Annotated in this window: 42 protein-coding genes and 2 pseudogenes; 19 read left to right on the plus strand and 25 right to left on the minus strand. The window is 65.4% G+C overall.

From position 1 onward, the window contains the following. Nucleotides 1-101: 101 nt before the first annotated feature. Entirely contained in the window at nt 102-1388 is a 1287-nt protein-coding gene (locus J8I87_RS18655; protein WP_209933185.1) for a D-amino acid dehydrogenase, read from the minus strand. A gap of 166 nt (nt 1389-1554) precedes the next feature. Here J8I87_RS18655 and J8I87_RS18660 point away from each other — a divergent pair, with 166 nt between their 5' ends. Then, nucleotides 1555-2043, plus strand: coding sequence for an Lrp/AsnC ligand binding domain-containing protein (locus J8I87_RS18660; protein WP_209933187.1), 489 nt, complete (start codon nt 1555-1557; stop codon nt 2041-2043). A 108-nt stretch (nt 2044-2151) separates the two neighbouring features. Then, nucleotides 2152-3288 carry a PA0069 family radical SAM protein gene (locus tag J8I87_RS18665; RefSeq protein ID WP_209933189.1) on the plus strand — a complete coding sequence of 379 codons (1137 nt, stop codon included), beginning with the start codon at nt 2152-2154 and terminating at the stop codon, nt 3286-3288. Nucleotides 3289-3297: 9 nt separating this feature from the next. On the opposite strand, the gene J8I87_RS18670 is transcribed toward J8I87_RS18665, so the two are convergent. Both J8I87_RS18670 and J8I87_RS18675 read right to left on the minus strand, forming a co-directional pair. After that, nucleotides 3298-3765, minus strand: coding sequence for an NINE protein (locus J8I87_RS18670; RefSeq protein ID WP_209933190.1), 468 nt, complete (start codon nt 3763-3765; stop codon nt 3298-3300). Between the two features lie 145 nt (nt 3766-3910). Continuing rightward, complete coding sequence (locus J8I87_RS18675) at nt 3911-5092, minus strand: PQQ-dependent sugar dehydrogenase (protein WP_209933191.1); 1182 nt, start codon at nt 5090-5092, stop codon at nt 3911-3913. Between the two features lie 172 nt (nt 5093-5264). On the opposite strand from J8I87_RS18675, the gene rpsP reads away from it, so the two are divergent. The 6 genes from rpsP to J8I87_RS18705 all read left to right on the plus strand — a co-directional run bounded on the left by rpsP (nt 5265) and on the right by J8I87_RS18705 (nt 9526). After that, on the plus strand, nt 5265-5519 hold the full coding sequence (rpsP, locus tag J8I87_RS18680) for a 30S ribosomal protein S16 (protein WP_006476550.1): 255 nt from the start codon (nt 5265-5267) through the stop codon (nt 5517-5519). A 95-nt stretch (nt 5520-5614) separates the two neighbouring features. Continuing rightward, nucleotides 5615-6319: a ribosome maturation factor RimM gene (gene rimM / locus J8I87_RS18685; RefSeq protein WP_209933192.1), complete on the plus strand. Its 705-nt coding sequence runs from the start codon at nt 5615-5617 to the stop codon at nt 6317-6319. Between the two features lie 24 nt (nt 6320-6343). Beyond that, nucleotides 6344-7111, plus strand: coding sequence for a tRNA (guanosine(37)-N1)-methyltransferase TrmD (trmD, locus tag J8I87_RS18690; protein WP_209933194.1), 768 nt, complete (start codon nt 6344-6346; stop codon nt 7109-7111). Nucleotides 7112-7255: 144 nt separating this feature from the next. After that, on the plus strand, nt 7256-7639 hold the full coding sequence (rplS, locus tag J8I87_RS18695; RefSeq protein WP_209933196.1) for a 50S ribosomal protein L19: 384 nt from the start codon (nt 7256-7258) through the stop codon (nt 7637-7639). 93 nt (nt 7640-7732) lie between these two features. Continuing rightward, the gene (locus tag J8I87_RS18700) at nt 7733-8431 is read left to right on the plus strand and encodes a CoA pyrophosphatase (protein ID WP_209933198.1); all 699 of its coding nucleotides are present in this window, start codon (nt 7733-7735) and stop codon (nt 8429-8431) included. 156 nt (nt 8432-8587) lie between these two features. Further along, nucleotides 8588-9526, plus strand: coding sequence for a CobD/CbiB family protein (locus J8I87_RS18705; protein WP_209933200.1), 939 nt, complete (start codon nt 8588-8590; stop codon nt 9524-9526). Between the two features lie 37 nt (nt 9527-9563). Here J8I87_RS18705 and J8I87_RS18710 read toward each other — a convergent pair whose 3' ends face one another. Genes J8I87_RS18710 through J8I87_RS18720 form a run of 3 tightly spaced genes read right to left on the minus strand, consistent with a single transcriptional unit; the run spans nt 9564 to nt 12105 of the window. Next, nucleotides 9564-9884 carry a DUF2007 domain-containing protein gene (locus tag J8I87_RS18710; protein WP_209933329.1) on the minus strand — a complete coding sequence of 107 codons (321 nt, stop codon included), beginning with the start codon at nt 9882-9884 and terminating at the stop codon, nt 9564-9566. A gap of 11 nt (nt 9885-9895) precedes the next feature. Next, nucleotides 9896-10849, minus strand: a complete 954-nt coding sequence (gene rsgA, locus J8I87_RS18715) for a ribosome small subunit-dependent GTPase A (protein ID WP_209933202.1) — start codon at nt 10847-10849, stop codon at nt 9896-9898. Next, nucleotides 10846-12105, minus strand: a complete 1260-nt coding sequence (locus J8I87_RS18720) for a M48 family metallopeptidase (RefSeq protein WP_209933204.1) — start codon at nt 12103-12105, stop codon at nt 10846-10848. Before J8I87_RS18720 ends, rsgA begins: the two co-directional genes overlap by 4 nt. 149 nt (nt 12106-12254) lie before the next feature. Between J8I87_RS18720 and orn the strand changes: the two genes are divergently transcribed. Next, nucleotides 12255-12926 (plus strand): oligoribonuclease, encoded by a 672-nt coding sequence (gene orn, locus J8I87_RS18725; RefSeq protein WP_209933206.1) that lies wholly within the window; start codon nt 12255-12257, stop codon nt 12924-12926. Nucleotides 12927-12929: 3 nt separating this feature from the next. On the opposite strand, the gene mog is transcribed toward orn, so the two are convergent. Together mog and yjgA are read right to left on the minus strand one after the other, a co-directional pair. Further along, nucleotides 12930-13556: a molybdopterin adenylyltransferase gene (gene mog / locus J8I87_RS18730; RefSeq protein WP_209933208.1), complete on the minus strand. Its 627-nt coding sequence runs from the start codon at nt 13554-13556 to the stop codon at nt 12930-12932. Continuing rightward, nucleotides 13537-14148 carry a ribosome biogenesis factor YjgA gene (gene yjgA / locus J8I87_RS18735; protein WP_209933211.1) on the minus strand — a complete coding sequence of 204 codons (612 nt, stop codon included), beginning with the start codon at nt 14146-14148 and terminating at the stop codon, nt 13537-13539. Before yjgA ends, mog begins: the two co-directional genes overlap by 20 nt. A 205-nt stretch (nt 14149-14353) precedes the next feature. On the opposite strand from yjgA, the gene pmbA reads away from it, so the two are divergent. Then, a complete protein-coding gene (pmbA, locus tag J8I87_RS18740) occupies nt 14354-15724 on the plus strand; it encodes a metalloprotease PmbA (protein WP_209933213.1) in 1371 nt (456 codons plus the stop codon). Nucleotides 15725-16516: 792 nt separating this feature from the next. Here pmbA and J8I87_RS18745 read toward each other — a convergent pair. From J8I87_RS18745 to J8I87_RS18765, 6 genes and pseudogenes are all read right to left on the minus strand, one after another. Further along, nucleotides 16517-17017 carry a dihydrofolate reductase gene (locus tag J8I87_RS18745; RefSeq protein WP_209933330.1) on the minus strand — a complete coding sequence of 167 codons (501 nt, stop codon included), beginning with the start codon at nt 17015-17017 and terminating at the stop codon, nt 16517-16519. 155 nt (nt 17018-17172) lie between these two features. After that, a complete protein-coding gene (locus J8I87_RS18750) occupies nt 17173-18699 on the minus strand; it encodes a sigma-54 dependent transcriptional regulator (RefSeq protein ID WP_209933215.1) in 1527 nt (508 codons plus the stop codon). Nucleotides 18700-18723: 24 nt separating this feature from the next. Further along, nucleotides 18724-20187 (minus strand): annotated as a pseudogene (locus J8I87_RS18755) (hypothetical protein). Nucleotides 20188-20301: 114 nt separating this feature from the next. Next, nucleotides 20302-20508 (minus strand): annotated as a pseudogene (locus tag J8I87_RS44775) (peptidase C39); the annotation flags it as partial. A 461-nt stretch (nt 20509-20969) separates the two neighbouring features. Then, on the minus strand, nt 20970-21692 hold the full coding sequence (locus J8I87_RS44780; protein WP_245254008.1) for a hypothetical protein: 723 nt from the start codon (nt 21690-21692) through the stop codon (nt 20970-20972). A 141-nt stretch (nt 21693-21833) separates the two neighbouring features. After that, nucleotides 21834-22325 carry a hypothetical protein gene (locus J8I87_RS18765; RefSeq protein ID WP_209933216.1) on the minus strand — a complete coding sequence of 164 codons (492 nt, stop codon included), beginning with the start codon at nt 22323-22325 and terminating at the stop codon, nt 21834-21836. Nucleotides 22326-22871: 546 nt separating this feature from the next. Between J8I87_RS18765 and J8I87_RS18770 the strand changes: the two genes are divergently transcribed. Then, nucleotides 22872-24266 (plus strand): sigma-54 dependent transcriptional regulator, encoded by a 1395-nt coding sequence (locus J8I87_RS18770; RefSeq protein WP_209933219.1) that lies wholly within the window; start codon nt 22872-22874, stop codon nt 24264-24266. A 307-nt stretch (nt 24267-24573) separates the two neighbouring features. Next, the gene (locus J8I87_RS18775) at nt 24574-25545 is read left to right on the plus strand and encodes a thymidylate synthase (protein WP_209933221.1); all 972 of its coding nucleotides are present in this window, start codon (nt 24574-24576) and stop codon (nt 25543-25545) included. Nucleotides 25546-25654: 109 nt separating this feature from the next. Here J8I87_RS18775 and J8I87_RS18780 read toward each other — a convergent pair whose 3' ends face one another. Further along, nucleotides 25655-28525 carry a DUF6600 domain-containing protein gene (locus J8I87_RS18780; RefSeq protein WP_245254009.1) on the minus strand — a complete coding sequence of 957 codons (2871 nt, stop codon included), beginning with the start codon at nt 28523-28525 and terminating at the stop codon, nt 25655-25657. Between the two features lie 173 nt (nt 28526-28698). Further along, nucleotides 28699-29412 (minus strand): helix-turn-helix transcriptional regulator, encoded by a 714-nt coding sequence (locus J8I87_RS18785; protein WP_209933222.1) that lies wholly within the window; start codon nt 29410-29412, stop codon nt 28699-28701. Nucleotides 29413-29589: 177 nt separating this feature from the next. On the opposite strand from J8I87_RS18785, the gene J8I87_RS18790 reads away from it, so the two are divergent. From J8I87_RS18790 to J8I87_RS18805, 4 genes are all read left to right on the plus strand, one after another. Continuing rightward, nucleotides 29590-29730, plus strand: coding sequence for a hypothetical protein (locus J8I87_RS18790; protein WP_209933223.1), 141 nt, complete (start codon nt 29590-29592; stop codon nt 29728-29730). 124 nt (nt 29731-29854) lie between these two features. After that, nucleotides 29855-31120: an MFS transporter gene (locus J8I87_RS18795; RefSeq protein ID WP_209933224.1), complete on the plus strand. Its 1266-nt coding sequence runs from the start codon at nt 29855-29857 to the stop codon at nt 31118-31120. Nucleotides 31121-31208: 88 nt separating this feature from the next. Further along, entirely contained in the window at nt 31209-32246 is a 1038-nt protein-coding gene (locus J8I87_RS18800) for a GlxA family transcriptional regulator (RefSeq protein ID WP_209933332.1), read from the plus strand. Nucleotides 32247-32412: 166 nt separating this feature from the next. Further along, a complete protein-coding gene (locus J8I87_RS18805; RefSeq protein ID WP_209933225.1) occupies nt 32413-32919 on the plus strand; it encodes an acyl-CoA thioesterase in 507 nt (168 codons plus the stop codon). 150 nt (nt 32920-33069) lie between these two features. Here the strand turns inward: J8I87_RS18805 and fumC are convergent, their stop codons facing one another. The 4 genes from fumC to J8I87_RS18825 all read right to left on the minus strand — a co-directional run bounded on the left by fumC (nt 33070) and on the right by J8I87_RS18825 (nt 38497). Further along, nucleotides 33070-34470: a class II fumarate hydratase gene (gene fumC, locus J8I87_RS18810; protein ID WP_209933227.1), complete on the minus strand. Its 1401-nt coding sequence runs from the start codon at nt 34468-34470 to the stop codon at nt 33070-33072. Nucleotides 34471-34530: 60 nt separating this feature from the next. Beyond that, on the minus strand, nt 34531-36219 hold the full coding sequence (locus tag J8I87_RS18815) for a phospholipase D family protein (RefSeq protein WP_409518769.1): 1689 nt from the start codon (nt 36217-36219) through the stop codon (nt 34531-34533). 453 nt (nt 36220-36672) lie between these two features. Continuing rightward, the gene (locus J8I87_RS18820; protein ID WP_209933229.1) at nt 36673-38076 is read right to left on the minus strand and encodes an MATE family efflux transporter; all 1404 of its coding nucleotides are present in this window, start codon (nt 38074-38076) and stop codon (nt 36673-36675) included. A gap of 202 nt (nt 38077-38278) precedes the next feature. Next, a complete protein-coding gene (locus J8I87_RS18825; RefSeq protein ID WP_209933231.1) occupies nt 38279-38497 on the minus strand; it encodes an RNA-binding S4 domain-containing protein in 219 nt (72 codons plus the stop codon). A gap of 316 nt (nt 38498-38813) precedes the next feature. On the opposite strand from J8I87_RS18825, the gene J8I87_RS18830 reads away from it, so the two are divergent. The 3 genes from J8I87_RS18830 (at nt 38814) to J8I87_RS18840 (ending at nt 42012) form a co-directional block, all read left to right on the plus strand. After that, complete coding sequence (locus J8I87_RS18830; protein WP_209933233.1) at nt 38814-39278, plus strand: hypothetical protein; 465 nt, start codon at nt 38814-38816, stop codon at nt 39276-39278. Nucleotides 39279-39357: 79 nt separating this feature from the next. Beyond that, nucleotides 39358-39618 (plus strand): hypothetical protein, encoded by a 261-nt coding sequence (locus tag J8I87_RS18835; protein ID WP_209933235.1) that lies wholly within the window; start codon nt 39358-39360, stop codon nt 39616-39618. A gap of 204 nt (nt 39619-39822) precedes the next feature. Further along, the gene (locus J8I87_RS18840; protein WP_209933334.1) at nt 39823-42012 is read left to right on the plus strand and encodes an ATP-dependent helicase; all 2190 of its coding nucleotides are present in this window, start codon (nt 39823-39825) and stop codon (nt 42010-42012) included. A gap of 62 nt (nt 42013-42074) precedes the next feature. Here the strand turns inward: J8I87_RS18840 and J8I87_RS18845 are convergent, their stop codons facing one another. The 5 genes from J8I87_RS18845 to J8I87_RS18865 all read right to left on the minus strand — a co-directional run bounded on the left by J8I87_RS18845 (nt 42075) and on the right by J8I87_RS18865 (nt 45727). Continuing rightward, nucleotides 42075-42839, minus strand: a complete 765-nt coding sequence (locus J8I87_RS18845; RefSeq protein WP_209933237.1) for a DUF4088 family protein — start codon at nt 42837-42839, stop codon at nt 42075-42077. 232 nt (nt 42840-43071) lie between these two features. Then, nucleotides 43072-43395 (minus strand): AzlD domain-containing protein, encoded by a 324-nt coding sequence (locus J8I87_RS18850; RefSeq protein WP_209933239.1) that lies wholly within the window; start codon nt 43393-43395, stop codon nt 43072-43074. Then, nucleotides 43392-44063 carry an AzlC family ABC transporter permease gene (locus J8I87_RS18855; RefSeq protein ID WP_209933335.1) on the minus strand — a complete coding sequence of 224 codons (672 nt, stop codon included), beginning with the start codon at nt 44061-44063 and terminating at the stop codon, nt 43392-43394. The genes J8I87_RS18850 and J8I87_RS18855 overlap by 4 nt, the downstream gene beginning before the upstream one ends. A 270-nt stretch (nt 44064-44333) precedes the next feature. Continuing rightward, a complete protein-coding gene (locus J8I87_RS18860; protein ID WP_209933241.1) occupies nt 44334-45161 on the minus strand; it encodes an AraC family transcriptional regulator in 828 nt (275 codons plus the stop codon). Between the two features lie 68 nt (nt 45162-45229). Next, on the minus strand, nt 45230-45727 hold the full coding sequence (locus J8I87_RS18865; RefSeq protein ID WP_209933243.1) for a CreA family protein: 498 nt from the start codon (nt 45725-45727) through the stop codon (nt 45230-45232). Nucleotides 45728-45908: the final 181 nt, after the last annotated feature.

Below are 45908 nucleotides of genomic sequence, written 5' to 3' on the forward strand. Positions count from 1 at the left end.
ATCAGTTCTGACGGCGCAAGGCGCCAGCTGAATCAGACGCATCAAATGACAACGGCGCCCATGGGCGCCGTTGTTGCGTTTCGAAGTAGCGAATGAATCGATCAGGCGTAAGCGGGACGCGTCTGACCCGCCGTTTCGCCCAGATAGCGATGCACCGACAGGTCGCCCGACTGGATCGCCGGGCGCTTGCCCGAGATCAGGTCGGCGAGCAGTTGGCCCGAGCCGCACGACATCGTCCAGCCGAGCGTGCCGTGCCCCGTGTTCAGGAAGAGGTTCGATACCGGCGTGCGGCCGACGATGGGTGTGCCGTCGGGCGTCATCGGGCGCAGGCCCGTCCAGAACGTCGCCTTCGACGTGTCGCCGCCGCCCGGGAACAGGTCGTTGACGCACATTTCGAGCGTCTCGCGGCGCACCTGCTTCAGCTTCTTGTCGAAGCCGACGATCTCCGCCATTCCTCCGACACGAATCCGGTCGTCGAAACGCGTGATTGCGATCTTGTACGTCTCATCCAGCACGGTCGAGACGGGCGCCGCCTTCGCATTGACGATCGGCGCGGTGATCGAGTAGCCCTTGAGCGGATACACAGGAATCTTGACGATGCCCGACAGGAAGTTCGTCGAATACGAACCGAGTGCGACAACGAAGCTGTCCGCGCGCACGATCTCGCTGCCGCACTTCACGCCAGCGATGCGATCCCCGTCCATCGCGAGCGCGTCGATCGGCGTGTTGTAGCGGAACTTGACGCCCAGTTGCCCAGCGAGCGCCGCGAGGCCCGTCGTGAACAGCTGGCAGTCGCCTGTTTCGTCGCCCGGCAGGCGCAGGCCGCCCGTCAGCTTATGCGACGTCGCGGCGAGCGCCGGCTCGGCGCGCGCGAGGTGGGCCGGCATCAGCAGTTCGTACGCTACGTTTGCTTCTTCGAGCACGGCGATGTCTTTTGCCGCGCCGTCGAGCTGCTGCTGGGTGCGGAACAGTTGCAGCGTGCCGCCCGTGCGGCCTTCATACTGGATACCCGTTTCGGCGCGCAGCGCCTGCAGGCAATCGCGGCTGTACTCGGCGAGGCGCACCATGCGGCCTTTGTTGACGGCATAGCGTGCGGACGTGCAGTTCTGCAGCATCTGCCACATCCATTGATGCTGGAATTGCGTGCCGTCGAGCCGGATCGCGAGCGGCGCGTGTTTCTGGAACATCCACTTGACGGCCTTCAGCGGCACGCCCGGCGCTGCCCACGGCGCGGCGTAGCCCGGCGAGATCTGGCCGGCATTGGCAAAGCTCGTTTCGAGCGCAGGACCCGCTTCGCGATCGATCACGGTAACCTCGTGACCCGCGCGCGCAAGATAATAGGCGCTCGTTACTCCGACGACGCCACTGCCCAAAACGACGACTCGCATAGATGCTCCATAAAGTTCGAAAGGGTCGCGGCGTGCTGGAGAACCTCGTTTTTCGTAATTTTGTTCGATTAACGAGGTGATTTGCCGTATACCTAGTGTTAACGGCTATGATATTGGCGTTGATGTAGGTTTTGTTATCGTATTTTTCCAATTTTCAGTAAAAACCATGCGTACACAACGTCAACCGATTCGGGCGCTCGACAAGCTCGATCACAAGATCCTGAAAATCCTCCAGAACGACGGCCGGATCGCGATGAAAGAACTTGCGGAGCAGGTGGGTCTGTCGGTGACGCCGTGCATCGAGCGCGTCAAGCGCATGGAACGCGACGGCGTCATCACCGGCTACTACGCGCGCGTGAATCCGGCTGAGCTGGGCGCCGCGTTGCTGGTTTTCGTCGAGATCACGCTGGATCACAAGAGCGGCAACATGTTCGACCAGTTCCGGCGCGAAGTGCAGAAAATTCCCGAGGTGCTCGAATGCCATCTGGTGTCCGGCGACTTCGACTATCTGATCAAGGCGCGCATCGGCGAAATGGCCGACTACCGGAAGCTGCTCGGCGACATCCTTCTGCAGCTGCCGGGCGCCGTGCAGTCGAAAAGCTACGTTGTGATGGAGGAAATCAAGGAGACGCTGACGATCGCCGTCGGCGAGTAGGCGATTCGGCGGCCGCGCGTTGCCGAATCGGCGCTGAAAATCGGACTCGACAAAGGCTGTAAACACTGTATATTTGTACAGTATTCTGCATTGCATTTGACGTGTGCCGTGACCGACTACGAGCGAGACATTCCTGAATATCCGATCGCGCCGCCCGCTCCGCGCAAAGGGCGGGGCGCGGTGACGAACGTGCAGGGCCGCTACGAAGTGGACCAGCGCGAGGCGGTAGACGACGGGTGGATCGCGCCGCGGGACGAAGACAGTGGCCGGCCCGCGCTGCGCACGCAGGTCTTCGAAGAGCGCGCCAAAAGCATCCTCACGCATAACCAGTCGCCGGACATTCCGTTCAGCGTGTCGCTGAATCCCTACCGCGGCTGCGAGCATGGCTGCATTTACTGCTTTGCGCGGCCGACGCATAGTTATCTGGGGCTGTCGCCGGGGCTCGATTTCGAAAGCCGGATCTACGCGAAGGTCAACGCGCCCGAATTGCTGGCGCGCGAAATGGCGAAGAAGTCCTATGTGCCGGAGCCGATCGCGCTCGGCGTGAACACCGACGCGTGGCAGCCCATCGAGCGTGACCTGCAATTGACGCGGCGCGTCATCCAGGTGATGAGCGACCATAGCCAGCCGTTTGCGGCGATCACCAAGAATTCGCTGATCGAGCGCGACATAGACTTGCTGGCGCCGATGGCGCAGAAAGGGTTGATGATGGCGGCCATCACGATCACGACGCTGGACGCCGATATCGCCCGCACACTCGAACCGCGCGCTGCGACGCCTTCGCGGCGGCTTCGGACCATCCGCACGCTGAGCGACGCAGGCATCCCGGTGGGTGTCAGCATCGCGCCCGTGATTCCGTTCGTCACGGAGCCGGACATGGAGCGCGTGCTCGAAGCCTGTGCGCAAGCGGGTGCGACGAGTGCCAGTTACATCGTATTGCGTCTGCCTTGGGAAGTCGCGCCGCTCTTCAAAGACTGGCTCACGGCCCATTTCCCCGATCGCGCCGACCGCGTGATGAGCCGCGTGCGCGACATGCGCGGCGGCAAGGATTACGACTCGTCGTTTTCGACGCGCATGAAGGGCGAGGGGACGTGGGCCGATTTGCTCAGGCAGCGCTTTGCGAAGGCGGTGCGGCGTCTTGGCCTGAATGCGCGCAACCACGGCATTCTCGACATGTCGCACTTCAAGCGTGTCGAGCCGCCCAAGCCCGTCGCGCCGGACACGTCGCAGCTAAGTCTTTTCTGATTGCGGCCGTTACTGCGAGATCGCTTTCGCCGCTTCGACCTGAGATTCGAAATACGTCTGGAACGACAACGCGAGCGCAGTCATCAGCAGAAACGCGCCGATCAGCAGCGAAAAGATCACGACGAAGATCACGGCCCAGCCAGAACGGTTGCGTCGCTCGGTATGCGCGTTAAACTGCGCGTCCCATTTGTCATCGGCGCGCAGCCCGTAGACGATCGCCGCGAGAAAAGCCGCCAGCATCGATACGGCGCCTGGGAACGCGAGCACCCATCCCATGATGGCGGCGCGTTCGGTCGCCACGAGCAGCATGAAGCCGGGTATGCCTATGATCGTACCGACCAGGTGCGCCCAGCCCCATACATCGCGCCAACCATACAGATAGAACCGGTGCGCGCCGAGCGTGCCAAAGAAAAACGCGAGCGCAGCGGTGACGGTCTTCGAGCGGAAGCGCGAGTTGTGCGTAGCGACGGTGGCCATGAACGTGAGCGACAGAGTGACAGACGAGATGAGAGGCTGCGGATCGTACGTGCAGCCGACGCGCATTCTACGCTGCCCGCTCCATACGTAGCACTTGTCGGCGTTATGCCGGCCTTACTGACGTCGCGGCCTCACGCCGGACGGGTCATGGCGCGCGATAGGTGACGCGATAGATCGCCCCAGCGTATTCATCGCTGATGAGCAGGGAACCGTCGGGCATCGGCAGCACGTCCGCCGGCCGGCCCCAGACGGATTGATCGGGCAGCAGCCAGCCTTCGACAAAAACCTCCTGCCGCACGTCCGTGCCGTCCGGCTTCGCACTCACGCGGACCACGCGATAACCGACCTTGCTGCTGCGGTTCCACGAGCCGTGCTCGGCGATGAAGATGCTGTTCGCATAGTCGGCTGGAAACATCGATCCTGTATAAAAGCGCATGCCGAGCGACGCGACATGCGCACCGAGTTTCGCGGCGGGCGGCGTGAACTCGCTGCAGGAACGGCCCTTGCCGAACTCGGGGTCGGAAATATCGCCTGCGTGACAAAACGGGTAACCGAAGTCCATGCCGGCGTGCGGGGCGCGGTTCAGTTCGTCGTCGGGGCGGTCGTCGCCGAGCATGTCGCGGCCGTTGTCGGTGAACCACAACTCGTGTGTCACAGGATGCCAGTCGAAGCCGACCGTGTTGCGGATGCCCCGGGCAAAGGTTTCGTGGTGGCTGCCGTCGGGGTTCATCCGGCCGATCATCGCGTAGCGGTCGCGGTCCGTAAGGCAGATGTTGCAGGGCGCGCCCTGCGGCACGTAGAGCTTGCCGTCCGGCCCGAAAGCGATGAATTTCCAGCCGTGCTGGTGTTCGGTCGGCAGGGAATTGTCGATGATGACGGGTTTGGGCGGCGTGCTCAGGTGGCTGTCGATCGCATCGAAACGCAGGATGCGCGAAATCGCCGACACGTACAGCGCGCCGTCGTGCCACGCGACGCCGATCGGCTGTTCGAGTCCTGACGCGATCACGTGGCGGGCGGCCACGCGTGCGTCACGCAGTTCGAGCGCGTAGATCCTGCCTTCGAAGCTCCCCACGTACAGGATGCCTTTGGGCGACAGCGCCATTTCGCGGGCGGACGGTACATCGTCCGACAGCACTTCTATCTTGAAACCGGGCGGCAGCTTGAGCCGCTCCAGGGGCAGCGCCGCGCACGCGCAAGCCGCCCAGAACGATGCGCCGATCACGACCGATCCGAGGAAAGCAAGGGCGCACGCCGGGCGCGCGGCGCCGTGGCGTTTGCGCGACGCTGCCGCGAACGACATCCGATAGAGCGAAAACAGGCGCTTCATGGCTCCCCCGGCAGGTTGTTCAGACGATTTTTGCTGCTGGCCGAGCGAGGGTTTAAGCGTCCGCCACAGCCGGCCGCTCAGTTTATCCCGCTAAGTGTTTGTTGTGGTTTTGGTTTCAGGATATAATCGCGTGTTTCAGTAGTTTCGAACCCCGGTTTTCAAGGATTCTAGTATGGTCATCATCCGCTTGGCTCGTGGCGGCTCGAAGAAGCGCCCGTTCTACAACATCGTCGCAACCGATTCGCGTAACCGTCGTGACGGCCGCTTCATCGAGCGCGTTGGCTTCTACAACCCGGTCGCCACGAAGGGTGAGTCGCTGCGTATCGCTCAAGACCGCCTGACGTACTGGCAAGGCGTTGGCGCGCAACTGTCGCCGACCGTCCAGCGTCTGGTGAAGGAAGCGCAAAAGGCGCAGCCGGCTGCGTAAATGCAGTTTCAAGGTGCATCGTTGGCTCGTGCAACGCTGGTTTTGCGCGAGTCTGGGGTGTACGGGTTTGATGTATGCAGGCTTGAGGTTCGCTGATGTCGGAGCGTGATTCGGGTAGTTCAGGTCGCGCCAGGGCGACGACACAGCCAACAGCGCGAGCGTCATTTGGTGCGTTTGTCCGCAAGCCGGTCGAACGACCTGTGGCGAATGCCGAAAAGGCGCCAGCCGCGCAGGAAATGTGCGCTGAATCGGCGCAAAGCTGGCCCGACGACGCCGTCGAAGTGGGCGCGATCGTCGATGCATACGGTCTCAAAGGTTGGGTGAAGGTGGCCGCGCATGCGGACGCCGGTCAGGGCGGCGACGCCTTGCTCAGCGCCAAACGCTGGTGGCTCGAAAACGGTCGCGAGCGCAAATCGGCGCCCCGCCTGCAGTCAAAGGTTCACGGCGACAGTATCGTTGCACATCTGGCCGGCACCGCCGACCGCGATGCCGCATTTGCGTTGCGCGGTTACCGCGTCTACGTGCGCCGCAGCGACTTCCCCGCGCTCAATGCCGACGAGTATTACTGGGTCGATCTGCTGGGCCTCGATGTCGTCAACGAGGCAGGCGTCGAACTCGGCAAAGTGGCAGGCCTGATCAACAACGGTGCTCAGTCAGTGTTGCGCATCGAATATCCGGCTACCGGGAAAGACGGCCAACCGGTCACGGACGAGCGCTTGATCCCGTTCGTCGGCGTATACGTCAAGACGGTGGATCAGGCGGCGAAGAAGATCGTCGTCGACTGGGAAGCCGATTACTAATACATTCGCTTCACGGAGAGGGTGATGCAGTTCGATATCGTCACGCTCTTTCCCGAAATGTTTCGCGCGCTGACCGACTGGGGCATCACGAGCCGCGCGGCGAAGCAGGAGCGTTATGGGTTGCGTACGTGGAATCCGCGCGATTTCACGACCGACAACTACCGCACGATCGACGATCGTCCCTATGGCGGTGGCCCCGGCATGGTGATGCTGGCCAAACCGCTGGAAGACGCGATCGATGCCGCGAAAGCGGCGCAGGCGGAGCAGGGCATCGGCGGCGCGCGCGTGGTCATGATGTCGCCGCAAGGTGCCCCACTGAATCACGACAAGGTGATGCGCTTCGCCGCAGAGCCCGGTCTGATCCTGCTTTGCGGCCGCTACGAAGCGATCGATCAGCGTTTGATCGACCGGGTCGTCGACGAAGAAGTCAGCCTCGGCGACTTCGTGCTGTCGGGTGGCGAGTTGCCCGCGATGGCGCTGATCGATGCCGTTGTGCGTCATCTGCCGGGCGTGTTGAACGATGCGCAATCGGCGGTGCAGGACAGCTTCGTCGATGGTTTGCTGGATTGCCCGCATTACACGCGTCCGGAGGAATACAGCGGCGTGCGCGTGCCCGATGTGCTGCTCGGCGGCCATCATGCGGAAATCGAGCAGTGGCGGCGGCGCGAAGCGTTGCGCAATACGTTGCTCAAGCGGCCCGATCTGATCGACCAGGCCAGAAAGAACAAGTTGTTGAGCCATGCCGACGAGGCATGGCTTGCAAGTCTCGCCAAGGAAGCGTCGAAGCATTGAGCTTCGCGCGACGAAGCGGGATCAAGGCGGAATCGTCCATGCGTGGCCGGTTCCAGATGTGAACCCATCCTCTGTCGGGGCCGTAGCCGGGCGCGAAGCGCGAGGCAGGTACGAACGCCGACAAGATGGCAATAGGAGTCAGTGATGAATCTGATTGAAAAACTCGAGCAGGAAGAAATCGAGCGCGCGCTCGCAGGCAAGACCATCCCCGTATTCGGTCCGGGCGACACGGTCGTCGTGAGCGTCAACGTGGTTGAAGGTAACCGCAAGCGCGTTCAGGCTTACGAAGGCGTCGTGATCGCGAAGCGTAACCGTGGCCTCAACTCGTCGTTCATCGTCCGCAAGATTTCGTCGGGCGAAGGCGTCGAGCGTACGTTCCAGACGTATTCGCCGCTGCTGGCAAGCATCGTCGTCAAGCGCCGTGGCGACGTGCGTCGTGCAAAGCTGTACTACCTGCGCGAGCGTTCGGGCAAGTCGGCTCGAATCAAAGAGAAGCTGGTGTCGAAAGACCGCGCTGCTCAAGAGTAAAAGCTGTAAGAAAAAGCACCCGTCACGGGTGCTTTTTTATTTGCCAGGTCAAAATAGCAACTTGTCCCTTGAGCGCTCGTTTCGAGACTTCCATTGACCGCGCCTTCACGTCCTGCCCGTCCCGTCTTTGACCCCGAAGCCTTGCCCGTCGAAGCAGCAGATGACGATCTGCCCGCTGTCGTCCCCGCGCGTCTGACGCCGGACGGCCTGCGCGCCCGCTTCGAACAAAATCTCCCGTGGGAGCAGGAAACGCGGGAAGTGCGCTGGCGCGAAACGGGCGATCCGCGCGTCGCGGCGGTGCTGGTGCCGCTTGTCGTACGCGACGGCGGGCTGAGCGTCATGCTGACGCAGCGCACTGCTCATCTGAACGATCACGCGGGGCAGGTCAGCTTTCCTGGCGGCCGCCACGAACCTGGCGACGCCACCACCACCGCAACGGCGCTGCGCGAAGCGCAGGAAGAGGTCGGGCTTGACCCGTCGCGGGTCGAAGTGCTCGGTGCGTTGCCCGAGTATCTGACGGGTACGGGCTTTCGCGTGACGCCCGTGGTCGGTCTCGTGCATCCGCCATTTTCGGTCACCGCCGACACGTTCGAAGTCGCGGAAATCTTCGAAGTGCCGCTGCGCTTTCTGATGGACCCGAAGAACCATGAGGTGCGCGTGCTGAAGTGGGAGGGCGGCGAGCGTCGTTTTTTTGCAATGCCCTATCCGCGAGGTGTCGCGGGCGGCCAATACTTCATCTGGGGCGCAACGGCGGGCATGTTGCGCAATTTCTATCGCTTCCTCGCGGCTTGACACTTCGCCGTCCCGTCGCGCGGGCTGTCCGGCTGTATTGCGTTTGTAATGGCAGCCACTCAGCCTCATCCGGCCCTGTGCTATCGTAATGACCAATCCCGATAGCTCGGCAAAACACATCCGCTCGTCAAGAACTCGAATAGCACGGCGCTTCGCATGACTTTTTTCTCCGTATTGTTGGCCCTCATCCTCGAACAGGTGCGCGCGCTGTCGCCGAACAATCCCGTTTCGGCGCTTCTTCAATACCATGCGGAATCGACTGCGCACGGCTTCGATGCCGGCAAGGAAAAGCACGGCATTGTCGCGTGGCTCGTGGTCGTGCTGCCGTGGACGCTCGTCGTCGGGCTGATCTATTTCGTGCTCTACCAGATTCATTTCGTGCTCGCGTTCCTGTGGAACGTCGCGGTGCTGTACTTCACGCTCGGCTTTCGCCAGTTCAGCCATTACTTCACGGACATCCACCTGTCGCTGAACAACGACGACGTGCCGCGCGCCCGCGAGATCCTCAACGAATGGACGGGCATCGATACCGTCGATATGCCCGTCAGCGAGATCGTCCGCCATACGCTGATTCATGCCGTGGTCGCCTCGCACCGGCATGTGTTCGGCGTGTTCTTCTGGTTCCTGATTCCCGTCGGCCCGGCGGGCGCCGTGCTGTACCGCACGGCTGAATATCTGGCGCGCGCATGGTCGAAGCCCGCCGACGACCGGACTGTTGCGTTCTCCACCTTCGCGCAGCGCGCGTTCTTCGTGATCGACTGGATTCCGGCGCGTTTGACCTCGCTGGGTTTTGCGATCGTCGGCAATTTCGAGGACGCGATCTACGCCTGGCGCAATCACACGCGCCAATGGCCCGATCCAAACGATGGGGTGCTGCTTGCCGCGGGCAGCGGTGCGCTGGGCGCGCGTCTCGCGGGTCCGTTGGCGGAAGTGTCGAGCCTCGATGCGCTGGCGACGGGTGACGGCGGCCCGATGCCCGTCGGCGACGACTGCACGCCGCGCACGCTGCAATCGGCGGTGGGCCTCGTATGGCGGGCCGTCATTCTGTGGATGATCCTGCTTCTGATGCTGACGATCGCCGTCTGGCTCGCCTGAAGCGCGTTGAACCACGCGTTCCGGACGACGCGCGCTCTCAACTGTCCAAAGGATCGCGCGCCGTTCCGCAATTCCAGCATACGGTGAACTGCGCTTCGAGCAGTTCGCCGCAATGCGCGCAGCGCCAGCCGGGCGCACCGGCCGCCGGTCCGTTGCGCGCCGCATCGATCAGCTTTCTTGCCAGCACTTCGTCGCGTTCATCGACGAGCCACAACTCCGGCGCGCACTGATCCGCCGGAATCTCGCCGATCGCGCCGCTCAGATAGCGGTTGTGCAGTTCGCACGCGATGCCCGCCGCCTCCAGCAGATTGACCCAATGCTGCCCGATCACGACGTTGGGTGCCCGTATGAGCTTCATCATGATCGCGCTCAGCGGACGATCTGGCTCGCCTCGTGCACGAGCTGCGCGTAGAGCGCATGCCGTTCCTTTGCGATCCTTCCATCGGTGACGGCGTCGAGAATCGCACAGCCCGGCTCGTGCAGATGATGGCAGTTGTAAAAGCGGCAGTTCGGCAGCAGCGGCCTGAACTCCGGAAACGCGCGCTCGAGCTTGCCTTCTGTCAGATGATGCAGGCCGAATTCCTGAAAGCCCGGCGAGTCGATCAGCGCGCCTTCGCCGCCCGGCAGTGGATAGAGGCGCGTGAACGTGGTCGTATGGCGGCCGCTGTTGAGGGCCGTCGAGATTTCGCGCGTCGCAACCTCGGCGTCGGGGATCAGCAGATTGACGAGCGTAGACTTACCCATGCCCGACTGGCCGAGCAGCAGTGTCGAATGTCCGCGCAGATGTTCTTCGAGCGTCGCGCGCGCGGCATCCGGCTGCGTCTTGATCGACACTTCGAGCACCGTATAGCCGAGCCCGCGATACAGTTCGAGCCGCTTGCGCGCGAGCGGCAGCACGGCCTCGACGTCGATCTTGTTGAGCACGATCAGCGGCTTCAAGTCATTTTCTTCCGCCGCGACGAGCGCACGGCCGAGCAGGTCTTCGCTGAAATGCGGCTCGGTCGCGAGCACGATCAGCAGCTGATCGAGATTGGCCGCGAAAAGCTTCGACTTGTATTGGTCCGAGCGATACAGCAGATTGCGCCGCTCGCCGATCTCGACGATGACGCCCTGATCCGCGGAAGTCGGCTCGTACAGCACCTGGTCGCCGACGGCGATCTCGCTGCGTTTGCCGCGCGGAAAGCATTGCAGCATCATGCCGCCGTCTTCGGGGGCGACGATGTAGTGACGTCCATGCGCTGCGATCACGAGGCCGCGCGCCCGTTCCTGCGCGCGGTCGCCGGCGGCAGCGGCGCGCAGCGCTTTCGGCGAGCGGCCGCTCATGCGTGACGCAGCAGGCGGTCGATCCGCTGCGAAGCGGGCGGATGCGAGTAGTAGAACGCGGTGTAGAGCGGGTCGGGCGTGAGCGTCGACGCGTTGTCCTCATACAGTTTCACCAGCGCATTGACGAGATCCTTCGCGTCCGTCTGCGTCGCGGCGAACGCATCGGCTTCGAACTCGTGCTTGCGCGACGTGAGGCTGCCAAGCGGCGTCACGAAGAACAGGAACACGGGCACGGCGAGGAAGAACAGCACGAGCGCGAGGCCGTCATTGCTGCCCGTCATCGAAGGGCGCACGCCCAGCCCTTCGAAGAACCATACGCGCTGCGCGAGCCAGCCGAGCAGAGCGAGCATTGCGAGGCTGATCGCGAACGTGACGATCATCCGCTTGATGACATGGCGGCGCTTGAAGTGGCCGAGCTCATGCGCGAGCACCGCTTCGATTTCGCCGCCGGAGAGGCGCGAGAGCAGGGTATCGAAGAACACGATGCGCTTGGACGAGCCGAAGCCCGTGAAGTACGCGTTGCCGTGCGCCGAACGGCGGCTGCCGTCCATCACGAACAGCCCCTTCGCTGCAAAGCCGCAGCGCTTCATCAGCGCGTCGATGCGATGCACGAGTGCCTCGTCCTTCAGCGGCTCGAACTTGTTGAACATCGGCGCAATGAAGCTCGGGTAGAGGACCAGCACGAGCATCTGGAACACGACCCAGACGATCCACGTCCACCACCACCAGTACGTGCCCGCCTGGTTCATTAGCCAGAGCACGACGAACAGCAGCGGCAGACCGAACGCCGCGCCGAGCAGTACGCCCTTCACGCGGTCGACGAAAAAGATGCGCTTCGTCATCCGGTTGAAACCGAAGCGCTGTTCGATCACGAACTGCCGGTAATACTCGAAGGGCAGGTCGACCACGCTCGTGATCGCGATGACGGCGGCGACCAGCGCGATCTCTCCGACGTAGCCGCGGCCGACCCAGTCGCCGATGGCCAGATCGAGCGCCTGCACGCCGCCTAGCAGCGTGAGCCCGATCAGCACGGCCGCGCTGACGACGATCTCGATCATCGTCAGCCGCGTGCGCTCGATCGTATAGTCGGCGGCGCGCTGGTGGGCGGTGAGGGCGATCGTGCCGGCGAACTGTTGCGGCACGCTTTCACGGTGCGCCGCAACGAAGCGTATCTGCCGCGACGCGAGCCAGAGCTTCGTGCCGACCATCGCCACCACGGCGATCACGAACAGAACGGTGAAGTACAGAGTAGGCATCCGGGGAATCCGTGGGTTCTATGCGAGAATTATATGTTTGTTCCCGCCTGTGGGCGGGAGCGCGCTATCTTCGGCGTATCGTCGGCCAGTGCGCCTGTTGCGGGTGCGCCGCGGTCGCGTTGCCGCCGTTCACATCTGGGTTGCCTTCAATGACTGACATTATCGAATCCGTCGATCAGCCGCTCGTGCGCAGCGACATGAATCTCGTCTGGCTGGACATGGAAATGACCGGGCTCGATCCCGACAACGACCGCATCATCGAAATCGCCGTCGTCGTGACCAATTCGACGCTCGACAAAGTGGTCGAAGGCCCCGTGCTCGCCATCCATCAGAGCGACGAAACGCTCGACAAGATGGACGACTGGAACAAGAACACGCACGGCCGGTCGGGCCTGATCGACCGCGTGCGGGCTTCGACGGTGACGGAAGCCGAGGCGACAGGGCAGATCCGCGCGTTTCTCGGCCAGCACGTGCCGCCCGGCAAGTCGCCGATGTGCGGCAACTCCATCTGCCAGGACCGCCGTTTCATGGCGCGCTGGATGCCCGAACTCGAGACGTTCTTCCATTACCGCAACCTCGACGTCAGCACGCTGAAGGAACTGTGCCGCCGCTGGCAGCCCACCATCTACAAGGGCTTCCAGAAGCGCGCGATGCACACGGCGCTCGCCGACATTCACGAATCCATCGACGAACTGCGCTACTACCGCGAGCATTTCCTGATCCCCGCAGCCAGTGCGTCCAGTGCGTCCAGTGCGTCCAGTGCGTCCAGTGCGTCCAGTGCGACCGCCGACGCGGCGTCGAGCGACACGTCCGCGAAGTAACGTTCAGCCTTGCCGGGGAGCGCGCACGGCGCTCTTCGGCCGGAACGCCGCCACGACGGCGGCGTTCGTCTCGATGTACGGGCCGCCGATCAGATCGATGCAATACGGGACGGCGGCGAAAATGCCCGGCACCTTCACCTTGCCTGCTTCATCGCGCAGGCCTTCCAGTGTTTCCCTGATCGACTTCGGCTGCCCCGGCAGGTTGATGATCAGCGCGGCGCGTTCGGCCGTCTCGCGGATCACGGCCACTTGGCGCGACAGGATCGCCGTCGGCACGAAGTTCAGGCTGATCTGGCGCATCTGCTCGCCGAAGCCCGGCATTTCCTTCGTCCCGGCCGCAAGCGTTGCCTCGGGCGTCACGTCGCGGCGCGCCGGGCCTGTGCCGCCCGTCGTCAGCACGAGGTCGCAGGCGGCTTCGTCGACGAGTTCCATCAGCGTCTTCGTGATGGTCGGCGCATCGTCCTGGATCAAGCGCGTTTCGGTGCGAAACGGCGACGTGAGCGCGCCGCCGAGCCACTCCTGCAACGACGGAATGCCCTTGTCCTCATAGACGCCCGTGCTGGCGCGGTCGCTGATCGACACAAGGCCGACGATCAGTTCGTCGGGGTGATTACGCGTGAGTATCGTCATCGTGGTCGTCCGAATCGTCCCGATTGTCGTCATCGGCGTCGTCGTCGCTGGCGCCCGCCGCACTCTTGATCCACTGGAACAGCTCGCGGAAGTAGCGCGGCGGCTTGCTTTGCTGCGCTTCCTTGCGCGCATTGCGAATCAGCGTACGGCCTTCCTGCGCATCGGCGGCGGGGTGCCGGCGGATGAATTCCGTCAACGCGGCGTCGTCGGCGAGCAGTTGCTCGCGCGTGCGCTCGACCCAGTGCAGTCGCGCCGTCTCGGCCTTGTTGACGCCCTTGTACGTGTCGAGCGCCTCGCGCAGCGCGGCGGTTTCCTCGTCCGTCAGCCCGCGCATGATGCGGCCGACATATTGCATCTGGCGGCGCTTGCCTTCGTGATCGGTGATGCGGCGCGCTTCGCGCACGGCTTCGTCGAGCGATTCGGGCATCGGCATGCGCTTGAGTGCGTCTTTTGGCAGCGCGACGATCTCTTCGCCCAGCGCCTGCAACGCGTGCATTTCACGCTTCAGTTGCGATTTGCTGGGACGGTCATATCCGTTGTCGTCGGCGACGTCAGCGGATTCGATGGGTTGAATGCGGGTTTTGCGTGTCATGCGCGATATTGTAACGTGCCGGGGCTCGCCGGCTGGACGAGGTGCGGACCGCGCGAGCGCATCGGCGCAAAGCATTTGCGAATGCCAGGTACAGCGTCGCAGAGCTTGCTATGATCGCGGGATACATCGGCGCACGGCAACTGCAACGATGAACTCTTGCGGGCTTCGGCCCGGACCGCACGGCAACTCAGGACGGCAAACGACAATGGCAGCAGACACGGAAGCCCGGCAACGTTTTTTCCCGCATACGCAGGATGAACTGAAGGAAATCGCCTCCGACATTCTTCGTCACGCAAAGTCGCTCGGCGCAACCGACGCGGCTACCGAAATCTCGGAAGGCGATGGCCTGTCCGTTTCTGTGCGGCGCGGCGAAGTCGAGACGATCGAGCACAACCGCGACAAGATGGTCGGCGTGACGGTCTTCATCGGCAACAAGCGCGGCAATGCGAGCACGTCTGACTTTTCGCCCGAGGCGCTGAAGGATACGGTGATGGCCGCGTACAACATCGCGCGCTTCACGGCGGAAGACGACTGCGCGGGCCTCGCCGAAGAAGAGCTGCTCGAAACCGATCCGCGCGACCTGGACTTGTATCACCCGTGGAATCTGGACGCGGACGAAGCCGTCGAGCTCGCGCGCCGTGCGGAAGACGCCGCGTTCGCGACGAGCCCGCAGATCAAAAATTCGGAAGGCGCGAGCGTATCGGCGCAGCATTCGCAGTTCGTGCTGGGCACGTCGCGCGGTTTCCTCGCGGGCTATCCGTACTCGCGCCATTACATTTCGTGCGCGCCGATCGCGGGCAGCGGCCGCAACATGCAGCGCGACGACTGGTACACGTCCAAGCGCAGCGCAGGCGAGCTCGCCGATCCGGAGGCCGTCGGCCGTTACGCGGCGGAACGCGCGCTGGCGCGCATGAACGCGCGCGGTCTCGACACGCGCAAGGTGCCCGTGCTGTTCGAGGCGCCGCTCGCAGCGGGGCTGCTCGGCGCATTCGTGCAGGCGACCAGCGGCGGCGCGCTGTATCGCAAGACGTCGTTTCTCGTCGACAGCCTGGGCAAGCCGGTGTTTGCGCCGCATGTGCAGGTGGTCGAAGATCCGCACGTGCCGCGCGCGATGGGCAGCGCGCCATTCGACGAAGAAGGCGTGCGCACGAAGCAGCGTTCGGTGGTGAAGGACGGCGTCGTCGAGGGTTATTTCCTGTCGACGTACTCGGCGCGCAAGCTCGGCATGCCGACGACGGGCAATGCGGGCGGCTCGCATAACCTGTCGCTGCGAAGCTCGCTGACTCAGGCGTCCGATGACTTCGAGGAGATGCTCCGCAAGCTCGGCACGGGTTTGCTGTTGACCGAGCTGATGGGGCAGGGCGTCAACTACGTTACGGGCGACTATTCGCGCGGCGCGTCGGGCTTCTGGGTCGAGAATGGCAAGATTCAGTACCCCGTCGAGGAGATCACGGTAGCGAGTACGCTGCAGGAGATGTTCCGGCATGTCGTCGCGATCGGGGCGGACACGATTGTCCGCGGGACCAAGCAGACGGGCTCGGTGTTGATTGAGCGGATGACTATTGCGGGGCAGTGATTTTCTTAGCCTGCGGCTGGCGGGGGATTTTTGCCCTTTGCGCGGGCGTTGGCGATGCAGTTTGTGATTTGCCTCTTTCGCTGGCATCCGCGATGCGTGATTTGCTGCTGTCGCGGGCATCCGCGATAGCGCCTCGCGGCGCAGGTGTTGCCCCTGTGCGGGGCGGCACTTCCTTTCTTTGCCGCGGCAAAGAAAGGAAGCAAGGAAAGCCGCTCACACCGCCAATGCTTGACGCTTGTCCACGGGACCTCAACATCCCCGCGCCTCGCACACCAAACCGTGGCCCATCTTTGTTGCCAACGTGCTATTTGAACGCCTCACCCGCTTCATGCGCTCGCACAACGGCTAACCGTCCTGATGTTTCACTGCCCTTTTGCAGCAAACCTATGTTGGTTGTCGCGTCTCACAGGACAGCGCTCCAACTGTGCAGAGGCATCGCGCAGCGAAGATGTTCTGACGGCGCGAATGCCTGCATAAGTTTGCCGCACCGGGGCGCTGGATGATCGAGGGCGTGGTCTGCGACGCGGGCGCACGGAGCGGGTTGGCGCTGCTCAGTGCGTTCGCGACGGACATGGGCCAGCACACTTCCGCGATAAACATGGGGACGTTGGGGGCACGTGGATAAACGTCAAGGATTGGCGGTGTGAGCGGCTTTCTTTGCCTCCTTTCTTTGCCGCGGCAAAGAAAGGAGGTGCCGCCCCGCACAGGGGCAACGCCCGCGCCGCGAGGCGCATCCCGGATGCCAGCGCAAGGCTGAACCAACCCTATCCAAGCCAAACCCAATCCAAATCCTCACCGCCCCTTGCGCCGATAAATCACAAACGCATACTCAAACTCATTCGGCGCCTTCGCGCAATGCGTCTCCCGCGAGACCTCATCCCACTGCGCGGGATCAGGCGCAGGAAACACCGCATCACCCTCAAAGTCAGCGTGAATCTCGGTAACGATCATCTTGTCCGCGCGCCGCAGGCCTTCCTCATACAACTGCGCGCCGCCGATCAGAAACGCTTCAGGCGCATCGTCGCGCGCCGCAAGCGCCAAGGCGTCGTCGAGATTCGTGACGGTATCGCAGCCCTCGAACCGGCGCTGTGCGTCGCGCGTCACAACGATATTGCGGCGGCCCGGCAGCACGCGGCCAATCGATTCATGTGTCTTGCGGCCCATCACGATGGGCGCGCCCATCGTCGTGCGCTTGAAGAAGGCGAGGTCCTCGGGGAGCCGCCAGGGGAGCTGGTTGTCACGGCCGATCACGCCATTGCGGGCGCGAGCGACGATCAGGGTGAGCGTCGTCATGCGAGAGTGTGAAACGGGTAGCTGAAAGCGGAAGCCGATTCTACCCGAGCGCGCGCCCGCCAGCGCAATACGCGGCGGCATGCGTGGCGCCCTTCGCCAGGCGGCCCGTCGGGAGTGCGCGCTTCGTCCCGGCGGGTGACGGAAACATTCCAGCGCTATTCGCGGGCTTCGCGTCCGCCCGCAGACGGGCTCTTGCCATCGGCCTTGTCGTCACTGGACGTATCGCGCAAACCATGCGCGCCCATCAGCCGGTACAGCGTCACGCGCGAAATGCCGAGGTCGGTCGCCGCCTCGTTGAGCCGGTTCCGGTGCCGCAGCAGCGCAGCTTCGATCGCGCGCTTCTCGGCGGCCTCGCGCGCCTGCGCGAGGCTTACGGTCTGCTGTTCGCTGAAGTTCGCGAGGTCGAGATCGTCGGCGCAGATCAGCTTGCCCTCCGCCATCACGATCGCGCGGCGCACGCGGTTGATCAGTTCGCGCACATTGCCCGGCCAGTGGTAGTTGTACATCGCTTCGATGGCCGACGGCGTGAAGCCGCGAAGCTTGCGCGCGTTATCGGTCTTGAACTTGCCGAGGATGTGATGCGCGAGCAGTTCGATGTCCTTGCCGCGCGCGCGCAGCGGCGGTTCGTCGACGCGCAGCACGCACAGCCGGTGAAACAGGTCAGAACGGAAGCGCCCGTCGCGCATCGCGTCTTCCAGATCGACGTGCGTCGCGGAAATGATGCGCACGTCGACGGCAATCGATTCGTGGCCGCCAAGGCGCTCGATCTTGCCTTCCTGCAGGAAGCGCAACAGGCTCGCCTGGCTTTCCATCGGCAGATCGCCGATTTCGTCGAGAAACAGCGTGCCGCCGTTGGCCGCCTCGACGCGGCCGATCTTGCGCTGGTTCGCGCCCGTGAACGCACCGCGCTCGTAGCCGAACAGCTCCGATTGCAGCAGATGATGCGGGATCGCGCCGCAGTTGATCGGGATGAACGGCGCCTTGCGGCGCGGCGAGCGCTCGTGGATCGCAAGCGCCGTCAGTTCCTTGCCCGTGCCCGACTCGCCGGAGATGAACACGCTCGCGTCGGTGTTCGCGACCTTGCGGATGGTGCGAAACAACTGCTGCATCGCTTCGCAGGTGCCGACCATCTCGTCGTCGCTGACGGCCGTCGTGTCGGGCGGCATGTCGGCGTCGCAGAGATTCATCATGCCGTACGCGTGGCCGATCAGATAGTCGATCGTCGCGTTCGCCACGGGAATCTTCACGTAATCGAAGCAGTAGTGGCGGATCAGCCGCCGCACGGTAGGGTCGGCGAGCCGCTCAGGATTCGCGAGTGCGATCCAGCCGACCTGCTGTTGCCGCAGGCTTGCCTCCAGCGCGGGCAGATCGCGCACCGCGAAGCTCGCCATGTCCACGAGGCCCGCGCAGATCGTCGCGGGCTTGATGAGCCGGCCGATTTCATGCGCGGAGCGCGCGACCAGCACGCTCCAGCCACGGCTCTTCAGATGCTCGACGAGCCCGTCGTCCGGCGTGCGCGCGGCGTACAGCAGGATGCGCCCGACCGTTTCGGGCGCCGCGCCGCGCGGCGTGTCGACGGCCGTCGGTTGCGCGCCGGCTGTCTCAGATCCGCGTGAGACGGCGAGGCGCAGCCCTGTGCCGGCAAGCGGGATAACGGAGCTCAGGTGAGAAGATTCACGCACGATCTGCCTCGTATGGGTGTCACGTCAAAATATGTAGGGAAACCGCAAGCCGACAACGTAGTTCGGCGCATCGGGTGCATGCCGATCGAGACGGAACCGTTGATCGTCAGATGCCTGTTCACGACATGGTTCAGGCCGAAGTTCATCCCCGCGGCGGTCGTCTCGCTGACGGGCACTTGCACGTAGTCGCCGCCGCGCGCCTTCGTCTTCGACGAGGGCTGTAGCGCGAGCGTGTACGAGATGCTGGCCGAGTCCTTGTCGAAGAACGCAAGCGCCACGCCCGCGCCGAGCTGGAAGATGTCGCCGAGCTTCACGGTCGCCGGTTGCGTCTGGCCCTGCACCGACGAGATATCCGCGAACGAGCGTGCGATGTTGTACGTATAGGAGACGCTGCCGAACAGCACGACGGGGTCGTAGGTCTTCAGCACCGACAGGCCCGCCGTGACGTTCCAGAAGCCCGCGCCCGTCGGCAGCTTCGATGGCGCGACGAGATTGGTGTTGTCGGGCGCGAGCTGCACGACCTTGAGGCCGAACGGCCGTGCCCGTCGGCGCTTTCACGCGCAGGCTGCCGACCACGTCCGGAATGTTGTTGGTCTCTTTCAGGATCTGATAGTAGATCCCGAAGTTGACATCGCCGATCGCGTTCGAGTTGACGGACGCATCCGACAGCGTGTTCGCCGCGCCCCCCGCGCCGCCGACGATGAACTGGCTGTGCCCGTACACGTACGGCACGCCGACATCGACGCTGATGCGATCCGTGAGGCCATAGCGCGTGTCGAGGTCGGCCATGACTTGATGCGACTTGGTCTGCCCCAGGTTGATGTTGCCGAGGAAGATCGCGTCGAGCGCGAGGAAGCCCGACAGTTGCAGCTGGCGGCGGTCGTAGTAGGTATCGCTGATACCCCAGTCCAGCGTCAGCCGATGACCGAAGAGGCGCGCGTGCTCGCGCTGCGCGACGGCTTCTTCGGCCTGGGTGCGCACGGGCTCGGCCGCTTTCTGCGTTTGCCCGACGGCGCCTTCCGGCACGCCGGAGCCGCGCGCCTGAGCGTTGGGATTGCTCGTGCCCGGCGACCCCGCGGCCGTCGAGCCTTCCGGCGCGGGCGGATTGACGGGCACGCCCGTTGCGGTGCGCGTCGCGTTGCCCGGTGCGGGCGCGCCCGGCGTCACCTGCGCGAGCGGCGGCAGCGGCATCGGCAGACCGTCCGCGCCCGGCTGCCCGGCGACGGCCGCGCTGCCCGCGGGCGCGCCATAGCCCGGCGCGCCGCGGCCGCGCTGCGACATCTCCAGATTCGTCACCTGCCGTTCGAGCGATTGAATCTGCCGCTGCTGCTCGTCGACGACGCGCATCAACGTGTTGAGCCGCTCTTCGAGCGACTGACTGCCAATGGCTTGCGCATAGACCCCGTGCGAGAGTGCGAAGAGCATCGCAGCAGCAGGAATAGCCGCGAGTCGGACTCGCGGCTTTCCGTCTTTTGTACTGGTTATCATTGTTATTTCCCCCGGCAAAGCCGGCAGCGCTTGGCTCGTTCTTATGCTTCGCGTTGCCGTTTTTCATTGCGACTTCTCCTCCTGGTGACGCTCGTCAACGGGTGGCTGCCCGTGTTATCTCCTGAGTGCGTTTTGCAGGGCTGGTAGTACGGCTGCCTGGCGCGCCATCGCAGGCGACATCTGGGCCGTCTGCAAGGAGAGCTGCAACTGGTTGGCGACGTACTGGTTATTGCCTGCAATCTGTAGGAGTTGCGCAATTGCGCCGGCCTGTTGCGCATTGCCGGGAGCAACGGTTTGCGACGCGAGGCCGGCGGGCGTCTGAGCGCGACGGTCACGCCGCCGTTGCACATCGGGTGCACCGATTTCGTAAGCGGAATACCTGCGAGGGTAGACGTGTCGATGGTCGCTTGTGCGTTCACTTGCGCACACAATGAGCAAGTTGCGAACGCAACGGCGAGTTGTAACGCCGGGAGCCGTTCAGACCCGGACATGCTGGTCTCCTTTGTCGACCGGAGTTGGCGCTTTAGCGCCTTACTCCGGTCCCATGCACGAAGGTGCGGTCGACCGGAGTTGGCGCTTTGGCGCGTTATTCGCGTTCCATGCACGAAGGTGCGGTCGACCGGAGTTGGCGCTTTGGCGCCTTACTCCGGTCCCATGCACGAAGGTGCGGTCGACCGGAGTTGGCGCTTTGGCGCGTTATTCGCGTCCCATCCACGAAGGTGCGCTCAAATCGCGCCGGCGCTGTACGGCCGCCGGCGCATCCCGTATCGCTTCCTTACCTGTTACTTGCTGGTGCTCAACGAAGCGATCGCGAGGCCGTTGTGCTGCACGTTGCCCGCGCCGCCGGCGATGTTCACGCCGATGTTGCCCGTCGCATGACTGAGCGCACCCGTGCCCAGCGTCGCCGTGCTTTCGAACGAACCGTGGAACGCCACGGCCGCCGTCTGCGTCGAGTCAGACGAGGCGACCATCGCGCCGTGGGTGTCCTTCGAGACCGTCGATGTGGAAGCCGCATGCTGTTGTTCTGCACGTTGCTGACGCCCGACGCCACGAGAGCGTGTCCATTTGTCGAGACCTCCAGGCGCGCCGCCTGGCGCCGTCGACAACGGCGCGAGCGCACCCGTCACCGACTGCGAAAGGTTGCCGCCGATACCCGGCGCCGGCTGTCCGATGCCGCCCGAGTTGAGCGCGACGTTGTTGGTGGTGGCGTTGCCCGTCAGGATGCGCGTGACGGCCTGCAGTCCCGCGCCGCCGGCGACATTCCTGTCGAGGCCCGTCGAGCCGTGCGCGTTGGTCAGATCGGCGTCGGACGCGACTTGCGCCATCGTTGGGTTGAAGCTGTTGGTGGGGAAGGTCGAGACGCGCGATGTCACGGGATCCTGATCCTTCGGCACCGGCGCATATGCGATGCGCGGCATGACTTCGCGCTCGACGACGATGTCGCCCGGATTCAGGCCTGCGCAAAAGCCCGGCCCGCGAGGCCCGCTGTGAACACGCCGGCGCATGCGGCCAGCCAGAGCGCGAGCGTCGCGCGGCTGCACCGCGTCCCGATGAAGCCTTCATTTTACGTATCCCCGTTATAACCGGTACGGACTGCGAAATAACGCGCGTTCGTTTCGTTGCGATTGCCCGCTGCCGTGTTGCCTTTACTTCCTCTGGTAGTTCGCGACGTTGCCTTGCGCGGCGCGGGCTGCGTCGATGGGGACGGGCAGCGGTGACGGCGGCGCGATTTCGTCCCACAGCGTCACCGACGCGCCGCGCATCAGCTGCGGCGTCGCTGCGACCATCATCACCATGCCCGCCGCGCCGCCGCGCTGGCGCGACAGCACCTGGTCGTGGAGCGCGACGTCGCTCAGCGCGTCGTCGGCGGGGATGTTCAGCACCTGCGCGCTCGTCGCGCTTGCGCTTGCGGCGTCCGTGCCTGCCGCCTCGTCCGTCGTCGCTGCGACGTTCGATGGTTCGCCGGCTGCGAGATCGGCTGCCTGCTGCGCGGCCATTACAGTCGTGCCGCTCGCGACCGATTGTTCCTGTGCGCTCGCGCCGGCCGGGAGCGCCGCCAGGGCGAGTGCGCCGCACACGGCGAGGCTGGCGGGCAGCAACGGAATCGGCCTCGCGTCGGTGCGGAAAACGAGTCGCATGATGTCTCTCCTTCGTACAGGAGATTTAGCGAAACATGTGCCATCCGTCGCAATCCATTGATGCGATTGGCCCCGCTGAAATAGATCGGACGCCGGCTCGTCGAAATCGGGTGAAAACGTTTCAGCGCTGAAACCTCAGTCTAAAACGGTGGATTTCAAATCGGTGCGTTATCTGCAACGACTGTGCAGTATGTTGATAAAAAAGTATGGTGAATGCGCTTCCAACGGAATTAACCGCTCCTCGATGAGCATGCTCATGACCAGCAAACCCTTGCCGGACAAGGCTCTACGATTTAATTTGCATATTTGTTTTCGACGGCTCGCGCGTATAGTAAGCTCTCATCCACAGACACAATTTTAAAAAAGCCCAGTACTGGGCCGTTTCAATACACGCGCCGTTTTTCGGGGATCAGCTGTCCGTACGGAATGGAATGGCCGTTCGGTTTTCGCGGTTGCGAATCCCGTGCGAATAGGCGTGCCTGAAAGCGAAATCCAGATCAGCACATGCCGTCATCCTTAACGTTCGTTGACGAGAGGATCTGAATAATGGAATCCGCCACGCGGCAACTGATTTACGTATCAAGAGATCCCAGCGCTGAGTTGAACACGCGTTTTCACGAGCGCGGCTGGCACGTGGAGGTGGTCAGTTCGGCACGCGACGCGCGCCGCGCGGTGCGCACGGGGATGGCGGCGGGTGGTCTGCTCGATCTGTCGAGCTGTTTTCAGCAGCACGAAATTGCTGCATTCGAGTCGTGCCTGACGATGCCCAACGTCGGCTGGGTCGCGACCACAATGGCCGGGCAATTGCAGGACGCCGCGTTGCGCCGGCTCGTGCGCGACTACTGTTTCGATTACGTGACTGTGCCTTACTCCGGCGACCGGATCGTCGATTCGGTCGGTCATGCGTATGGCATGGTTTCACTCGGCGAACCCGCTTCGAACGACGCTTCGCCAGGCGGCTCCGAAGGCGAGATGGTCGGTTCGTGCGACGCGATGCTCGCGCTGTTCCGCTCGATCCGCAAGGTCGCGATGACGGACGCGCCCGTGTTCATTTCGGGTGAATCCGGCACGGGCAAGGAACTGACGGCCGTCGCCATTCACGAGCGCTCGTCGCGCCGCAACGCGCCATTCGTCCCTATCAACTGCGGCGCGATTCCGCCGCATCTGCTGCAATCGGAGTTGTTCGGCTACGAGCGCGGCGCGTTCACGGGCGCGAACCAGCGCAAGATCGGACGCGTCGAGGCAGCGAACGGCGGCACGCTGTTTCTCGACGAAATCGGCGACCTGCCGCTCGAAAGCCAGGCGAGCCTGTTGCGCTTCCTGCAGGAGCGCAAGGTAGAGCGGCTCGGCGGACATGGCTCGATCGAAGTGGACGTGCGGATCATTTCCGCGACCCACGTCGACATGAACACGGCGATGATCGAAGGGCGCTTCCGCTCGGACCTGTATCACCGGCTGTGCGTGCTGCAGATCGACGAGCCGCCGCTGCGCGCGCGCGGTAAGGACATCGAGCTGCTCGCGCGGCACATGCTCGAACGTTTCAGGAAAGACGCGAGCCGCCGGTTGCGCGGGTTCGCGCCCGACGCGATCGCGGCGCTTCACAACTACAGCTGGCCGGGCAACGTGCGCGAGCTGATCAACCGCGTGCGGCGCGCGATCGTGATGTCGGAAGGGCGCGCGATCACCGCGCGCGATCTCGAGCTGGCCGAGTACGTCGAAATCGTTCCCGTGTCGCTCGCGCAGGCGCGCGAGGCGGCCGAGCGGCAGGCGATCGAACTGGCGCTGCTGCGTCATCGCGGACGTCTGGGCGATGCCGCGCAGGAGCTCGGTATTTCGCGCGTGACGCTGTACCGTCTGCTGTGCTCGCACGGCATGCGGCATATGGAGAGCGAGCCGCTCGCCCCGCACGCGGAGTTGCCATCGACGATGCCGCATCTGTGAGCGCGCCGGCCGGCACGCTCGGCGTCCGGTTTCGTTGGTTGCCTTACTTCCTTTGTCGCCTGACTGGCGGCGTGTCTTCCGAAAAACCCAGCCGGTCGGCCGGGTTTTTTCATTTTCGACGCGCTCTGCTTCTCGACGCCACCCCGCAGCCGCCTGCCGTTCAGCACGGTGGCGTCGCGCATGGCGAGGCTGCGCGCCGTGCGTTCCCGCGGGGAATGACGGTGCCCACCGGCATTCGTTCAGCTTGCTAGAATCGGGGTTTTCCCAAAACCGCCGGCACCTCTCGCGCACGGCCGAAGGAACCCGCATGAAACAGTACCTCGACCTCGTCCGCACGATCCTCGATACCGGCAGCTGGCAGGAAAACCGCACCGGCATCCGCACGATCAGCATGCCGGGGGCGATGTTGCGCTTCGATCTGCAGCAGGGTTTCCCGGCCGTGACGACGAAGAAGCTCGCGTTCAAGTCGGCGCTCGGCGAGCTGATCGGCTTTCTGCGTGCGTCGCGCAGCGCAGCCGATTTTCGCGCGCTCGGCTGCAAGGTGTGGGACGCGAACGCGAACGAAAACGCGCAGTGGCTCGCGAATCCGTATCGGGAAGGCCTCGATGACCTCGGCGCCGTGTACGGCGTGCAATGGCGCAAGTGGCCCGCGTACAAGGTGCTCGATGCGACGGCGAGCGACCGGCTCGAAGACGCGGCGTCGCGCGGCTATGCGCCTGTGACGGAGTTCGAAGAGGGCGGGGTGCGCAAGGTGCTGATGTACAAGGCAATTGACCAGCTTCGCCAGTGCCTCGACACGATCATGGAAAATCCGGCCGATCGCCGGATTCTGTTTCACGCGTGGAACCCCGCCGTGCTGGAGGAAATCGCGCTGCCCGCGTGCCATCTGCTGTACCAGTTCCTGCCGAACGCGACGAAGCGCGAGATCTCGCTGTGCCTGTATATCCGCAGCAACGACGTCGGCCTCGGCACGCCGTTCAACCTGACGGAAGGGGCGGCGCTGCTGCATCTCGTCGGCCGGCTGACGGGCTATACGCCGCGCTGGTTCACCTACTTCATCGGCGATGCGCATATCTACGAGAACCAGCTCGACATGCTCCAGCAGCAACTGACTCGCGATCCATATGAAAGCCCCCAGCTCGCGATTTCGGACCGCGTGCCCGAGTACGCGAAGACGGGCGTCTACGCGCCTGAGTGGCTGGAGAAGGTCGAGCCGTCGGATTTCTCGCTCGTCGGCTACCGGCACCATGAGCCGCTGACTGCGCCGATGGCGATCTGACGCGCAGGCGGCCGCCCGGCGCGCCGGGCATCGGAACCGACGTTGGATGTTGAAACGCCCACCGCGATCGCGGTGGGCGTTTTTTGTTGCGGTCTGAGCGCAAGGAGCGCTAGCCGCGGTGATGCTCGTCGTGGCCTCCCGTCGCCTGATGGGGTTGAGATTGCGGCTGCGGATGCGGCTGCTGTACCTGCTGCGGCGGGTGAAATTCCTGGCGCGGCTGCGGCTGCTGCTGGGGTTGCGGGCGCGGCTGGGGTTGCGGCTGCGGGTGAAACTCCTGACGCGCCTGCTGCTGTGGCTGAGGCTGCGGGCGGAACTCGGGACGCGGCTGGGGTTGCGGCTGCGGGTGAAACTCCTGACGCGCCTGCTGCTGTTGCTGAGGCTGCGGGCGGAAGTCGGGACGCGGCTGGGGTTGTGGCTGCGGGTGAAACTCCTGACGCGCCTGCTGCTGTGGCTGAGGCTGCGGGCGGAACTCGGGACGCGGCTGGAGTTGTGGCTGCGGGCTGAACTCCTGACGCGCCTGCTGCTGCGGCTGCGGGTGGAACTCTGAACGCGGCTGACCTTGCGGCTGCTGCGCCTGCTGCTGCGGACGAAAATCCTGACGCGGCTGCTGTTGCGCCTGCTGCATCGGAGCCTGTCCCGGTCGTCCGTGCATATCCTGTCCATGCGGCGGCTGTCCCTGTACGGCGCCCACGAAGCCGTTCGCCGGCCGCTGCGCGGCCTCGTGCTGCTGCGCGGGTTGACCCGGTTGCGATGTCGGCGGCCGTTGTCCCGGTCCCTGCGCGGCCGCGAACGGCTGCGGATTCGCACGTTGCTGCGCCATCGGCGCGTGGTGTCGAGTCCATACGGGCTCGAGCTGCGGGCTGGCGGCCGTGTCCGGCCGCTGCGCTCCCGCCGGCTGGCCCGCGTGCTGCGGCAGGTCATTCAGCGGATGGCCGCCCGCGAATTGCGGAGGACGCGGCACGCCGTTCCCCGCCTGACCCGGCTGCTCAGGCCGTTGACCGGCCATCTGTCCCGGCGCTGAACCGTGGCCTGCCTGACCCGGAACGCCGCGCATCGGCTGTCCGTTGATCTGCGTTTCGTCCGGCGGCTGAGCGCCCGCCCCCTGTCCCGGCTCGAAGCCGTGGCCTCGCGGCTGCCCCGGAACGCCGGCATGCCCTTGCTGAGCGCCGATCTGCGGTCCACCGCTTCCCGGCCGCCGACCGCCCGCGGCGGCACCTGGTCCGCCCGCCATCGGCGTACCCGGCGCAGCGCCCGGCATCTGTCCTGGTGTATGCGAGCGCACGACCCGCACGTTCGCGACGGGACCATTGCCATTCAGCGACTGCGCGCCGAAGCGCGCGGGCACGGAGGTCCGCACGAGCGGCTCGCCCGCGCCGGGCACGCGTCCATGGCCGCCCTGCGCGAAGTTTTGCGCGAGCCGGTCATGGAAGGCGGCGGGCACGCCTGGATTGCGTGTGCCGACGACCGGGCGCGCCGTCGCGTTCGCGGGCGGCCGGTAAGCGGCGTTGCGCATGCCCGGCCCGAAGCTCTGCCGCACGGGCGCAATGCCCGGTGCACCCGCGCTGAAGCGGGCGTTGCGCCACTGCGCTGGATCGACGCGGTGCGCGAAGTGGTTGGTCGGCTGGCCGTGGACGAATGCCGTCGCGGGCATCGCCGTGACCGCACCCGGCGCTCGATAGTTGACGTACGTGTTATGAATGTTCACGCGGTTATTGACGATCACCGTGTTGTTCACGCGCTCGTAGTAGCGCGGACTCCAGTCGTGATCGCGGCCCCAGTGCGGATGCCACGGCTCGCCCGGGCCGAGCGCGAACCACGCGAGACCCGCGGCCGCCACGCCGCCGACGGCGAGATTCACGCCCCAGTCGTTGCCGCCGCTGCCGTCGCCGACGAACGCGACGAGCGCTGGCGCGTAGACGGGCGGCTCGCTGGCGACAGCCTGCCCCGGCACCCACGCCCACGAATCATCGACGTAAGCCCAGCGTCCATAGTGATACGGCGCGAAGCCCCACGGCGCGTCGTCGACCCATGTCCAGCCCCACGGCGCCTGCCAGACCCAATGGCCGTTGCGGTAAGGCGCCCAGCCGGCAGGCTCCTGGTGCGGCACCCATACTTCGCCGTACTGCGGCGTGCTGCGCCACGTGCCGTTCGCGTCGAGATCCTGGTAGCCGGGCATTTCACGCGAAACGTAGCGCGCCGACACCGAGCGGTCCTCGGCGGCGTCGCGGTTGGCGGCCCATTGGTCGAAACCGTCTGGTCCAGGCGCGCCGTTGTCCGCCGTCTGCTGGAGGCTCGTGCCCGAGAATGTGATCTGCTGACCGGCCGCGACGGGCACCTGGCCGCTGTCGCCATAGACGGTCGCGCTGCCGCTGCGCACGGTGACCGTCGTGCTGCTGCCGTCGGGCGCGACGTCGACGCGGTAGTCGCCGGGGCTGTTCACGCCCAGCGCGAGGTTCGGCGTATCGATCTCATAAGACGAGCCGGGCGCAATCGCGCGCACGCGCGTCGACAGCGTGCCTTGCGCGACTTTCAGCTGCGCGCTGCTGTCGTCGAGATTGAGGACGTCGAGGCTGGTTTGCTCGCCCATGCGCACGGCCGTCGAGCCGATATGCAGTTCCGAGCGCGCGCCCTTGTCGTTCCACAACTGGTCGCCCGTCGTGAGCGGCCGGTTGACCTGCGCATACGACCAGTCCGATGCGCCCGCCGGCTCCGTCGTGACCGTGCCCGCCATGTAGTTCAGGCGCGCGACGCGGCCCGGCGGATCAACGTCGGGCGCGGATTGAGCCGTCTGCGCGGGCGGCGCATCGGTGGAGGGGGGCGGCGCGTCCTGCGCCCATGTCGTTTGAAGCGCGAGCGTCGTCAATGCGCCAGCGACGGCGAGCGCCACGCGAGACCCGCGATGTGCTGCGCGACCGTGCGGATAATCGTGCGAATAATCAGTGAGCCGGAATGTCGGGCCGCGTGTGGTGAGTGATTTCATGGTTGTCGCTCCAGCGGGCGCCGCGTGACGCGGTTCCCTGCGAAGTCACTCTACCTGCGCGGCCTGTTTCAAGGCGCTCTCATTTGTAAGCCAGTCCGGCGGCGCTGTAACAAAATTTGTCGCGCGCTTGTCGCGCGCCTGTCGCCCGCAATGCGTTGGCGGCGAACCCGTCGTCAATGGGCGAGAAACGCGTCGAAATGGCGATGACCGGCGGGCGTCACGCGCAGGATGCGCGGTCGCTCGGTGCGCTCGACCCACCCTTGTGACGACCACGCTTCGAGCAGCGCCGCGCCCAGCGCGCCGCCCAGATGCGGACGCCGTTCGCTCCAGTCGGGGCAGGTGCACGCAAAGCGCCTGCGGCGCGTGCGTTGCTGCGTCACGTCGATACCCCACCCTGCGAGCCGCGCGGCGCCTTCGGGCGTCGCGTCAAGCGCGTCGCCGTGTGCCGTCAGCAGCCCGCCGTCGACCAGCCGCTCGTAGACGCACACGGCAAGTTCACCCGCCATATGGTCGTAGCAGGTGCGCGCATAGCGCATCTCGACGGGCACCGTGCGGGCGGGGCGGGGCACGGGACGCAGCGGCGCGCTCGCCTGCGCGACGTTGGCAAGCGCCTCGATGGTCGACGCGATTTCCGCCGACGCGATCCGGAAATAGCGGTGCCGGCCGCGTACTTCGAGCGCGAGCAGGCCGCCGTCCGTTAGACGCGCGAGATGCGCGCTCGCCGCTGACGGCGACAGCCCGGCGATCAGCGTCAGCTCGCCCGCCGGACGCGCGGTGCCGTCCATCAGCGCCCAGAGCATTGCCGCGCGGCCCGGGTCGGCGAGCAGCGCGCCGATGCGGCTCAGGCCGGGAAAGTGATTCGGCTCGGAGGGAAGCGCAGCGGTCATGTCGGTCTCCCGTTGTCGATGTCGTCAGTCAGACATTCACTTTATCCGTGATGCGCATTCGATGTTTCAGGCTCGCGTGAATTGTCGCGTGCGTCTCTTGCCCTGGCAATCTGCGCCGGCCAAAGCCGCCAGGCTAGAATCGAAAGCGCTTTCCCTGTCATTGCGAAGAACGCAGTCATGAAAATCCTGTTTGCCGTGGTCACCGCCGTCGTCTTTTGCAGCGCGTGCGCGCAAGGCGGATCCGGCCCGTCGTCGGCCGGTTCGGGCAGCATCACGATGTACGGCACGTTCGACGAAGGCGTCACCGTCCACAACTGATCCGTCTTCGGCCTCGTCGCGCGAAAATGCGTGCGGCAGTGGCAGAAATTGATGCATCATTGGCCTTTCTGCCAACTCGATCGATGTGACGATGCGGCATCGTCACCTTGCCGCGAGGCCAACGATGCCACCGTCATCTTCCACCCCTGCCGCCCCTTCGACCGTTCGCGCCCGCGCTCCGGGCCGCGCCGATCCGCATGGCCGGCGCGCCGCGCGCGTGCTCGCCGTGTGCCAGGCCCTTTACACGTCGTCGGTGTCGATCGATCTGACGCTGACGGGTCTGGTCGGCTACACGCTCGCCGCCGACAAGTCGCTCGCCACGCTGCCGTTCTCGCTGATCACCGTCGCTGCGGCGCTGACGACGGTTTTTGCGTCGTTCCTGATGGCGCGCACCGGTCGCCGCGTGGGCTTCGTGCTCGGCGCGGGCATCGGCGCGGCGGGCGGTGCGATTTCCGTGTACGCGATCTTTCAGCACAGCTTCTGGGCCTTCTGCGCGGGCACGGCGACCGTCGGCGTGTTTCAGGCGTTTGCGCAGTACTACCGGCTCGCCGCCGCCGACGCCGTATCCGTCGAGGCCAAGAGCCGCGCGATCTCGACGGTGCTCGCGGGCGGCGTGGTGGCCGCCGTGCTCGGCCCGGCGCTCGCCGCGTGGAGCAAGGACTGGCTCGCGCCCGTCGCGTTCGCCGGGTCGTATGCGCTCGTGACGGCGCTCGGGCTGCTTTCGATGGCGCTGCTCGCCGGGCTTTATCGCGATGCCGTGCCGCACGTGGACGACGCCGCGCAACGGCAGCCCGCGCGGCCGTGGCGCGCAATCGTCCGTCAGCCGATCTTCGTGGCCGCGCTGGCGAACAACGCGATCGGCTACGCGGTGATGATGTTCGTGATGACGGCCACGCCGATTGCCGCCGTCGCGTGCGGACATTCGATCGGCGACGGCGCGCAGATCATTCAGTGGCATCTCGTCGGCATGTTCGCGCCATCGTTCTTTTCCGCGCGCCTGATTGCGCGCTTCGGCGTGCTGCGCGTGATCGGCGCGGGCATCGTGCTGTCGGCGCTGTGCGGCGTGCTCGCGCTGCGCTCGACCGATCTGCCGCATTTTTACGCGGCGCTGGCGTGTCTCGGCGTCGGCTGGAATCTGATGTTCGTCGGCGGCACGACGCTGCTCGCGCAGTCGTACCGGCCGTCCGAGCGCGCGAAGACGCAGGCGACGAGCGAGTTCACCACGTTTGCGTTCTCGGCGCTCGGCTCGCTGTGCGCGGGGCAGATGCTCGCGCATTTCGGCTGGGCGGCCGTCAACGCGGCGATCTTTCCGTTCCTCGCGCTCGCGGCGCTGGCGACCGTGGCCCTCGCGTGGTCGCGCTGGCGCACGGTGGCCGCGTCGGGGATGTGAACGCACTTCGATGTCGAACAGGAACTGCACGATGAGCCAGGCACGGGACGATACCTTTTCGCAGCAAAGACCGTCATGCGACGGGTCCATGCCGCAAGCGCGCCACGTCGTTTTCGCCGTCGCGCCGGAACTGGTGCTGCTCGACGCGTGCGGCCCGCTGGAGGCGTTTCACCGCGCCGAGCTGACGGTACGCGACGCGCGGCGCGTCGCGCCTGCCTCGCGCGAACCCGTCGCTTACCGCACGACGGTCGCTTCCATCGACGGCGGCGTGCTCGACACGTTTCCCGGCTTGCCCGTCGTCACGCAGCGCCTCGATGCGCTCGACGACGAGCCGATCGATACGCTGATCGTGCCCGGCGTGCCCGTCGACGATAGCCACACGCTGCAGCCCGCGCTGATCGACTGGATCGCGCGGCGCGCGCCGCACGTGCGGCGCGTCTGCTCGGTGTGCACGGGCGCGTTCTATCTGGCTGCGGCGGGCGTGCTCGACGGACGCCGCGCGACCACACACTGGCGCGACGCGAGGCGTCTTGCCGGTCGCTTTCCGCACGTGCGCGTCGACGCCGAGCCAATCTTCATCCGCGAGCCGCTGCCGGGCGGCGGCGCGAATGGCGATGCGCGCGCCGTGTGGACGTCAGCGGGCGTGACGGCGGGCATCGATCTCGCGCTCGCGCTGATCCAGGAGGATTACGGCCATCCCGTCGCGATGCAGGTCGCGCGGCGGCTGGTCGTATTCGTGAAGCGGCCGGGCGGGCAGTCGCAGTTCAGCGCGGCGCTCGCGGCGCAGGCGTCGGCGGGCGGCGCGTTCGACAGCCTGCACGGCTGGATGGCGTCGAATCTGAATGGCGACCTGTCCGTCGAGCGGCTCGCCGAGCAAGCGCGCATGAGCCCGCGCACCTTCGCGCGCCGCTACGTCGACGAGGTGGGCCGCACGCCCGCCAAAACGGTGTCGGCGATGCGGCTGGAGGCGGCGTCGCGGGCGCTGGCCGAATCGCGCCGTCCGCTGAAGCGAATTGCGCTCGACTGCGGATTCGGTAGCGAGCAGAACTTGCGGCGCGCGTTCATGCGCGGCTTCGGCGTGCTGCCGCTCGATTACCGCGAGCGCTTCGCGTCCGCGCTGCGCTGAGTTCGGCAACGCCCGGGCTCGGCACGCGCGACCTCGATGGACCCTGATGCCCGGCGCAACAGGTTTTGCGCGAGCCGGGCCACGCGCAACGCGGGATAAGCACGGCGGTTGCCGCGATGCGCTCGTATAATCGGCTCCTTTCGATAGCTGTTTGACGGGAGTCAAGATGAGCACGCCAACCTCCGCGCCGCTGGATCGTTCAGAAACCACGTTCCGCTTTCTCGCCGAGCCGACTTCGGTCAATTTCGGCGGCAAAGTGCACGGCGGGGCGCTGATGAAATGGATCGACGAAACCGCCTATGCGTGCGCGGCCGTCTGGTCAGGCCGCTATTGCGTCACGGTCAGCGTCGGCAACATCCGTTTCCGCCGTCCGATTCACGTCGGCAATCTGGTCGAGCTGCGCGCGCGCGTCGTCGCGACGGGGCGCACGAGCATGCACATTCACGTGTCGGTGCATGCCGGCGATCCGAAAGGCGGCGAGCTGCTGCAAACGACGGACTGCCTCGTCGTGATGGTCGCCGTCAACGAGAACGGCAGCCCCGTGCCCGTGCCGTCGTTCGTGCCGCAGACGGAAGAGCAGAAGCGCCTCGCGAAGTACGCGATGGACGTCAAAGATGCACTCGACGCGATCGTCGACCTGAAGCCCGAGGAAGTGGCGAAGGGCAAGGTCTGACGCGGCGGGCGCGCATGCCGCCCGCCCATTCCCACTGATGTAACGGACGGCGGCGCGCCTTGCGCATGCACGGCGTGCGGCGCGAGGCTCCCGTGATGTCGGCCAGCAGATGTCCGCCAGCGGAGCCTCGCTCGCTACGCGCGAAGGGCTTTAAAGCTTCGTGTTGCCGACCATGTCGCCAGGACGCACCCATTCGTCGAACTGCTGCTCGGTCACATGGCCGAGCGCCAGCGCGGCCGCCTTCAGCGTCGTATGTTCCTTGTGCGCCTTCTTCGCGATCTGCGCGGCCTTGTCGTAGCCGATGTGCGGATTGAGCGCCGTCACGAGCATCAGCGATTCGTTGAGCAGCTGATCGACGCGCTCGCGGTTCGGCTCGATGCCGACGGCGCAATTGTCGTTGAAGCTCTGCATGCCCTCGCCGAGCAGCCGGACCGATTGCAGCACGTTATGCGCGATCATCGGCCGGAACACGTTCAGCTCGAAATTGCCGCTCGCGCCGCCCATATTCACGGCGACATCGTTGCCGAATACCTGGCAGCACAGCATCGTCACGGCTTCGGATTGCGTCGGGTTCACCTTGCCTGGCATGATCGAGCTGCCCGGCTCGTTCTCGGGAATCGACAACTCGCCGAGGCCGCAGCGCGGGCCGCTCGCGAGCCAGCGGATGTCGTTGGCGATCTTCATCATGCTCGCCGCGAGCGTCTTCAATGCGCCGTGCGCGAACACCAGCGCGTCGGCGGCCGCCATCACCTCGAACTTGTTCGGCGCCGACACGAAGGGCAGGCCCGTCAGCCGGCCGATCGCGGCCGCCACGTCGTCCGCGAACTTCGGATGCGCGTTGAGCCCCGTGCCGACGGCCGTGCCGCCTTGCGCGAGCTGGTACAGATGCGGCAGCGCCGACTCGATGTGCTTCGCGCACTGATCGAGCTGCGCGACGTAGCCCGAGAATTCCTGGCCGAGCGTGAGCGGCGTCGCGTCCTGCAGGTGCGTGCGGCCGATCTTCACGATATCGGCGAAGGCCTTCGATTTCCTGTCGAGCGTATCGCGCAGCGTCTTCAGCGACGGCAGCACATGCTTGACGATGCCAACGGCCGCCGCCACGTGCATCGCGGTCGGAAACACGTCGTTCGACGATTGCCCGCGATTCACGTCGTCGTTCGGATGCACGAGGCGCGCTTCGCCGCGCTCGCCGCCCATCAGTTCGCTCGCGCGGTTCGCGATCACCTCGTTGAGGTTCATGTTGGTCTGCGTGCCGGAGCCCGTTTGCCAGACGGCGAGCGGGAACTCGTCGGGATGCCTGCCTTCGATGATCTCGTCAGCGGCGGCCATGATCGCCTTGGCCTTGGTCGCGTCGAGCACGCCGAGGCTCAGGTTCACTTCGGCGGCGGCGCGCTTGATGATCGCGAGCGCGGTGATCAGTTCAGGCGACTGTTTTTCCGTCGAGATCTTGAAGTTCTGCAGCGAGCGCTGCGTTTGCGCACCCCACAGCTTCGCGTTCGGCACGGCGATCTCGCCGAACGTATCGCGTTCCATGCGTACATCTTCGGTCATGTTGTACTCCGCTTGACTGGGTGATGGGAAGCCTTCCGGGAAGGTGGCGCGCGGCGCGCCTCACAACTGCTCGTCGACTGGCAGCAACAAGAATAGACCCGTCAGCAGGTTGCGGTAAAAGCCCGCGCCGGGATCGAGGTTGTATTGGCGGATCACGCCGTTTTCTTCGTCGGTCCATACGAGCTTCGCTTGCGGCGTCGCGGAATTGCGCAGCACGGCGAGCTGGGCAGGCGTCGCCAGCGTCACGCGATAGCTGACGGCAGGCGCCGTCGCCTGATCGAACAGTTTCGCGACTTCGTCGGCGAGCGGCGCGCTGTGTATCACGAGCGCAAGCTCCGTGTTCAGATGCGCGGAACGCGGATCGAGATTCAACGAACCGATCACGAGCGTCCTGCGGTCGATCACATACGTCTTCGCGTGCAGGCTCGCTTTCGAGCGCGAGCCGAACAGGCCCGCCGTGCCTGACTCTTCGGCCTGGGTCGGCTTGAACTCGTACAACTGCACGCCGTTTTGCAGCAGCGGCACGCGGTACGGGCTGTACCCGGCCTGCACGGCGACGGCATCGGTGGCGGCGAGCGAATTGGTCAGCACCTTGACGGTCACGCCGCGCTGCACGAGCTTGCCGAGCGCATCGACGCCCGCCGGGTGCGGCACGAAATACGGCGACGTGATGAGAAATTCCCGCTGCGCGTCGTGCATCAGCTCGACGAGGCGCTGCATCGGCGGGCTCTTGTACTGGTCGGCGGGCACCTTCAGTTTTTCGGGCGAATCGACCTTGAACTCGGCGCTTGCCCAGACGAGTCCGAGTTGGTCCTTTGCGACCAGTGACGCGAGCGGCGTCGCGTTCAGCGGTTTCGCGTTGTAAGGGTCCGCGTTCTTGCGCCAGTGCGCACGCAACTCGTCGCGCATCTCGTCGAGGTCGTGCGGGTCGAACTTTCGGCTGTTCAGCACGCGCAGCGGATACGCGTTGCTGTCGTTCCAGTACGCGTCGAAGCTCGCCGAAATGTCGGCGGTGATCGGCCCGGCGGCGAGCACGTCGATGTCGCGAAACTGCAGCGTCGGGCTCGCGCTGAAATACTCGTCGCTGAGATTGCGCCCGCCGACGATCGCGATCTGGTTATCCGCGATCATCGCCTTGTTGTGCATGCGTCGAGTGAATGCGCCGACTTGCGTGAAGAAATTCCGGCTGCGTTGATAGAAGCTCGTCTGCGTGCTACCGAACGGATTGAACACGCGGATCTCGATGTTGTCGTGCGAGTTCAGCGCGGCCATCACGCGGTCGATGTCTTTGAAGTTCAAATCGTCGACCAGCATGCGCACGCGCACGCCCTGGTCCGCAGCATAGAGCGCGGCGCCGAGCAGCAGCTTGCCCGTTGTGTCTTCCTCGGCGATGTAGTACTGCATGTCGAGCGTCTTCGTCGCCGAGCGCGCGAGCGCGATGCGCATCTGCAGCGCGTCGGTGCCGTCCGAGAGCACGCGAAAGCCCGACTGGCCGGGATGCGCGCGCTCGGGCGCGGCGAGCGCGGTGGCGAGCGGCGTGTCGCCCGTCGCGGGCAGCGCGTGCGTGACGGTTCTCTCGAATGCCGTGGCGGGCGGGCGCGTCGTGCATGCCGCCAGCAGCATCGCCGACACGAGGAGCGCGAGCGCGTGCGTGAGCAACGGACGGCAGGCGTGCCGCGATGCGCGGGTGGGGTGTTGCTTCTGTTGGTGCTGAAATGCGGCTGCGTCGTTCGTGTTATCGGCCGACACGCTTGTTCCTCCACTTGAGCGGCGCGAATGGTTGTCGTGGCGTCGCCGGTGTATCGACTGAAAACATTCTACGAGGAATCGGTGAAAGGGGTCGGATAGGGCGGATTCGGCGAGCGCAGTGCGTGCCGGAAGCGACGGCGTACGCATGCGGGCGCGCACGCCGTGGCGTCGAAACGCGACGGCTGATCGTGACTTGATGTGGGCGTCGCGCGATCAGGCAGGGCGGGCGGGCGCGAGCCATGAGCGCGCCCGTGTGGGGATGAGCGGGCAGCCGCTGCGCGCGTCAAGCGGACAAACGGGCGGCCGCCGGGCGTCGCATTCCACCCGCCGCGCAAGCGTATGGCGCCAGATTGCTTGCGCGCGCAACGCAAACACAGCGCCGTCGTGACGTGCGCGCAACATCGGTATAGCACGGTGACCTCCGTGCGCGGCGCGGCCTCAACGCACCCGCGCTCAGGCCGTGGACGCCGATCGTCCGTCGTCCATCCGATGCAGGCTTTTCTTGTGGAAACGCAGCGTCATCAGCAGCGCGACGCTCGCGAGCCCCGCTGCAAGTCCCCACCACAGTCCGCGCGCGCCAAGCCCGAAATGAAACGCGAGCGTGTAGCCCGTCGGAAAGCCGATGCCCCAATAGCCGAGCGCGGCGGCCACCATCGGCACGCGAGTGTCTTTCAGTCCGCGCAGACATCCCGAGCCGACCGTCTGCATGCCGTCGACGATCTGGAAGATGGCCGCCACGCCGAGCAGCGAGCTGGCGAGAGCGACGGTCGGCGCGTTGGCGGGATCATCGAGATGCAGATACAGCCCGACGATGAAGCGCGGCGCCGTGATCAGCAGCAAGCCCGACACGCTCATGAAGGCGACGCCGAGCGCCAGCGCGACGAAGCCCGCATGGCGCGCGGCGAGCGGCTGCCCCGCACCGGACCAGAAGCCGACGCGCACGTTCGCCGCCTGACCGATCGCGAGCGGCACCATGAACGCCACTGACGCGACATTCAGCGCGATCTGGTGGGCGGCGAGCTGCGACTCGCCGAGCAGGCCGACCATCAACCCCGTTGCGAGAAACAGCGTCGACTCGACGCCGTACGTGATCGCCACCGGCCAGCCAATACCGAACAGTTCGCCCATCAGCGGCACGTCGGGGCGGGTGGCCGTCACGAAATGCCTGAAGCGCGGCCGCAGATGCAGCAGGCCCATCAGCGTGAGCGCAGTGCCCCACACCGTGAACGTCGTCGCGCCCGCCGAGCCGAGGAAGCCGAGGCGCGGCAAGCCATACGCGCCGTGGATCAGCCCGTAGTTGAGAAACGCATTGACGAACACGCCGCCGATCGACACCCACAAGAGGCGCCGCGCCGCGCCGATGGCGGGCAGGAACGAGCGCATCAGCCCGATGCCGATCAGGCTGCCGGGCGCGCCCCAGCGCAGCACCGCGCAGTACTCGCCGACGTTGTGCGCGAGCAGCGCCGGTTCGCCGAACGCCATCAGGATGGGCGTCGCGAACGACAGCAGCGTGAACGCCGGCACCGACAGCAGCAGCGACAGCACGAAGCCCGTCCAGTAGATGTGCGGCACGCGATGCTCGGCCTGCGCGCCGCGCGCATGCGACACGCTCACGCTGACGGACGTCAGCACGCCTTGCAGCAGCGTCACGACGACGAAGAACAGGTTCGCGCCGAGACCGCCCGCCGCGAGCGCGTCGGGGCCGAGCGAGCCGAGCAGGACGGTATCGGTGACGCTCATCGCCATTTGCGACAACTGGGCGATCGCGAGCGGCGCGGCGAGGCGCGCGGTATCGGCGGCATGACGCGACAGCGTGGGCGGCCCGCTGAGCGCGCGGGACATTCCGGTTGGATTCATGTTTCGAAGCGCTTGATGCGCAAAATCGCGTAGCGCGCGTGGCAAATGGCGCGCGTTTGTTTTTATCGGCAGACGGACAGCTTATTGCGGGAACGCGGCGCTGTCGATGAGCAGGCACATTGGTGGTGCGGGTTGGCTGCGGCTGCGCGGCGGACGGCATGCCCGCCAGCCTTGCGGCCACGCGTGAGCATCGCCGTGACCGTCAGGCCTCGTGGACGGCAATGCGTGTGTCGCCGAGCAATACGACCTGGCCCGCGCGAATCTTGCAGGTTTTACGCGTCTCGACCTGGCCGTCGACGGTGACCGCGCCCGAGGCGACGATCGCTTTCGCCGAACCGCCGCTATCCGCAAGGCCAGTAATCTTCAGCAGGTTGTGGAGTTCGACGTAGTCGCCGGTGAGGGTGAAATCGAGGTTGGGCATGTCGGTTGCGGCCGCAGAGCGGGCGGCAGGTCTGGAAAAAACGACTCGCATGATAAGCCATAGCGCTGCGCGCGACGCTCGAAGCGCGGGCGCATGGCGCCAAACCGGGCACATGCAAGCAGATGTTATTCAGTTGTCAGGAAATGAAACGGTGAGTAACAGTCTGATTTGCGGGCGAACTTCACTCGTCAGCGCCCGGTCTTTGGAATAGCCTGCTGCGTTTTTGCGGCAGGCGAACAACGCGGGCGCGGCGTCTGCGTCAGGCAATAAAGCGCCGCCCGCGTGCCGACATCGACAAACTTCAGAGAGGATTGCCATGACTATCCAGCTTCGTACGCTCCTGATCGGTTCTGCGCTGACTGCGTTTGCGTCGACTGCCGCGGTCGCTCAGACAGCCGCTCAGCCTTCGGCGGACCCGGCCGCCCAGGCGCAGGTCCAGATGCAGGCTCCCGCGCAGGCTCCTGCGCAGGCGCCTGCCGGGCAAGGCGTCCAGATCCCGACACCGGCGCCGCGGAACCTGACGGCGTCCGGCCCGACCGACCCGCTTGTCCAGAAGCGCAACGCCGATGCCGAAGCGAATGCCGAATATCGCGCGCAGAAGAACGCGTCGAAGGCGCAGCTGAAGCAACAGCAAAAGGCTGCGAAGGACGAGTACACGAACCAGGTGCGCAACGCGAAGATGAACCAGAAGGCGGACAAGGCGGCTGCGTCGAATGAATTGAAGGCCGAGATGCAGGGCCAGTCCGCGGGCGCGGCGGCATCGGGCGAAGCGCACAACTAGGCGGCGGATTGCGCGTGCGTTCGTGCATGCTTTCGCGCGCGCGTGTGAGCCGTTCTGACATTCGATGAGGGAGGACAAAATGAAGATCAACACGAGCATGAGCGCGCTGTGCGCAGCGCTGATCGCCGGAAGCGTGACGACGTTCGCCGTCGCGCAGACGCACGATCCCGCTACCGAGCCGATGACGCACGCCGACAGCAAGGCGGCCAAGGAGCAGGCGAAGGCCAACAAGAAGGCGGACGTTGCGCAGGCAAAGGCGGACAGGAAAAAGGCCGACGCGCAGGCCGACGCCGACAAGGCCAACGCCGAAGCCAGGTTGAAGGACGCGAAGTCGCAGTAGGCGTTCTTCTGCTTGTTATCCGGGGTTATCCGCGTGTTATCCGCGAGGCGGCTTCGTGCCGTTTGGCGCAACAGAAAGCCCGGCGCGCGCCGGGCTTTCTCTTTGCACATCGGTGCGGCGCGCGACGCGGAAAATGGGGCGCTTGTCGCGACGGGTTGTACGGATATACAGTATGCGTCGCCTTCACTCTCCAACACGCCGACCGTGCTTTCCGTCGCCGATTTCCCGTCTTCCTCGTCGTCCGCCGCGACGGATTCGCCGTCGGCCGCCGCCGCCGACTGGCTCGCGAAGCTCAATGAAGCGCAGCGCGAAGCCGTCGAATACGGCACCGACGAATTCACGCGTGCGTCGGGCGCGCTGCTCGTCATCGCGGGCGCGGGCTCGGGCAAAACGAACACGCTCGCGCACCGCGTCGCCAATCTGGTCGTCAAGGGCGCCGATCCGCGCCGCATTCTGCTGCTCACCTTCTCCCGCCGCGCGGCGCTCGAAATGACCCGGCGCGTCACGCGCATCGCGGGCGCGGCGCTCGGCACGCGCGCCGCGCTGGCGCAGGGACTCACGTGGTCGGGCACGTTCCATGGCGTCGGCGCGCGCCTGTTGCGCGAATACGCGGACCTGATCGGGCTGTCGCCGACGTTCACGATCAACGACCGCGAAGATTCCGCCGACCTGATGAACCTCGTGCGACACGAACTCGGCTTCTCCGCGAAGGAAAAGCGTTTTCCGTCGAAGTCGGCGTGCTTTGCGATCTATTCGCGCGTCGTGAACACGGGTGCGCCGCTCGCCGATGTGCTCAATGGCGCGTTCCCGTGGTGCCGCGAATGGGAAGCTGACCTGCGCGCGCTGTTCGCCGCGTACGTCGATGCGAAGCAGAAGCAGAGCGTGCTCGATTACGACGACCTTCTGCTCTACTGGTCGCACATGGCCGCCGAGCCCGCGATCGCCGCCGATCTTTCGGGCCGCTTCGATCACGTGCTCGTCGATGAGTATCAGGACACCAACCGTCTGCAGGCGTCGATCCTGCTCGCGCTGAAGCCCGATGGGCGTGGGCTGACAGTGGTCGGCGACGACGCGCAATCGATCTATTCGTTTCGCGGCGCGACCGTGCGCAATATCCTCGATTTTCCTGCGCATTTCGATCCGCCCGCAAAGCAGGTCACACTCGAGCGCAACTACCGCTCGACGCAGCCGATCCTCGAAGCGTCGAACGCGGTGATCGGCCTTGCGACGGAGCGCTATACGAAGAACCTGTGGACCGACAAGGCGTCGGCGCAACGCCCGCATCTCGTCACCGTCGCCGACGATGCCGACCAGGCGCGCTATATCGTCGAGCAGGTGCTGGCCGCGCGCGAAGCGGGCATGAAGCTGAAGGCGCAGGCCGTGCTGTTTCGCGCCGCGCATCACAGCGCCGTGCTCGAAATCGAGCTGACGCGGCGCAACATTCCGTTCGTGAAGTTCGGTGGCCTGAAGTTTCTCGATTCCGTCCACGTGAAGGACGTGCTGGCCGTGCTGCGCTGGGCGGAGAATCCGCGCGACCGCGTTGCGGGCTTTCGCGTCATGCAACTGCTGCCGGGCGTGGGGCCGGCGACGGCGGCGCGTGTGCTCGATGACATCGCTGCGCGCGCCGACGCGCTTGCGTCAGGCGGCGCGACGGATCGCGCGCAAGCCGTTTCCGGTTGCGCGGCGAGCGCGCTCGCGGCCTTCGCGCCACCGGCGCGCGCGCTCGAAGACTGGCGTCCGTTCGTTGCGCTGATGACGTCGGTGTGCGCGCGGCAGACGCCGTGGCCTGCGGAGTTCGAGAAAGTGCGCCGCTGGTATGAACCGCATCTCGAGCGCAATCACGAGGACGCGTCGATCCGCCAGGCCGATCTCGTGCAAATGGAGAGCATCGCGGGCACGTACGCGTCGCGCGAGCGTTTTCTGACGGAGCTGACGCTCGATCCCCCAGACGCCACCAGCGACGAATCCGGCGTCCCGCTGATCGACGAGGACTATCTGATTCTCTCCACTATTCACTCGGCGAAAGGGCAGGAGTGGCGCAACGTGTTCGTGCTCAATGGCGTCGACGGCTGCATCCCTTCCGATCTCGGCACGGGCAGCGAAGCGGAAATCGATGAGGAGCGGCGGCTGTTGTATGTCGCGATGACGCGCGCGAAGGAAGACCTGCATATCGTGATGCCGCAACGGTTCTACGTGCACAACCAGACGCATCTCGGCGACGCGCACGTGTGGGCGTCGCGTACGCGCTTCATCCCGCCGCATCTGCTGCCGCTGTTCGATTCGCATGCATGGCCGCCCGCGCCCGTCGTGGCTGCGCCGACGCGGGCCGGGCTCGCGGCCGCGGCGCAGGCCAAAATAGAAATCGCGGCGAAGCTCAGAAAGATGTGGGACTGAGCTTGCCGCGACGCGCGAGGTTCGACGGCCAAGGCGGCGCGTGACGCTGCCGCCTCGCACTGTCAGCGCGAGTGCCGCTGTTGCTGCTGCGGCCGTGGCGGCGGCATGAAGAAGTTGCGCAGCCAGGCGGCGAGCCGCGTGAACACGTCGTACGGCTCTTCGACGAAGATCTCCGGCTTCAGCAGCCGCAGATATTCCATGATCTGTTGCGCTTCCTGCTTCTGGAACGAGCCGTGTGAAATGCCCAGACGCAACAGTCCGCGCAGTTCGCCGAGCTTTTCGCGCGCCGCGCTGCCGACGCTCGTCTCGCACGCGACCTTCGCCTCATACACCCGCTGACGCAGCGATTCCGCGAGACGCCACGCGGGCGTCTGCATCACCTCTTCGAGCGCCTGGATGTCCTGAGCGGCCGACTTGATCTGCGCGGCGAGCGGATCGATCAGCGCAGGCGCGCCTTCCGCTTCCTTGACGATCGCGGCCGCCCATTCGCGGCTCTGCTTCGCCAGTTCTTCCGGCGTCCATTCGGAACGCGCGGCAAAGCCGAAGCCGAACTCGTTCGCCTGCTTCATCAGGATCGCGACGACGTCCGGGAACTCCTTGTCCAGCGTGCGTTTCGCCCACGCGTACTGGCCGCCTTGCAGCATCCGCTGCACGGCATGCTCGGTCAGCGGCACCATGTTGTCGAGGAGCTTCGCGCGCAGAAAATCCTCGAACGACGGCGTCGCGAACTGCGGGTCCAGCTTGAGCGAGACCCGCACGAACGCGTCGAAATCTTTCCGCAAGGATGCGAGCGTTTCGTCCTTGATGTGAAGGGTAATCTGACCCATGTCTTATCCCGTTTCGTCGACCACGCCGACACCGTCAAGGCCTTCGCCTCGTCCCGCGCGCCCCCGCGCGTCGGCGGCACCGATGTACGGCGCGGTTCGGTCCGGCATGCCAGTTTCGCGCCGACAGACGCTCACTGGTTCACGGACCACGAGTGTTTATCGGCGGATTGAAAGGGAACTTGAGGGCGGCGCGCCGTCCGCTCAGATGACGCGCGACGGCATCAGTCAGCCGTCACTTCAGGACGACGCCCTGCCACAGGAAGAAGACGGCCAGCCCGACCGCGATGGTCAGCAGCGGGCGGCGCGTGAGCGCACTGACGGCGACGGCGGCAAGCGCGCCGACGAGTTGCGGATTGCGCCAGCTCAATTCGGCTTGCGTGCCGTGCGGCGAGATCGCCATCGGCACGATGATCGCCGTCAGCACGGTGACGGGCACGAAGCCGAGCGCGGTGCGCACGAGCGGCGGAAACACGATCCGGTCGCCGAGCACGAACACGGCCGCGCGGATCAGCCACGTAATGACGGCCATGCCGAGAATCAGCAGCACGTAGTTCATTGCGCAACCTCCGCCGTGCGGGTGCGCTGGAGCGCCGGCAGCGACAGCAGCACGCCGACCGCGACGCCCGCGAACACCGCGCCCAGCAGGCCGAGCTTGTACGGCCAGTCTTGCCAGAAGAACGCGAGCGCGCCCGCCGTGGCCGCCGCGGCCAGATAACGCACGGCGACGAGTTGCGGCACGACGATCGCGATGAACGTCGCGACCATCGCGAAGTCGAGCCCGAGCGACTGCAGAGCGGGAAATGCCGCGCCGAACAGCAGGCCGACGAGCGTCCAGATCTGCCAGTTGATGTACATCGACAGGCCGGAGCCGAGAAAGTAGTACGGCCCGACCGAGCCCGGCGGATGCAGCCGGTAGTGCGCCCATACGACGGCGAATACCTCATCGGTGAGCAGGCCGCCGAGCGTCCAGCGCCAGCGCGGCGGCAGGTGTGACACGTACGGCGCGAGCGTTGCGCTGTAGAGCACGTGGCGGGCGTTCACGACGAGCGTGGTCGCCCAGACGACGGCATAGCTCGCGTGGCCCGCGATCAGACCGAGCGCGATGAACTGCGCGGAGCCGGCGAACACGATCAGCGACATCAACTGGCCGTGCCACAGCTGCAGCGGGCCAGATGCGACGAGCGTCCCGAAGATGACGCCGAACGGCGTAGCGCCGACGATCATCGGAATCGTGTCGCGGGCGCCAGCCGTGAATTCCTTGAGACGGTGAGTGGGTTGTGCAGGGTGAGTCAATCTTTTCTCCTCGATGTGCCGAGGATAGCGGGCGAGGGGAGCGGCGGCTTGTACGTTCTTGCGCTCGTGGGCGTGCGGCGGGCGTGTATCGCGCGTGCGCCGCGCGTGGCGTGGTCGTGTGTCGGCGTCGTCCTGGCCGGGCCCGCAGCGGCTTTCCGCAGCGCGCGGCGCCTGCGTCCGCTTCACCGCGGCGCATTCGCCTCAGGACGACTGCCAACGCCCCGGCGGCACGCCGAACATGCGCCGGAAATGCCGCGTGAAGTGACTTTGATCGGTGAAGCCGTTGGTGGCCGCCACGTCGGCCACCAACGCACCGGCGCGCAACGGCGCCAGCGCGCGTTGCAGCCGGACCTGGTTGCGCCACGCGTGCGGCGGCAGGCCCGTCGCGCGGGTGAACAGGCGCGCGGCGTGAAACTGCGACAGGCCGACCGCGTCGGCGAGGTCCGCGAGCTTGAGCGGCGCGGCGAGATCGCCCGCCAGTTGTTCCTTCATCGTCACGACGCGCGGGTCGCCATTGGCGAGATGGGGCGCATCGGGGCGCGTGCGGCCGTAGCGCACGAGCAGCGTCGACAGCGCGTCGAGCATCGCTGTTTCCGCGACGAGGGGATCGCCGTTCGCTTCGAGCAGCCGGTGCGCGTGCGCAAGCCGCACGGCCAGGTCGGAATCGCGGATCACGTCGGCATCGAACCACGGCAGTGGCTGCGCGCGGCCCGCGATGTCTTCAGCGAGCGCATGAATGAAATCGACGGGCGCGTACATCACGCGATAGCGCCAGCCTTCGTCGATTGCCCGCGAGCCTGTGTGCACTTCGCCCGGATTTATGATGGGCACGCTGCCCGCTTCAGCGACGTAACGCGAACCTTGATAGCGATACGCTTCCGCGCCCGCCTCGATCACGGGAATCGTGTACGCGTCGTGCCAGTGCGGCGTGAACTCGTGATCGTGATATTCGGCCGTGAGCAGATCCGCGCCAGGCATAAGCGGCGTGCGCCAGTAACGGGCGTTATCGCGAAAGCGCGTCGAGGTCATGGTCGATGTCCGGGTGGACCTGACAGTTTACCGCGCCTTGTCCCCTTCGGCCTGCTTGATCGGCGCGTTCACCGGACACGGACCGTCGTGCCGGCCGGCATTGGCACAGCCGTGACGCTGTTTTTCGCGCTGCCCGTCGTGACGCGGTCGCTGTAGGTCAGATAGACGAGCGTGTTGCGCTTCGTATCGACGACGCGCACCACGTGCAGCGTCTTGAAGATGAGTGACATCCGTTCCGTGAACACGTCGGCCTGCTGGCGCAGCGGCTCGGGGATCTTGATGGCCCCGACCTGTCGGCAGGCGATCGACGCTTCCGTCGGATCTTCGGCGATGCCGAGCGTCCCCTTGATGCCGCCCGTGCGGGCTCGCGACACGTAGCAGGTGACGCCTTCAACGCCGGGATCGTCGTATGCCTCGACGACCACGCGGTCCGAGCCGGTGAGGTGAAAGTTCGTGTTGACGCTGGCGACTTCTTCGGCGTACGCGAGCGGCGCGCACGCACACGCGGCGAAAGCGCTGGCGATGACGGTGGTGCGCGCATCGGGCTTGCAGGGAGCGATTTTCATCAGTTGACCGGAAGAATGGGCGGCTGTCGGGGCGATTGCCGGTGAGAACGCCATCGTAACCTGGTTGCCGTCGCCGACCATTGCGTCGGAAAAGCCGTCGACCAAAGAGGCGTGGAAAAGGGAGAAAAGACGGAAGGAGAAAAAAGAAAAGGCCCGCACGGATGCGGGCCTTTGAATTTTG

This window comes from Paraburkholderia sp. LEh10, from assembly GCF_017814945.1.
Taxonomy (GTDB): Bacteria; Pseudomonadota; Gammaproteobacteria; order Burkholderiales; family Burkholderiaceae; genus Paraburkholderia.

Excerpts from the sequence above, each read along its gene's own strand:
- J8I87_RS18790 (WP_209933223.1), top strand. The coding sequence starts at position 29,590 with ATGAAAATCCTGTTTGCCGTGGTCACCGCCGTCGTCTTTTGCAGCGCG.
- J8I87_RS18835 (WP_209933235.1), top strand. The coding sequence starts at position 39,358 with ATGAAGATCAACACGAGCATGAGCGCGCTGTGCGCAGCGCTGATCGCC.
- J8I87_RS18830 (WP_209933233.1), top strand. The coding sequence starts at position 38,814 with ATGACTATCCAGCTTCGTACGCTCCTGATCGGTTCTGCGCTGACTGCG.
- J8I87_RS18850 (WP_209933239.1), bottom strand. The coding sequence starts at position 43,395 with ATGAACTACGTGCTGCTGATTCTCGGCATGGCCGTCATTACGTGGCTG.
- J8I87_RS18845 (WP_209933237.1), bottom strand. The coding sequence starts at position 42,839 with ATGGGTCAGATTACCCTTCACATCAAGGACGAAACGCTCGCATCCTTG.
- fumC (WP_209933227.1), bottom strand. The coding sequence starts at position 34,470 with ATGACCGAAGATGTACGCATGGAACGCGATACGTTCGGCGAGATCGCC.
- J8I87_RS18655 (WP_209933185.1), bottom strand. The coding sequence starts at position 1,388 with ATGCGAGTCGTCGTTTTGGGCAGTGGCGTCGTCGGAGTAACGAGCGCC.
- J8I87_RS18855 (WP_209933335.1), bottom strand. The coding sequence starts at position 44,063 with ATGATCGTCGGCGCTACGCCGTTCGGCGTCATCTTCGGGACGCTCGTC.
- J8I87_RS18670 (WP_209933190.1), bottom strand. The coding sequence starts at position 3,765 with ATGGCCACCGTCGCTACGCACAACTCGCGCTTCCGCTCGAAGACCGTC.
- J8I87_RS18710 (WP_209933329.1), bottom strand. The coding sequence starts at position 9,884 with ATGAAGCTCATACGGGCACCCAACGTCGTGATCGGGCAGCATTGGGTC.
- J8I87_RS18825 (WP_209933231.1), bottom strand. The coding sequence starts at position 38,497 with ATGCCCAACCTCGATTTCACCCTCACCGGCGACTACGTCGAACTCCAC.
- rpsP (WP_006476550.1), top strand. The coding sequence starts at position 5,265 with ATGGTCATCATCCGCTTGGCTCGTGGCGGCTCGAAGAAGCGCCCGTTC.
- rplS (WP_209933196.1), top strand. The coding sequence starts at position 7,256 with ATGAATCTGATTGAAAAACTCGAGCAGGAAGAAATCGAGCGCGCGCTC.
- J8I87_RS18805 (WP_209933225.1), top strand. The coding sequence starts at position 32,413 with ATGAGCACGCCAACCTCCGCGCCGCTGGATCGTTCAGAAACCACGTTC.
- J8I87_RS18795 (WP_209933224.1), top strand. The coding sequence starts at position 29,855 with ATGCCACCGTCATCTTCCACCCCTGCCGCCCCTTCGACCGTTCGCGCC.
- pmbA (WP_209933213.1), top strand. The coding sequence starts at position 14,354 with ATGGCAGCAGACACGGAAGCCCGGCAACGTTTTTTCCCGCATACGCAG.
- J8I87_RS18765 (WP_209933216.1), bottom strand. The coding sequence starts at position 22,325 with ATGCGACTCGTTTTCCGCACCGACGCGAGGCCGATTCCGTTGCTGCCC.
- rsgA (WP_209933202.1), bottom strand. The coding sequence starts at position 10,849 with ATGAGCGGCCGCTCGCCGAAAGCGCTGCGCGCCGCTGCCGCCGGCGAC.
- J8I87_RS18820 (WP_209933229.1), bottom strand. The coding sequence starts at position 38,076 with ATGAATCCAACCGGAATGTCCCGCGCGCTCAGCGGGCCGCCCACGCTG.
- trmD (WP_209933194.1), top strand. The coding sequence starts at position 6,344 with ATGCAGTTCGATATCGTCACGCTCTTTCCCGAAATGTTTCGCGCGCTG.
- J8I87_RS18720 (WP_209933204.1), bottom strand. The coding sequence starts at position 12,105 with ATGCCTACTCTGTACTTCACCGTTCTGTTCGTGATCGCCGTGGTGGCG.
- J8I87_RS18705 (WP_209933200.1), top strand. The coding sequence starts at position 8,588 with ATGACTTTTTTCTCCGTATTGTTGGCCCTCATCCTCGAACAGGTGCGC.
- J8I87_RS18780 (WP_245254009.1), bottom strand. The coding sequence starts at position 28,525 with ATGAAATCACTCACCACACGCGGCCCGACATTCCGGCTCACTGATTAT.
- J8I87_RS18800 (WP_209933332.1), top strand. The coding sequence starts at position 31,209 with ATGCCGCAAGCGCGCCACGTCGTTTTCGCCGTCGCGCCGGAACTGGTG.
- yjgA (WP_209933211.1), bottom strand. The coding sequence starts at position 14,148 with ATGACACGCAAAACCCGCATTCAACCCATCGAATCCGCTGACGTCGCC.
- rimM (WP_209933192.1), top strand. The coding sequence starts at position 5,615 with ATGTCGGAGCGTGATTCGGGTAGTTCAGGTCGCGCCAGGGCGACGACA.
- J8I87_RS18675 (WP_209933191.1), bottom strand. The coding sequence starts at position 5,092 with ATGAAGCGCCTGTTTTCGCTCTATCGGATGTCGTTCGCGGCAGCGTCG.
- orn (WP_209933206.1), top strand. The coding sequence starts at position 12,255 with ATGACTGACATTATCGAATCCGTCGATCAGCCGCTCGTGCGCAGCGAC.
- J8I87_RS18745 (WP_209933330.1), bottom strand. The coding sequence starts at position 17,017 with ATGACGACGCTCACCCTGATCGTCGCTCGCGCCCGCAATGGCGTGATC.
- J8I87_RS18865 (WP_209933243.1), bottom strand. The coding sequence starts at position 45,727 with ATGAAAATCGCTCCCTGCAAGCCCGATGCGCGCACCACCGTCATCGCC.
- mog (WP_209933208.1), bottom strand. The coding sequence starts at position 13,556 with ATGACGATACTCACGCGTAATCACCCCGACGAACTGATCGTCGGCCTT.
- J8I87_RS18775 (WP_209933221.1), top strand. The coding sequence starts at position 24,574 with ATGAAACAGTACCTCGACCTCGTCCGCACGATCCTCGATACCGGCAGC.
- J8I87_RS18785 (WP_209933222.1), bottom strand. The coding sequence starts at position 29,412 with ATGACCGCTGCGCTTCCCTCCGAGCCGAATCACTTTCCCGGCCTGAGC.
- J8I87_RS18660 (WP_209933187.1), top strand. The coding sequence starts at position 1,555 with ATGCGTACACAACGTCAACCGATTCGGGCGCTCGACAAGCTCGATCAC.
- J8I87_RS44780 (WP_245254008.1), bottom strand. The coding sequence starts at position 21,692 with ATGCGCCGGCGTGTTCACAGCGGGCCTCGCGGGCCGGGCTTTTGCGCA.
- J8I87_RS18770 (WP_209933219.1), top strand. The coding sequence starts at position 22,872 with ATGGAATCCGCCACGCGGCAACTGATTTACGTATCAAGAGATCCCAGC.
- J8I87_RS18860 (WP_209933241.1), bottom strand. The coding sequence starts at position 45,161 with ATGACCTCGACGCGCTTTCGCGATAACGCCCGTTACTGGCGCACGCCG.